The following is a 45,292-nucleotide window of genomic DNA, read 5'->3' on the forward strand; positions in this document are numbered from 1 at the left end:
TAATTCTACTTTCGTGGGAAAGTACCAGCCCGTGAAGTAAGAATCCTCGACCTCTTACAGGTCGAGGTAGTTCAATTAAATGAGTTTGTTTGTTTGATTTCAATGTTGAAATAAAATTGTATGATACATTCAAATCATAAAATTATTTATATGATTTATAACTACAATATAATTGTTGAAAGATTAATAAACCGTAAAATTATTTGGGATAACTTGGTAATCCTTGTTCATAAAAGCATATATTACCAAATATTATCGCCGGATATAGGTTAAGCTACTAAACAGGTGATTTAAAATGTGTTCTAGTGGAGGGCCAATGGCCGATATTGATTTGAAAAAATTGAAAACAAAAAAATACCATTGCAAAGATTGTGGAAATTCCTTTAAAGGTCTGGGAAGAAAAGTAGTTTGTCCTTCTTGCCAAAGTGACAACGTTGAACTTGCAGAGTAAATAAAATTTACTCTATTTTTTATTTTTTTTTAGTGATTTTTATGAACATTGATTTTGAAAACGATGAAATTCTATTTATTGAAGGTGAAACAGGAATGGTAGGCATCGTTAAAGTGGCCTATGAAAATAAGATGCTCTTTATAGCCACCCAGGACAACGAAGAAATAGTTCAGTTTTTGGAATCAGATGACATTATTGCGGTATCAAATTTCAAGAAAGACAAAAGGGCAATACGTTCACAGGCATACCTCAGCCGTGAAGAATCATCCCCTTTAGTAATTTTAAACAAGGATCATCCATCAACCAAACGTTTGGAAACTGTTATATCAATTGGAGATGAGGTTAATCTGAATTGCAACATTACTCCAGGAACCCATCCTGAACAGAATGTATTGTGTTCATGTGACAGTCTATCTGGACTCGAAATTGTCAAAACACCGACCGGCGTTAGACTGAACCGCCAATTTGATGATTATTCAATAGAAAAATTTTAGGTTGAAAAATGTTATTTGTCGACTCATTTTACATGTTTTTAGGACAGTTAGTTGTTCTTGTAATTGGTATTATACTCATATTATTGATTATAGCACTTATTTTAGGAATTCTTTTTGCACGGAAAAACAAGATAAAATTCCCGAGATTCCTGCTGTATATAGTTGATTTGCTGTATTCTCCTTTAAAGACAATAGCTCACTTTTTAAAATTGGACGAGAATCTCATTGACGATATGGCCATAAAGGTCCGTGATGAGCTCAACAAGGAAAAATTCAGGCGGATTCCTGCTGAAAAAACATTGGTGTTCCTACCTCATTGTCTTAGACATGGGGATTGTCCTGCAACACTTCAAAAGGAAGGTCTTAACTGTACTGAATGCGGATTGTGCTCCATCGGAGTCATCAAAAAGAAATCCGAACCATTAGGCTATAAATTATATATTGTTCCGGGTTCAAGTTTTGTCAAAAAGATAGTTATGGAAAACAAATTCCAGGCTGTACTTGGTGTGGCATGCCATGAAGATTTAAATCAGATGATGATGCTTTTGTCTGATTTTTGCCCGCAGGGCGTCCTTCTTGAAAAAACAGGATGCTTTGAGACAAAAGTTAATGTTAAAAAAGTATTTGAAAAATTGGATTCCAAATACTGATTTGACACTTTTAACTATATTATAAAATATCCTGAATATTTCTTATTTTTTCAAAGGTTTCTTCATCTTTTGTAATGTCAAATTTAAGATTTAGGAAATATAATTCTTGGTTAAATAGCTTATTTTCCTCATATTCTTCAATCAGTTCGTCCAATGTTGTTAAAATGAATGGATTCACTCCAATTTGAATATTTTTATTTTTAAGAATATCGATACTTTCTTCAAGGGTCAAATCGATTTTGGGATTTTTGCTTTTGATGTAGTTGATTTCTGCATATGCCATTGGACTTAATTCAAATGTCATACTGTATCTGAACAGTGCAAATGCGGTATCAAGCTGGTCTTCTTCTACATAATAGTATCCGAGTGTCCTGTAGCATCTTGCAATGTCTTGAGGATAATATGCATATTTGAGTGCATCAGTTGTATGCATGTAATATTTATTGTATGTATAGGTGTGCACCTTGTATATCTCACACAGCTCCAATATAATTCTTGAAGAAACCGGATTTATCTTAATGGCTTTTTTCAGGTATATCTCAGCTTCCTCGTATTTTTTCGATTCAAGAAGTAAAAATCCGTATATATAATATAAGTCAAGAAGAGGCTTATTGTCGGGAATGTATCTTAAAGTCTTTTCAGCTCCAACATATGTGTTGAATAATATTTCTTCTAAAGGGTTTGTGAAAAAGTGATATTCGCTTACTTTATCGTCTTCAAACATTCCCGGAAAACTTTTCATGAAATTGTCCAATTTTTCTAATGCAGTGCTGTACTCTCCGCTTTCGATGTCATAGGAAATGTCATTTAAAATATCCATTATGGGATTTTCCTGATCTGATACTTCAATAAATTCGTTTTTTTCATCTTCGCTGAGGCAATCCCACATCATACGGGAGATTTCCTTAATTATCTCTTTGTTGTAGGGATGGTCAGCGTATTTTTCAATCTGTGAGGATAAATACTGTCTGTTTAAATCCGGGTTTTCACCTAAATTAGACTTGATTTCATTTATTATCTTTTCGTACATTAACACACCTAAAGTTAGATTAATAGGTAATATATTTATATTAGCCAAACTTATATTATATATGTATAAAAATTTACTTTTATATTATTTTATTTAAAAAAAATTTAAGGTGATTATGAAATGGCAAATCAACCAATTTTTATTCTTCCTGAAGGAACAGAAAGATATTCAAAAAGAGATGCTTTAAGAATGAATATCACTGCATCTAAAGTATTAGCTGGTATTGTCAGAACTACTTTAGGTCCTAAAGGTATGGATAAAATGTTAGTTAACTCATTAGGTGATATTACTGTCACTAATGATGGTGCAACTATCATGAGAGAAATGGAAATTAATCAACCTGCAGCTAGAATGCTTGTTGAAACAGCTAAAAAACAAGAGGACATTGTTGGAGACGGAACCACCTCTGTTGTAGTTATTGCAGGTGAATTATTAGCTAAAGCTGAAGAATTATTGGATGACGGTATTGCAACTTCTGTTGTTGTAAAAGGATTTAGAAACGCAACTGCAAAAGCAATTGAGCTTTTAAATGATATTGCTATTGATGCAGATGATGAAGAAACCCTTAAAAAAGTTGCTGTTACAGCTATGAGTGGTAAAGGTTCAGATTATGCAAAAGACCACTTGGCTGATCTTGTTGTCAAAGCTGCTTTAAGAATTGAAGAAGACGGAAAATCCGACATTGACAATATTAATATTCAAAGAATTTCCGGTGATGCAGTAGAAGATTCATTCTTAGCTGAAGGTATTGTTATTGATAACGCTCCTGTTTCCAAAAACATGCCAAAGGAAATTGAAAACGCTAAAATAGCAATCATGAAATATCCAATTGAATTAAAAGATATCAATACTGATACTAAACTTGACATTACAAGTCCTGAACAGTTAGAATTATTCTTACAAAATGAAGAACAAATGATTAAAGACTTAGTGCAAAAAATTATCGATTCCGGCGCTAATGTGTTATTCTGTCAAAAAGGTATTGACGATTTGGCTGAACACTACCTGAAAAAAGCAGGTATCATGGCTTACAAAAGAGTTAAAAAATCTGATATGGAAAGAATTGAAAAAGCTACAGGTGCTAAACTTGTAACTGACATTGAAGATTTATCTCCTGAAAAATTAGGTACTGCTGGTCACGTATATCTTGATAAAGTATTTGATCATGAATTAACATTCATTGAAGAGTGCGAAAATCCAAAAGCATCATCCATTGTACTTAGAGGAAGTACCCGTTATGTAACTGAACAAATTTCCAGAGCATTAGACGATGCTTTAGGTGTTGTTGCAGCTACTATTGAAGAAGGTAAAGTCCTCATCGGTGGAGGAGCTTGTGAAATTGATTTGGTAAAACAATTAAGAGAATATGGTGAATCTGTAAGCGGAAGAGAACAATTAGCTATATTGAAATATGCTGAAGCTTTAGAAGTTATCCCAAGAACCTTGATTGAAAATGCAGGTTTGGACACCATTAACTTAATTGCTGATTTAAAAGCTGCTCACGAAGATTCAAAATTCATGGGTGTCAATGTATTTTCAGGTCAATTAATGGATATGAAAGAAGCTGGTGTTATTGAACCTTTAAGAGTTAAAATCCAAGCTTTACAATCTGCTGGCGAAGCATCTGAAATGATTTTACGTATTGATGATATGATCGCAGCAAGAAATGCATTAGAATCTACCGGACCTGATGAGTCTGGTAATGATGCAAGTGGTATGCCTCCAATGCCAGGTGCTGGCGGAATGGGTGGAATGCCACCAATGATGTAAATTTAATTTTACATCCTCTTTTTTTTATTTTTCATGCTTATTTTTAATTATACTAACTTAAATTCATCGTTTTTTATTCTAAATAAGTTTAAATCAATGTTTTTTGATTAAATAGCTTTAAATTATATGTAATTTTATATGATAAATGTTTAAATAATGGATTTTAGTTTAATATAGTTAAGTTACTTTAAATATTATTTCATATTGTTAAATCCTTTTAGAGGCTTTTTCAACAAAAATTTTACTTATTTCCTTATTTTCATTAAGTTTTAGCCTTATTTTTAAAAAATAAACAAGAATAATGCTATTTTGGAAATAAAAAGGTTTATATAAGATATTTGTAATAAATAATGTTGAAGTGAGATGATAATCTCACAGATGTTTAAAAAAATTGTTATGGAGGTAAATTATTTTGAACAAACAATTATTACTCGCTGTTTTTTTAGTGTTCACTGTTTTATTTTCAGTCAGTGCAATATCTGCTAGCGATGTAAATGTTACAGATTCATATGCTACTAGCTTAGTAGATGACACATCAGATGTATCAGTCCCATTGGAGAAAACTGCTGATTCATCAGAAATTTCTGTATCTAGTGATTCAAATGTTGATAATGATTCATCTAAAGTTTCTCTATCAAGTGAAGAAGTTTTAGGATCTGAAAATTCAAATACTTTATCAACTAACACGAATGAAAATTCTAATGATGGTGTAAATGGGGTTATTGGTCTATCTATATCCGATAATTTGGTATATGGGGCAACCGATAATGTTTCTTCTACTGTAAAAATTGCAGACACTATCAAATCAAGTGATGTTACTAAATATTATAAAGGAAGCACAAAATATACCGCTACATTTACCGACATTAACGGTACTGCATTAGCAAATACAAACGTAAAGATTGTGGTAAATGGCGTATCAAATACTGTTAAAACCAATTCAAAAGGTGTAGCTTCCTTAGCAGTCAATCTTAAACCTGGTACTTACAAGGTTACAGCAACCAATCCGAGTACCAAGTATCAATTAACTACAACTTTTAAAATATTAACTACAATTAAAGCAAGTGATGTTACTAAAGTTTATACTGATGCAAAGAAATTTACTGCAACATTCTTAAAAAGCAATGGTAAAGCTTTAGCTAACAAAAATGTTAAGTTTAAGATTAATGGAAAAACTTATACTGTAAAGACAAATAGCAATGGTGTAGCTAGCCTTTCAATGACTAATCTCAAAAAAGGAACCTATAAAATTATTTCATATAACACTGACGGTTTAACTAAGAAAAATACTGTTAAAGTAGTTTCATCTACTACATCCAAGTTAACCTCAACTGCTTATACATTCCTTAAAAGTGATACTAAAAAAATCAGAGTCAAATTACTCAATGGTTTAGGCTATGCACCAGGTTCTGGAAAAATTATTAAATTTACAATTAATGGAAAAACTTATACTTCAAAAACCAATTCTAATGGGTATGCATATTTGACATTACCTAACCTTGCTAATGGAGTATACACTATAAAATATAAATTCGATGGAAATGCATTTTATAAGGCATCCAGTTCTACAAATAAAGTTACAATCATTCCAAGTAAAACAGCAACTTTCACTGTAAAAAGTGATACTACCTATGGATATGGAGTAAGCAATACATTTAAAGTTGCTTTAACATCCGGAAGTGTGCCTTTAGCAAGTAAAACTGTTACCTTGACATTGGATGGTAAAACTTATACTAAAACCACTGACGCTAACGGAATAGTGTCATTACCTGTCTCATTATCTATTGGTAAATATCCAATTACCTATGCTTTTAAAGGAGACTCCAAAGTTAATGCAAAAACAGGATCTTCTACAATCACTGTTAAAGAAAGAGGAGCAACTACACTAACATGGAGTAGTGGAACTTCATTCTACAGCGGTGCACAGACCTATAAAGTCTTGTTGAAAGATTCAAATAAAAAAGCATTATCAGGTAAAACCGTAAAATTAACTGTCAACGGTAAAACATATACTGCAACCACATCTTCAACAGGTTATGCTACATTCAGCGTAAATGTTGGTGTGGGCAACTATACTGTAACTTATAAATATGAAGCAACTAGTGACAATGACAATGCTCCAAGTAGTTCAAGCACTAAAATCAGTGTTGTGGAATCAGAATTATCCAACGGATACGGATACTGGGTTTTCGGTGCGGACATGAAGAAAGTGGACTTAAGCTCATTAGCTTCAAAAGGAACTACTGACATATTTTTAAACTTTTACGCTATAACTACTCACGGTAAATCAGCTGTTGAATCTTGGATTGCATCTGCAAATAAGTTGGGACTCAGAGTCCATATTTGGATGCAGGCATTTTATGACGGAAGCTGGGTTAATCCGGTTAAAAGTGGATCTCCAAACACTGCTTACTTCAATCAAGTAATTAATGAAGCAAAAACATATGCTGCAATTAATGGTGTTGCCGGAATTCACTTTGATTACTTAAGATATCCTGGTACCGCTTATAAAACTACCGGTGGAACAGCGGCAATCAGTCAATTTGCTAAATTAGCTGCTGAAACACTTCATAAAATCGATTCTAACCTTATTGTTTCATGTGCAGTAATGCCTGAAACAACCAGTAATATCTATTATTACGGTCAGGACATTTCAGCACTCAGTACCTATATGGATGTTGTAATTCCTATGGTCTATAAAGGAAATTACGGAAAAACCACTTCATGGATTACTTCAGTAACCAAATGGTTTGTTGAAAACTCCAAAGGTGCTCAGATTTGGATCGGATTACAAGGTTACAAATCAGATAGTGATGTTACTAAATTATCCACAACTGATATAACCAAGGATGCTCAGGCAGCTATTACCGCAGGAGCAACAGGTTCAGTCATATTCAGATGGGGTGTAACAAACCTTGTTAACTATAATTCATTATCAAGTACATCCACATCTACAACTCCAACAACTGGATCTGTTAAAATTGCAGATATTTTATCTGCTGCAAATACATTAAAAACTTCAATAGCATCAAGCGGCGTTGTACCTGAAAAAGTAACTGTTGCTGGAGTAAGCTATTCAACTCCTCAGTTCTTATATATGATGTCTCAGGCTATTGTTCTGATTGATTCAGGAAAAACAACTGCTGAAGTTTTACCTGTAACCGCATCAGCTCCTTCAAGTTCAAGTGGAGATGCTTCTGGTAAATTGCTCGAAACAGATTATGTTGATGTTGCATCCAGAGTGGCTAGTTATATTTCATCTAATCAGCAAGCTCCAAATTACGCTAGTTCTGATTTAGGTAAAATCAAATATGAAAATTTAGTTGATGCGTTTGCTAGAGTATTGGCATACTATAAGACAAACTCTCAAATGCCAAATTATGTTGTAATTAAAGAGATTTCATCATCCACTAGCTCAACTACAACTACTACTCCTACTAGTTCCTCTGCAACTGCTAAAACCATATCAATCAAGAATATTTTAACCGGTGCTTCTAATTTGAAAACATATATTTCAAATAACAATAAGCTTCCGACTACAGTTACTGCTGGCGGAATCACATTCACCACAGAAGAATTCTTGTATCTGATGAGTCAGGCAATATATCAAATCGGTAATTCAAATTCATCCAATATTGCTTATATCAGTGGTGTTAGTGCAGCTTCTTCTCCTACAGGAGACACTATCAGTTCAGAACAGTTAACCAAGACAAATTATATTACTGTAGCAAATAATGTTGCAAAATTCATTGCAACAAACAAGCAAGCTCCAAATTATGCTTCATCTGCTGTAGGTAAAATTATTTATACTGAATTGGTTGATTCATTCTCACGTGTATTGGCTTATTATAATACCAATGGTGCTTTACCTAATTATGTAGTAATCACTTATGGATCAAGCAGCAGCAGTTCAACTGTTTCAGCTACAGGTAATGGTTTAAATCAGAAAAATACTGTAAGTGATGTTTCCGCTTATCTGAAATCAACTACCAACTGTCAAGTGGGAAATAGTGCAATCAAATCTATTGTTAATTCTCTTACTTCCGGTTTGACCAGTGATTTGGATAAGGCAAAAGCAATTTATAATTATGTAAGGGATCAAGTGTCCTACAGTTTCTATTATAATACAAAATACGGAGCAGCAGGAACATTATCTGCTAAAACAGGTAATTGTGTTGACCAAGCTCATTTAGTAATTGCTATGTTCAGAACTGCAGGTCTTGCAGCCAGATATGTTCATGGAACCTGTTATTTCACTTCAAGTGGAAGTACATACGGTCACGTATGGGCTCAGGTATTAGTCAATGGACAATGGTATGTAGCAGATTGTACAAGTGCTAGAAATTCCTTCGGTAATGTAGTGAACTGGAATACAAATTCATTCACACTTCACGGAATTTACTCAAGCATTTCTTTCTAGTGACTGCGATACAGTTTAAAACTTAAATGTATGATTAATAAGACATTTATTAATCATTCTTTTTTTCTTATTTTTTCAAAATTCTTTAGGCATATCAAAACTTTTTTATACTTTCAACAATAAAATTTAAATCAATTGCATATGCTAGGTGGTTTAATGGCTGATAGTAAAAATATTAGTGAAAATATTGAAGAATACTTGGAAGTTCTCTATCGTAATGGAAGTAATGGGGAACAGGTTTCTACTACTACATTATCTAAAGAGCTTGGAATTGCTCCAGGTAGTGTAACTCAAATGCTTAAAAAATTAGAAGATTTAGGTTATATTACTTATACTCCTTATAAAGGTGCTGTTTTAACAGATGAGGGAATGAAAATAGCTCAAAAAATTACCAGAAAACACAGAATTCTTGAAAAGTTCCTGTTGGATGTTTTAAAAATTAAAGAAGAGAATGTTCATGACCAGGCCTGTGAAATGGAACACACCTTATCTGATGAAGCTGAACGTGCATTATGTACAATGCTGCATCATCCTGACTTATGTCCTGATGACAATATTATTCCTGCATGTAATTTTGATTTTGAAAGCTGTCAGGAATGTTTCTCCCAAAAAGACTTTGATCAGATTATGAACAGGAAATTCAATTTATTGTCTATTTCTGAATTGAATTCTAATGCGGAAGGAACCATATCATTCATTCGTGGAAGTTCAGAACTTTTAGATGAAATCTCAGCCTTGAATATTAAAATTGGTTCACATCTAAGCTATGAATATAATGAAAATCGTGTAGGCAACCATTATTTGGTTGTAATTGATGATGAAGAGTTAAATGTTCCATTGGAAATGGCTAATAATATTTTTATTAGAATTTAACTTTTATTTTCTTTTTTTACAAAAATTTATATAACATTTATTTCAAAATTATTAGCATTAAATATAATTTATTTCTTTTTGCGGTGTTTTAATGCGTGGAATTTTATCTGATGAAATTGTTTCTATAAAAATTGAAGAAGGTAGTAAAAGGCCAATTGCTTTGCATGAAAAAAGCAAATTCGGTAAAATTGAGGCGGACAGTTTAAATCTTTCATTGATTGAAGCATGTTATCTGTTGGAAAAAGAACGCTTAAACATTTATGAAGATGATATAGAATGCAGCATAGGTTATCTCATTGACCTTTTAAAGGAGCAGAACAATTACGCTAAATATATAGTCTATCGTGATTTGAAGGATAGGGGCTATATTATTAAAACAGGCTTTAAATATGGTTCTGAATTCAGATTATATGACCGTGGAAGGTCACCTGGTCAGGGACACTCTGATTTTTTAGTAAAAATTATTTTTGAAAATTACAGCATTGATGCTTTGGATTTTGCAAGTTATGTCAGGGTTTCCCACGGTGTAAATAAAAAACTTCTTCTGGCTATTGTTGATGATGACTTTGATATAACATACTATAATATCGAATGGACAAGACCTTAATTTAAATTAAAGAAATCTATTATATTTTGGTATGATTTTATATTTACTATTATAATTATCAAGAGTGTATTGAATTTAAGAGATGTGTTGGTGAAAATATGGAAAATTTAATCGATCCATGGGCATCATTTAGCCTAGATTATGATAAATTGGTAAATCAGTTTGGTATTGGTAATGTTTCAGACATAATTGACGAGATTGAAAACCCTCCAAGGTTAATGAAAAGAGGTGTGATTTTCGGTCACAGAGAATTCAATGAAATAAATAATCTGATTAAACAGAAAAAAGATTTTGCTGTTGTCACAGGTATGATGCCAAGTGGACAAATGCATATAGGTCATAAAATGGTTGTTGACCAGTTAAAATGGTATCAGGAAAAAGGCGCAATGCTGTCATTGACAATTGCAGATCTTGAATCTTACGCCGCCCGTGGAATGAGCTTTGAAAGGGGTCGTCAAATTGCAGTTGATGAATACCTGACAAACTGGATTGCATTAGGTTTGGACCTTGAAAAGGACAATGTCAATGTTTACCTTCAGTCTCAAAATAAGTTATTGCAGGATTTGGCATTCAAGGCATCCAGCAAAACCAATTTCAGTCAGCTTAAAGCTATTTACGGTTTCACTCCATCAACTAACATTGCCCATATTCAGGCACCTTTGGTTCAGGTTGCAGACATTTTGCTGCCTCAAATTGAAGAGTTCGGAGGTCCCAAAAAGGTAGTTGTACCTGTAGGTATTGACCAGGACCCACATATCAGATTAACAAGGGACATTGCCCAAAAACTTCACGAGGATTTAGGATTTTTAACTCCTGCATCCACCTATCACAGATTCTTGACAGGTCTTACAGGAGACAAGATGAGCAGTTCCAAACCGAACACTGCAATTTATCTTAATGATGAAACTAAGGATGTTGTTAAAAAGGTCAAATCTGCCAAAACAGGTGGAAGGGAATCTTTAAAAGAGCAACAGGAATTGGGTGGTGAAGTAGATAAATGTGTCATTTATGAAATGCTGCTTTATCACTTGATTGATGATGATGAAGAGCTTAAAAAAATCAGAACTGATTGTCTAAACGGAACTTTACGCTGCGGAGACTGTAAAGTCAGAACCGCAGAGCTGATGGAAGAGTTTTTCGATGATCTTCATGAAAAACAGGTTGAAGCTCGCGAAATTGCCAAAACATTGATATAATGCTTGATGAAATTAAATTAGCATTCCGTGAAAATAAGTGGGCTATTATTCTTTCAATAGCCATACTTTTAGTTTCTATAGTTTTGGGATATTTTCTGGAACCCTATTTGCACAGTTATTTGAATCCTGTTGTTGAAGACTTGACTCATAAGGTTCAGACAGGAGTTATTACATTAACGTTCGGTGACATCTTCTTCAACAACCTTAAGATTATCCTTCAGATGTTTGTTTTCGGAATTGCATTTTGCTTTTCAGTTCTAATTTTAGGATTCAACGGATTTTTTGTAGGATATTATGTTGCCAGTTCATCTGACCTTGTTAGAGTTCTGCTTTTAATAATTCCTCATGGAATTTTTGAGTTTTCCTCATGCATTTTGGCATGTGCCAGCGGTCTGATTCTGTTTAACTTCATAATTAAATTCATCCAAGCCCTATGGCATGATGAAAGCAGTTCCGTTAAAGTTAGCCTAAAGAATTCCTTTTCGGCAAGCTCAAAAAAGCTAAGGCAGGCAATTATAATTTTTTGCATTTCCCTGATTCTAATGGCAATCGCAGGATTCATTGAGGTGTATCTCACATTACCGATTGCTGAATATATAATTAAATTTTTATAAGATACATTAAAAAAATAATAAATGTGATTTTATGATAAGATGTGTTTCATGTGGACAAGAATATGATGATGACGAAGTAATCTACACCTGTGAAAAGTGTGGATCTGTACTTGAATTAGTTAATGAAATTGATGTTTCTAAAGATACTTTTGACGGCAGAAGAGATAACTTATGGAAATTTAAAGAATGCATCCCTGTAGATGAGTCAAAAATTGTTTCCCTGGATGAAGGAGGAACTCCATTCTGCAAATGTGACAAGTTAGGCGATGAGCTCGGTGTAAACCTGTATGTCAAAGTTGAAGGTTCCAACCCTACCGGAAGTTTCAAGGACAGGGGAATGACTGTCGGAATGACAAAAGCTATGGAATTAGGTGTAAGCACCGTAGGTTGTGCTTCTACCGGTAATACGTCTGCTTCATTATCAGCTTATGCTGCCCGTGCAGGTTTAAGATGTATTGTATTTTTACCTTCAGGAAAAGTTGCACTGGGTAAACTGGCTCAGGCAATGTTCCACGGTGCAGAAGTAATGTCAATTAATGGAAACTTCGATGAAGCATTAGAAGCAATGACCGCACTTGCTTTAGAAAAACATCTTTACCTCTTGAATTCAATTAACCCATACAGATTGGAAGGACAAAAAACAATAGGTTATGAAATTGTCCGTGATTTAGGCTGGCAATCTCCTGACAGGATCATTTTGCCTGTAGGTAATGCAGGAAACATTTCAGCTATCTGGAAAGGTGTAAAGGAATTCTATGACGCAGGTTTCATAAAAGATTTACCTATGATGACTGGTATTCAGGCTGAAGGGGCATGCCCTGTAACAAATGCATTTAAAAAAGGAGATAAAAGAGTAGTTCCTGTTGAAAATCCGGAAACTATAGCTACTGCAATCCGTATTGGTGCTCCTGTAAGTGATATTAAAGCATTAAATGCAATTTATGATTCAAACGGTTATTCAGAAACAGTAACTGATGAAGAAATACTCGATGCTCAGAAGTTACTTGCAAGAACTGAGGGTATTGGTGTTGAACCTGCTTCTGCAGCTTCCATTGCAGGTCTTAAAAAACTTGTAGATGAAGGTGTGGTGGATAAAGGTGAAACAATAACTTGTGTTGTTACCGGACATTTACTTAAAGATCCTAACACTGCTATAGATGCATGTACTCAACCTACTCAGGTGGATGCTGATATAGACACTTTAAGAAAAATTTTGATGAATAAATAAATTTATCTTATTTTTTTTTTATTTTATATTTTCTTTTTAATTTCAATTATTTCGAACTAAATTGGTAGTTTTTTTATTTAACCTATTGTATGAAAAACATTTTTAGATTTAATACTTGCACTTTTTATGTTAAAATATCTTGCTTTTTAGTGTTGTAGTTTTTTAAAATTAACACTATTAAACCAATATATTTATATATAAGCAAATTTAAATTATTTATTAACAAATTAATGAGGTGAATATAAATGAGTGAATTACCAATTGCTCCTGTAGGAAGAATCTTAAAAAATGCTGGTGCACAAAGAGTAAGTGATGACGCAAAAGTTGCATTAACCGAAGCTATCGAAGACTACGGTAATGACATCGCTGCAAAAGCTGTAGGCTTTGCTCGTCACGCTGGTAGAAAAACTGTAAAAGCTGAAGATGTAAAATTAGCAATCAAATAGATTTGTTAGTCTACATGGATAGTAATTTTATTACTATCTCTTTTACACTTTTTAATTTATTTCTGTTTTTTGTTATTGTTTTATTTCAATTTTGGTCTTTTTTTAAAAACATTTATATACTATGGGAACCAATTTAATAATGTCTAGTTCTCTAGAATTATTTCATTAATTACTAAATTTTTATTTTTAGTTTTGCTAAAAATTATATGAAATTCAGAAGTATTTGTATTGAAAGTCTAATCCCTCTTATTTTTTTCTCGGGATTATATTTAGTGATATATGAATTATTCAAGAATTAGTATTATTAAAAACTATATTAAATTATTCATTTATTGAATAGTTTGAGTAATTTCTATAGTTAAAAAATAATATAACTATATATAATTACATTATATTATGATTCAAAAGAATTATAATATCTGCCGATGGATGGCATAGCCAGATGAAAAAGGAGGTATATTTTATGGCAAACATTTATGTAAAATTTGACACACCTGAAGAATTAGCTAAACAAGCTGAAGAAGCATTAGAAACCGCACAAGCTACTGGTAAAGTAGCAAAAGGTACTAACGAAGTAACCAAATTCATCGAAAGAGGAGACGCAGCATTAGTTGTTATTGCAGAAGACGTAGATCCTGCTGAAATCGTTGCACACATTCCTGTATTAGCTGATGAAAAAGAAATTCCTTACGTATACTTACCTACCAAAGAACAAGTTGGTGGAGCTGCTGGATTAACCGTTGGTACTGCATCTGCATGTATTGTAGACGCTGGTGATGCTGAAGCTGCTGTTGCTGAAATCGTAGAAAAAGTTGCTGAATTAAAAGAATAAATAAATTCTTTTAATGGATTTTTACGGTGATAAAATGGAAGAAGGAACTCCTGCTGAAGTCATTGAAGTTTTAAAAAGAACTGGTATGACTGGTGAGGTAATGCAAATTAAATGCAGAATCCTCGATGGTAGAGATAAAGGAAGAATTTTAACAAGAAACATTATGGGACCTGTAAGAGAAGGCGACATTTTAATGTTACTTGATACAATTAGAGAAGCTAAGGAAATTAAGACTCCATAGAAGGTGTAACAACATGAGAACTTGTTCATTCTGTAGTAAAGAAATTGAAGAAGGTACAGGAAAAATGTACGTTAAAAAAGATGGATCAATATATTTCTTTTGTAGCAGTAAATGTGAAAAAAATATGATTAAACTCGGAAGAGTTCCAAGAAAAGTTAAATGGGTTAAAGAATGATTCAAAAAAGTTTTGTAATGATGAAACCAGACGCTGTTCAAAGACGTCTTATGGGTAAAATATTATCCCGTTTTGAAGAAAAAGGTCTTCAAATCGTTGCTTGTAAATTAATTCAAATTGATGAAGATTTAGCAAAAACTCATTATGGAGAACATGCTGAAAAACCATTTTTCCCAAGTTTAGTAGAATACATCACTTCATCACCATCATTAGCTATGGTAATTGAAGGGGAAGAAGCTATTACTACTATCAGGAAATTAGTTGGTGCAACTAATCCTTTAGAAGCAGATCTTGGAACCATTAGAGGAGACTTTGGTATGGATACCGGTAGAAACATTATTCATGCTTCAGATGCTCCTGAATCTGCAGAAAGAGAAATTGCTCTTTTCTTTAATGAAGATGAAATTTGCGATTACAAAATCGTTGACAATGATTTAATTTACGAATAAATTTAAATTTAGACATTTATTATAACTGAAAAGATACTATGAAAATCAGATCCCCGATTGTATCCGTTTTGGGTCATGTAGACCATGGGAAAACAACTCTGTTAGATTACATTAGAGGCAGCACTATCGCTGATAGGGAAGCCGGAGGTATTACTCAACATATTGGTGCTACTGAAATTCCAAACGATACCATTGAAGAAATCTGTGGAAATTTTATCTCAAGATTAACTATCAAAGATTTAATTCCGGGATTATTCTTTATTGACACTCCTGGTCACGCAGCATTTACCAGTTTAAGAAAACGTGGTGGTGCATTAGCTGATTTAGCAGTATTAATTCTTGATATTAATGACGGATTTAAACCACAAACCTTTGAAGCATTAAATATTCTTAAAATGTATAAAACCCCATTCATTGTTGTGGCAAATAAAATTGACATGATTTTTGGCTGGGAAGTTCATGAAGGTGCTTCATTTAAAGAATCATTTACACAACAGGCTCAAAGTGTTCAGACAGAGTTGGATACCAAAATCTATGAAATCGTAGGTACACTTCACAAAGAAGGTTTCCAATCCGAAAGATTTGATAGAGTCAGCAATTTTGCTTCACAGATTACCATTATTCCTATCAGTGCAAAAACTGGTGAAGGAATTATTGAAGTTTTAGCAATGCTATTAGGTCTTGCTCAGGAATATCTGACCGAACAGCTTGAAATCAATGAAGATTCACCTGCTAAGGGTACAGTTTTAGAAATCAAAGAAGAAGTTGGTTTAGGCCTTACTATTGATAGTATTATTTATGATGGTGTTTTGCGAACTAATGATGAAATAGCTTTGATGACATCTTCAAATGAAGTATTAACAACAAAAATCAGATCTATTTTAAGACCACTCCCTTTAGAGGAAATGAGGGATTCCAAAAAGAAATTCCAAAAATTCGATGAGGTTGTTGCAGCTGCAGGTATCAAAATTGCAGCTCCGAATTTAGATGATGTTGTTTCTGGTTCACCGCTTAGAGTATTAAGTGACAAAGAAGATGTTGAGGAGGAAATATTAAAAGAAATTGAAGATATTACTATCAGCACAGAAGATGAAGGTATTTTAGTTAAGGCTGATACATTAGGTTCCCTTGAAGCTATTGTTAAATTATTAAGGGAATTAAAGATTCCAATTCGTGAAGCAAATATAGGTGATGTAAACCGTAGAGATATAATTAATTCATCCATTGCATTGAATGAAGACGATGCACATGGTGCAATCATTGCGTTTAACGTGGATGTACATCCTAACTCTTTAGAGGATTTAAACAATTCCGATGTTAAACTGTTCCAGGGCGATGTAATCTATCAGATTATTGAAGATTATGAAGCTTGGATTGATGAGATGGAGCAAGCCAAGAAGAAAGCATTTTATGATGCCATTATTAAGCCTGCTAAATTTATGTCTTTACCTAAACTCGTTTTCCGTCAAAGTAAACCTGCAATTATTGGTATCGAATCATTAAGCGGTACAATTAAACAGGGTCAAACTTTAATTAACAAAAACGGCGATTATGTTGGTGTTATAGCAAGTATGGAAGATAAGGGTGAAACATTGCCTGACATTCCAAGAGGTCAAAGGGTGGCCATGGCTATTAAAGATGCGGTCGTTGGAAAACATTTTGATGAAGGGGATGAACTATACATAGACATTCCTGAAAAACATTACAAATTCATCGAACGTGAATTTAAGGATAAATTAACTGAAGATGAATATGAAACTTTATATGAATTTGTTGAAATTAAACGTAAACAAGATCCAGATTGGGGTAAATTTGGTCTTTTCGAATAATAAATGAGGGTTAAAAAAATAAAGGAGGAATACCATGGCATTCAAAGTAGTTGTGTCTGATAAAGCTGAATCTTACCAACTTGAAATCGATGAAACTAAAGCTTTAAACGGTTTAGTTATCGGCGATGAATTTGATGGTGGAATTGTTGGTTTAGATGGTTACACTTTAAAAATTACCGGTGGTAGTGATAAAAACGGTTTTACCATGAAAAAAGATGTTTCTGGTACCAGAAGAATCAAAAGTTTATTAACTGGTGGTATCGGTTACCATCCTAAAGCAGATGGTGTTAAAAGGAGAAAAACCGTAAGAGGAAACACTATTGCTGAAGATATTGTACAAATCAACACTGTAGTTTCTAAAGCTGGAAGCAAACCAATAGCTGATATTCTTGGTGCTGATGAAGAAGAGGAAGAATAGTTTTACTATTTTTCTCATTTTACTTTTATGTTGAAAAAATTAATTAGAAAGGTGGTTATCTGTGAACGTACAGTCAGATGTTAACATAGGTTTGGTTGGTCATGTAGACCATGGTAAGACTACTCTAACTAAGGCATTGTCTGGAATTTGGACTGATACTCACAGTGAGGAAACTAAAAGAGGTATTTCAATCCGTTTAGGTTATGCAGACATTGAATTTAGAAAATGTCCTGAATGCGGTGAACCTGAATGTTACACTACTTCTAAAAAATGTGAAATCTGTGGGAGCGAAACTGAATTAATAAGAAAAGTGTCTTTTGTTGATGCTCCAGGTCACGAAACTCTTATGGCAACTATGTTATCTGGTGCTGCAATTATGGATGGTGCAGTGTTGGTAATTGCTGCAAATGAGTCTTGTCCACAACCACAAACAAAAGAACATCTTATGGCACTTGATGTTATCGGTGTAAAGGATGTTATTGTAGTTCAAAATAAAATTGATATTGTATCAAAAGAAAGAGCTATTGAAAGTTATAATGAAATTAAGGAATTTGTTAAAGGTACTTGCGCTGAAGATGCTTTAATAATACCTGTATCTGCTCAACAAGGTGCTAATGTAGATATATTAATTGAAGCAATGCTTAAACAAATTCAACCTCCGGAAAGGAATATTGATGACACTGCATTGATGCATGTTGCAAGGTCATTTGATATCAATAAACCTGGTTCTGGTGCTGATAAAATCAAAGGAGGAGTTATTGGAGGAACCTTAGTTCAAGGTAAATTCAAATTAGGAGATACCATTGAAATAAGACCAGGTCCTACTAATAACGGTGAAAGACTCACATTAAAATCTGAAATTATCGGCCTTGAAGCTAATGGGGAACAAGTTGAAGAAATAGGTCCTGGAGGACTTGTGGGTATTGCAACTAAATTAGATCCATCTCTAACTAAATCAGATTCATTATCCGGAACTGTTGCTGGTGAAGAAGGTACTTTACCTGACGTATTGGACAGTTTCACTATGGAAGCTAATTTACTTGACCGTGTTGTAGGTACTAAAGAAGAACGTGATGTCGCTCCAATCAAAATTAAAGAGCCTTTAATGATTAACTGTGGTACAACAACAACCATTGGTGTAGTTACTTCAACCAAGAAAAATGTTGTTGATGTTGCTCTTAAATTACCAGTTTGTGCAAGCCCTGGTGATAGAGTTGCTTTAAGCCGTAGAGTTGGAGCTCGTTGGAGATTAATAGGTTACGGTATTATTAAATAGAGGGCAAATAATGAACTCTAAAGAAGTTGTAATAGATACCAATTTTTTTATGGTTCCATTTCAGTTCAATGTTGATATAATCACTGAACTTGAAAATTTATTACCTTCTTATAAATTAACTACTCCAAGCTTTGTTATCAATGAATTGAAGGGTTTGAAAAGAAATAATAAAGGAAAAACAAGGTTAAATGCAAATTTAGCCTTAAAATTAGCTAATTCTTCAAAAATTGAAATAAAGGATATTTCATTATTAGAAAATGAAACTGTGGATGATGCGTTACTTAGAGTTTCAGAAGTATTAGCTACAAACGATATAGAATTAAAAAATCGTGCAAAGGATAAAGGTATAACTGTTGCATATTTAAGGCAAAAAAAATATATTGCTGTTGAAGGCAAAATATAATATTAATTAAACTTATCAATTAAACGAGGGATTATTTTGTATTATAAAACAAAAATTGAGGATACAGTAAGAATTCCACCTTATGAATTCGAAAAACCTCTTGAAGAAGTTGCTATCAAAACTTTAAATAAAACCTATGAAGGACGTTTAGATAAAAAACTTGGTTTACTCATCTGTGTTAACAGTATTGATGAAATCAGTGAAGGCAGACTCATTATGGGTGATGGAGCTTCATATCACAATGTTGTTTTTGAAGCTATTTTCTTTAAACCTGAACAACATGAAATCTTCGATGGTGAAGTAATCGATATTGTTGATTATGGTGCTTTTGTAAGAATTGGACCTATGGACGGTCTTATACATGTTTCTCAAGTCACTGATGATTATATTAATTATGATCCTAAAAGAGGAGCATTAATTGCAAAAGAATCCAATAAAACTCTTGATGAAGGAGACTTAGTTAGAGCTAGAGCAGTTAGCGTATCCATTAAAGACGAATCCACCAATAATATTGAAAACAACAGGAATTCTAAAATTCCTCTCACTATGAGACAAACCAATTTAGGTAGATTCGAATGGATTCAAGAAGCTAAAGAAAAAAGTAGGAGTGGAAATCAATGAAAGCATGTACAGTTTGTAAAATGATTTCAAGCAAGGATCATTGTCCTAGTTGCGGAAGTCCTACTTCTGATAATTGGAGCGGTCTTTTAATAATTACTGATCCTGAAGAATCTGAATTAGCTCGTGAATTAAATATTACTATTCCTGGAGAATACTGTTTAAGAGTTAGATAGAGGGTTTTTCGTGTTAAAGTTAGATGCAGAATTAAATAAAGATATAATAGTTGAACTTAAAAAACCATTAGGCAAGTTATATCCTGACTTTGAAGATGCTATTGATGAGATAAAATCTTCTGAGTTTTTAATTTCTGTTGGTGATGCAACTTTTGAAAATCTTACTAAAAATGAAATATATCCAAATATTGGTATAATTGATAATCTTATTCAAAGAAAAAATCATACTCATGAAATCATACGTGCAAATCACATTCTAAAAGCAGATAATCCTGCAGGGTACATTACTGATGATCTATGGGAAACCATAGGTAAAGCTCTTGAATTATCTAACAGTGGCGAATGTTATGTAATTGAAGTCAATGGGGAAGAAGATCTTGCAGTTCTTCCTTGCATCATCATGGCAAATCCTGAAACCGTAATATTATATGGTCAACCGAATGAAGGATTAGTGCTTTTAAAAGCTGGTGATTTAGTAAATAAAGCTAAAAAGCTTATTAACGGATTTATTAAAGAATAAATTGAACCGAGGTTTAATCATGGAAATTGAATTTATTGAAGAAAAAGATAATAAATTATTTAACAGAAAAGAAATTAAATTTTATGTTGATTATGATGGAGAAGCAACTCCTAAAGTTTTAGATATCAAATCTAAATTAGTTGCTTTGTTAAATACTAAAAAAGAATTAATCGTAGTCGACAATGTACAACCACACTACGGTGAACCTAGAGCATTAGGTTATGCAAAAGTCTACGACACTGTAGATGATTTAGAATACATTGAAACTGAACATGTTTTAGCTAAAAATGCAGAACCTGAAGAAGAACCTGAAGAAGAAAGTGAAGAATAGGTGATTTATATGGTAAAAAAATCTGATTTATATGAAGTAGATGGAGACAAAATTGTAAGAAAAAATCAAATTTGTCCTCGTTGTGGTGAAGGTGTATTCATGGCTGACCATGGTGACAGAGTTGCTTGTGGTAAATGCGGATACACTGAAATGAAAAAATAAGATTTTTTAAATCTTTATTTTCTTTTTTTTATTATTTTTATTTTTAACTTACTTTTTAGAAGGGATTTTTTTGGATAATATTAGAAATGGTCGTTTTAAGACTGGAATGACTGATGAAGCAGCAGAATATACTTCATCACTTGAAGCTGACATGTTACTTTTTGAAGCTGATATAAAAACTAATTTTGCACACACTTCCATGTTAAAGCATGAAGGCATCATCGATGAGGAAATTGCAGATAAGATTTTATGCGCTTTGGATAATCTTAAGGAAGAAGGCTTTGAGGCTTTGGTTTTCGATGCATCCATTGAAGATGTTCACATGGCAATTGAAAATTATGTAACTTCCAAGATTGGTCCTGAAGCCGGTTTTATGCATACCGCAAAATCACGTAACGATCAGGTCGCATGTGATGTGAGATTAGTTCTTCGTGGAATGATTGAGGAAATCCAAATTGGTATTTTAGAGTTTATGGAAGGATTAGTTGAAATGGCAGGAGAACACCTGGAAGATGTTTTCATTGGTTTTACCCACTTGCAGCACGCTCAACCGATTACTATAGCTCATCATTTAATGGCTCATGTTCAAGCTCTCAAAAGGGATTATGAACGTTTAGCTGATACTTATAAACGTGTTAATTTAAATCCTTTAGGTTCAGCTGCTATGGCCACAACCAGTTTTCCGATAAACAGGCAATTGACTACAGATTTACTTGGTTTTTATGCTTATCTTGAAAACTCCATGGACGGTGTTTCAGCACGTGATTTCATCACAGAAACTGTCTTTGATTTAGTATCTCTATCATCTACACTTGCTAAAATCTGTGAAGAGCTTGTTTTATGGAGTACTTATGAGTTCGGTATTATTGACATGGCAGATGAATATTCATCAACTTCTTCTATTATGCCGCAAAAGAAAAATCCTGACGTAGCTGAACTTGCAAGAGGAAAAACAAGTATTGCTACCGGTGAACTGATTACAATTCTAACTATTCTTAAGGCAATTCCATATACCTACAATAGGGATTTGCAGGAAATCACTCCTCACTTATGGAATGCAGTTAAGGTTACCAAGGACACATTATCCATCGTAACTAAAATGCTGCTTTCAGTTGAGTTTAAGGTGGAAAGGTGTGCTGAACTTGCAGGTAAAAATTTTGCAACTGCAACCGATTTGGCCGACATTATGGTTCGTGAAAAACATATACCTTTCAGAACCGCTCATAAGATTGTTGGAAGGATTGTCAATGAAGCTACTGCCAATGAAATGGCGGAAGAGGACATTACATCAAAATTCATTGATGATATTGCAGTTGAATTGGGCTTTGATGAATTGAATTTAGCTGATGAGTTAATTCAAAAGGCTTTAAATCCTGCCGAAAATGTTAGAATTAGGGCTGTACCTGGAGGTCCTGCTCCTGAAATGGTGGATATTGCCCGTAATAATATCAAAGTATTCTTGAATGAAGAATTTGAAAGACATGGAATTTAAACAATTCCTGTTTTATTTTTCTTTTTTGTGATTTTTATGAATTTTAAAAATGTTTTTCTGATTTTATGTATTTCTATTTTGCTTTTTAGTTTGTCTTCTGTTTTTGCTGAAAGTTTTGACTTGCAGGGAAATACCTTTGAAGTTCCACAGGGTTACTCCATTAATAAAACAAGCGCCCTTTCAACTAAAATGGTTAAAAATAATAATACAAATTATACTGTTTTTGTAAGTGTTAATAATTTTACAGATTCCAATGCTTCAATCAATAGCCGGCAGGTTTCCGGATTCAGGTTTTTGGCTGAAGAAAATTTTGTTTCAGAAAATAATATTCCTGTAACTCAGCAAAATTATATTAAAAACGAATCTTATTACTCCTATTATTCATTTGATATTAATGGTGCGGGTTATCTTATTGGGTATTCATTTCCGGTTCATGATGATGATTTGGGGGATAAAGACAGTAATCCTGCATTAAAAATAATAGAATCCATTAATGTTTAGGCATACCTAAACTTTATATACTTATACGAACAAACTATAATTGTGGATATAATCTTTTAGATTATTGAAGCATGATTTGCAAGGATGATAGGAAACTTATTAAAGGTTCCTCAATGAATTCAATAAGTAAAGCTCAGCTCCTATTATCTCTCTTGCAAATCAATATAAATCTTATTTTTTAGTTTTATAAAAACTCCAAATTAAATCAAGGGCTTCACCAGGCTCCAATGCACCTGAACGGGTTTCCCTCAATATTCTTTGTATGGAAAATTTCTTCATGTGTGGAAATTTTCTGTGAACCTCATAAAGCAGAGGACATCCGAATCCTTTAAACTCCTTTAAATTATAGTTTCTGATTAAGGATTTTATCTCCTGTTTGCCAACGCTTAAACTTGCCGGCAGGTTCAATCGATATAATGAATCCTCCTGCAGATTTATGCATTGACTGCCAGTTGCAAGCATATCACCAAAGATAATTATTGGGATTTCTCTGTCTTTAGCATATTTTTTAACCAGTTCTCCGGTATTTTTTGAACATCTTCCGCAGGGATGGACATTGCCTGTAAATGACTCTTCAATAATGTCTGAATAATCTGCCGGAATGTATTCATGTTCTATGCCTAATCCTTCGGTAAGTGCCTTAATGTTTTGCTTAAATTGATTTGGCAGAATTATTGTTCCAGGATCAACTGTAACTGCAATAGGGTTAAATCCTAATTTTTTAGCTAAAATAAGTGAAAAACTGCTGTCAACACCTCCTGAAAGTGCAACAACAGCTTCAGTTTTTGGAGATTGATCGAATTCGTGTTCATTAAAATAATTGTCAAAATTAAAGCTGTAAATGTTTTCCAATTTATTTTCAATAGTTTTTTCCAGATTTGAAAGACCGACCAAGTCCAAATCCAGATTATGAACAGTTTTTTTGGATAGTTTCAATTTATACTCTTTATTTAAAAAGTCTCCAAATGATTCAACATGTATACTTTCAAGGCCTAACTTTTCTCTAAGCTTTCCAACTACCCAGCCGCCTTTTCCAATGATTGCTGATTTGTCAGGCCTGTCTTCTGTTATAATCCATAATTCATTGGTATTTTCATTAAAATATATCTTTTCAATGAAAATGTTTACCTTGTCATGGCCTATTTCTTCTCTGATTTTGTTAACTTCATCCAGAATGAATTGTTTTGTATACATTGATATTAATTATAGTTCAACTACTTTAAATAATAACCTTTTCAGAAGTTTAACTTCTTCTTCAGTCATTTTTGATGTAACATTTATTTCCCAGTTTCTGATTAATCCAAGCAATTTGTCTGTTTTTTCAGTTCCCTTATCTGTCAGCTCAACTATTTTTTTACGCCTGTTGGTTGGATCTTCACATCTTGTGATATAGCCCAAATCTTCGAATTTTCTCAATAGTTTGGCGGTATATCCTTCGCTTACTTTAAACAGTTCCACCAATTCCTTCTGAGTTGTTTTTTCGCTGAATCTGATTCTGATTAAAAATGGAAGTTCCGTTTTTGTAATTTCTTCATCATCAAAAGTCTCTTTGAGATATGTTCCGTAATTGGCTATCATCTCTTCAACATAATGATATATGTAAATGTTTTCTGCATTTTCTTTTTTAAACTGTGAAGGTAATGTCATTTTCATGCCTCTATGTTATATCTGTTTGTTCTTGTAAAAATCAATATCAAATCTACTGCCATAACTGCAATTGCCGCAATCATCACATATTGAACGCCCATTCCGGCAACAACCGCTCCTGCTATTGTTGTACCTAATGTCACACCGACATTTCCCATACTTAAGAATATTCCGTTAGCAAATTCAGGTGCATCAGGCGCTGCTGATACCATCCAGTACTGTGAAATGTCGTTTCCGATACCAGCAAGCAATCCTCAGAATATCATTAAAATTATTATAGGTATTTTAATTCCGCTGAACATAAATATTCCAACCATTAATATTGAAAAGATGATTGGAAATGTCAGGACTGTTAGTTTGGTTTTATTGTTAAGCAGTTTTGCTCCGAGCCAATTTCCGACAATGGATGCAACGCCGTAAATGAACAGTACGATACTTAGTTCTGTTCCAAATATGTTTGTCATTGAATTCAAAAATTCTGAGATGTATGAATATGCAGTGTACATTCCTCCGTTCAGGAATATGACTCCTAAAACTGATATTATAAATACTCCTGTAGTTGCTACCTTGACCTGGTTTCCGTAGGATTGCTCTTTTCCCGGAAGGCTTGGGAAAAATATTATTGTTGCAATCAATGAAACAAAGGTAACTAAACTAAACCAGAGCATTGAAAATTGATATCCGAAGTTTGTTGCAACAAATGTAGTAATAGGAACTCCAATAATCATTCCTGCTGAAACTCCCATAATCACTTTGCTGACTGCATCCTGTGCTTTTTCAGGTTCCACTATTTCTGCAGCAACTGTTAATGCAAGTCCGCAGAGATATCAATGAAGAAAAACTGGAAACTCTCAAGCATGACTTGACCTATTCCGGTTATGACGTGGAAACTCAGGTAACAAACGCAATGGATCTGGACTCCATCAAGGCATTGGCTGAAAAAGCCGCTTCATTAGGTCCTGTAATGTATTTCATTGATACAGCAGGCGCATCACCAAATCAGGCATCACCGGAACACATCATTAACCTTGATTTGATAGGAACATCATACGCAATAGACGAGTTCGGAAAAGTGATGGCCAGAGGCGGAGCAGGATTAATCATATCATCCATGACAGGTTACATGCCTTCACCACTTACAAAAGAGGATGAAAATCTTCTTAGAGTTACACCAACAGATGAACTCAAGGACTTGGACTGTCTAAGTGAGGATGTTATTGTAAATTCAGGTGTTGCATATGTCGTATCCAAAAGAGCAAACCACCTCAGAGTACAGTATGCATCAGCAGACTCATGGGCTGAAAGAGGCGCAAGAATCAATACCATCAGTCCAGGAATTATTGTAACTCCTCTTGCTTATGATGAATTTGAAGCAAACGGGGAAGGATATCAAGCTATGATTGACGTCTGCGGTGCAAAAAGGGTTGGAACATCTGATGAAATTGCATATGCAGCTGAATTCTTATTAAGTGAAAAGGCTGGATTTATCACCGGAATGGATTTGCTAATTGACGGTGGTACAATCGCAGCTATTAACAGTGAAAAATGGATATTCAAATCCAATAATTTTTCCATTAACTTTTTTTATTTTTACTTTCATATATTATCTTGAGGAGATAGTATTATGGAATATCGCGAATTGGGCAATACTGGAATTAAGGTATCAGAAATCGCATTCGGTGCCGAATTTTTAGTAGAAAGGCCTTATGAAGATACTGAAGAACTAATTAAAGCATGTGAAGCTAACGGCATTAATTTCGTTGACTGTTGGATGAGTGAACCTGACGTACGTTCACATCTGGGAAAGGCAATTAAGCCTAACCGCGAAAACTGGGTCATACAGGGCCATATCGGGTCCACATGGCAGAACAACCAGTACGTCAGAACCCGTGAAATGGACAAGGTAATTCCTGCATTTGAAGATTTTATGGAAAGATTTCAGATGGAAACCCTTGATTTTGGAATGATTCATTATGTTGACCAGCTGGATGATTATAATGAAATAATGAACGGTCCATTCATAGAATATGTTCGAAAACTAAAAGAGGAAGGGACCATAGCGCACATCGGATTAAGTACTCATAATCCGGATATCGGACTTTTGGCAGCTGAAAATCCTGAAATTGAGCTTTTAATGTTTTCAATAAATCCTGCATATGACATGTTTGGAGCTATGGATGACATAGAAGAGTATCGTAAAGAGGAAGCATATACAGATTCAATGTTTGGTCTAAACCCTCAAAGGGCAGAACTGTATGAATTATGTGAGAAAAACGGAACTGCATTAACAGTGATGAAAGGATTTGCAGGAGGAAATCTGCTTTCCGATGAAACCTCTCCGTTCGGTGTTGCATTAACACCTATTCAATGTATACACTATTGCTTGGAGCAGAAAGGAGTTTCAAGTATTTTTGTTGGTGTAAAAACAGTTGAAGAACTCGAAGAGTCCTTGAAATACTGCAGTGCAACTGAAGGTGAAAAGGATTATACAGAAGTATTAAAAAATGCTCCAAAACATTCTTTTGAAGGTCAGTGCACATACTGCGGTCATTGCGCACCATGTACTTCTGAAATTGATATTGCAATGGTTAACAAGTTGTTTGATCTTGCAAAAAATCAGGATGAAGTGCCTGCAAGTGTGCAGGAGCACTATAACAATCTAAAGTATAATGCTTCAGAGTGTATTGCATGCGGTGACTGTGAACCTAGGTGTCCGTTTAATGTTCACATTGTTGATGTTATGTTGGATGCTCAGGATTTATTTGGTTTTTGATTAACAATTAAATTATTTTTCAGAAATAATTTAATTTAATATTTTTTTAAATTCAAAAAATAAATGTATTGGCTATAAACAGATTATTCAGGAAATATTTCGTCCCATTCAATAGGTATGTTCATCATTTTAAACAAATGATAGACTCTTTCTTTACCTGTTATTATGTTAGGGTCATTCATTCGTTCTTCTGCTTTTCTAAATACTTCTGGATTAGTTATACGTTTTTACATCCATATTCAGCAATTTTAACGGTCATTTGAATACTCCCTTCTTATTAATTGTAGTTTATTTATATTTTTATTGTTTATATAATTTTTTAATAGATTTCCGTACTCTTTAAGTATAAACTCATCAATTACTTTAAATGCTTTGTCACTAAATTCTAAGGGCAAATCTGATTTTTTAATTGAGGGTACGTCGTTTACTTTTAATTTTGTATATTTTTCACAGTTAATCTGTCTAATTAGCATCAAAATCAATATCAAAAGTAAAAATATTTTTTTAAATTTCATATCTTTGAATTTAGTTTTAATAAGATATAAATCAGTATTTTTTAAATTAAATGGAAATTAATTTAATAAATGGATTTTTAATATAAATTTCATCATTATGTAATAATTTTAATAGGTTATAACAATTTTTATCCGGATTAAAGAAATGCTTTAATATTAATGTTAACATAACTATTAATGATTATTATGGCTTATGAATTTAAAAACAAAAAAAATATTTCAACAATTGGTGTACATGCCGGTCAGGAAGAAGTAGATGAGACCGGTTCAAGAGTAACACCGATTTATCAAACTACATCATATGTATTTGACTCACCTGAGCAGGCTGCAAATAGATTTGCACTTACAGAAGGCGGAAACATCTACACAAGATTAACTAACCCTACAACTGAAGCATTTGAAAAAAGAATGGCTGCAATTGAAGGCGGAACAGCAGCTTATGCGACTGCATCCGGAATGGCTGCAATCTTTTATGCGATTATTAACTTAACATGTGTTGGAGACAATATTGTTTCAGCAGATAACCTGTATGGGGGAACCTATGAACTGTTTGAAAATACACTGGAGGAACTTGGCCGTACAGTAACATTCGTCGACTCCCAGTCCCCTGAATTATTTGAAGAAGCTATTGATGATAAGACAAAAGCTATTTATGTTGAATCAATCGGAAATCCTAAATTGGACATTCCAGATTTTGATAAATTGGCAGAAATTGCACATTCACATGGAATTCCATTAATTGCAGACAACACAGTTGGAATTGGATCTGTAAGACCATTCGACCATGGAGCAGATATCATAGCATCATCTGCAACCAAATATATCGGAGGTCATGGTACTACTTTAGGAGGTATCATAATTGAAAAAGGCGATTTTGACTGGATGAGCGGTAAGTTTCCAACATTGTCCGAACCTGATGATACATATAACGGATTAATATTTGCTGAAACTTTTGGCGAATCCGCTTTTACAACAAGAATCAGGACAGTTGTCGGAAGGGATACCGGTGCAGTACCTTCTCCGTTCAATTCATTTTTACTTATGCAGGGTCTTGAAACATTAGGTTTAAGGATTGAAAGGCACGCTTCAAATGCAATGGCAGTAGCAGAACATCTCGAAGCTCACCCTAAAGTTGCTTGGGTAACCTATTCAGGACTTGAATCTTCCCCGAACCATGAAGTCGCTAAAAAATATGCCGAAAAAGGTTATGGCGGAATCGTTTCATTCGGTCTTAAGGCAGGTTATGACGGAGCTTTAAAATTCATTGAAAACGTTGAGCTGATTTCATTTTTAGCAAACATTGGTGATGCTAAATCTCTTGTAACTCATCCTGCATCAACAACTCATTCCCAATTAACCGAAGAGCAACAGCTGTCTACCGGCGTAACTCCTGATTTAATCAGATTCTCAGTAGGTATTGAGGATATTGAAGATATCTTGGCTGATGTTGACCAGGCTTTGGATAAAATTTAGACAGGGACATCCTCCCTACAACTTTTTTTTTTAAATTAATATCTTTTTTTGTTATTCACTAATTTTTTGAAAAAATTTTAATATATAAAATATATAACATTAAAATATAGTTTAGATATGCAAAATTAAAGGGGATAACAGTGTTTAGAAAAATTAAAGGAAGTTTGGCTATAATTTCAATTATTTTCATTTGCATTGTGGCGATGGGCATGGTTTCCGCTTCAAATAATGATACTTTAGCTACTGACAGTTCATTAGACGGAGCAGTTCACGCAAATGAGTCGGGTGGAAAGCATTTTGAAGATGTGCAAAATCAGATAAATGATGCAAAAGACGGTGATGAAGTAAATTTAAGCGGAGTTGTATACACTCCGTTAAATAGGGATGATGACACTTATAAACAGATAACTCTAAAAAAATCCATTAATATAAGTGGTGTTGAAGGGAAAACAATTTTTAACGCACATGGTCTTTGGGGAATATTTCTTGTAAAAAATATAAATCATGCTGTATTTAAAAATATCACATTCACAGGCTCCATCAGCGGAAGTGCGGTATCTGTAGTTGATTCCAATGCTGATTTTATTGACTGCGTTTTTGATTCAAATCAGGGAAGTGTCGGCAGCGGTCTGCAGGTATATTCAAACAACAGGGACATGACTGTAAATATCATTAACTGCACTTTCAAGAATAATGGTGCCGGATTGGATTATGCAGGCGTTGGAGGAGGAATAGCTCTTGGCCATTATGACCACACTCTTACAACAAACATAAAAAACTCCTATTTCTTCAATAATATTGCCTTAAGGGGCGCAGGAATTTATATTGCAGGCAGTGATGAAAGAAAAGGTTATCTGAATATAGACAATACCACTTTTGAAGAAAACCGCATACAATATCAGGAAGTCGAATTCATTGAAATCAGCGGATGCGATATCGGATTCTGGGGGTACTATAAGTACGATACCAAAATCTCCAATTCCCGGTTCATAGACTCCTATGATGAAGAAAATAATTATACATTGGCCCTGCTTCTTGCAAGGGATAATAATCTGGTGAACAATACCTTTTTAAACAGCAGATTGGCATTTGAAAAAACTGACGCTATTATTAAAGACTGCAGTTTCCAGAATTCAAGTTTGGAATTTTTCTTTGATGGATTCGAAAGCTATCTCTATGAACCTACTCCAGCTCCAAAAAGTGAAAACTTGAACTATAACATTGACAATTGTAATTTCTCAGATTCATTCATTGTTGTCGGACAGGGAGCTATCAGAAACTCTAATTTTGACGGAACTTCAATCTACAAGAATTCTCAAAAAGGCTTAAAATTGGAAAACTGCATATTTGCAAACCGATCAAACATTAAAGCATTTTCCAATATCAATGTTTTAAATTCCCAATTCCTTGATAATTCAGTCATTAAACTGGATTCATTATCTCTGAAAGCTGACATATCCAAAATATCTAAGGTAACCTACAATTCAGGCAAGAAAATCACAATTAAACTCATGGATGCAGTTACTGGTGAAATGGTCAGTGGAGTAAAAGTTAAAATTGCAGATTCCAAAGCTAAAAAAACTTATTATGTGACAACTGATAAAAACGGTAGGGCATATTTTGTTTTAGATACTAGATTAACTTTAGGCAGTCATAATCTTGAATTCAGCTGTGATGATTCAAGGTATACTTTAACCAAATCCAAACAGTCCATTACAGTTTCAAAAGCCAAAACCACAATTGCTGCTCCAAAGGTAACCGGCAAATTTAAAAAATCCAAATATTTCAAGGTTACAGTTAAGGATAAAACAACTAAAAAAGCAGTAAAAGACATTAAAGTCAAAATCAAGGTGGGTAAAAAGACTTTCAATGTCAAGACCAATTCCAAGGGTGTAGCTCAAATCAACACAAAATCCCTAGCTATTGGAACTCATAATGTGGTTATATCTTCTGGAGATTCCGGTTATTTGATGTCTTCTAAAAGTACAATTGTTATTAAAAGATAGATTTTTCTATCTTCTTTCTTTTTTTCATATGCCATTTCAAGGTCAATTCATTTAGGCAACTATAAATAATAATAGCAATAAAATTTTATTCAATAACTTAAATATTTTAAGTTTAATATTTTAATGAGGTTAAACTATGGTAAGTGTAAACGTAGAAGCTAAAAAAACCGTAGATGTAATGATTGAAAAAGCAGATGAATTAAACATTGCTGTTGAAACTTTAGGCAATGGCGCTACTGTCATTGACTGTGGTGTTAATGTCGACGGAAGTTTTAAGGCAGGAGAACTTTATACTAAAGTTTGTCTTGGTGGACTCGCAGATGTTGGAATTTCAATTCCTGGAGATTTATCTGAAAAATTCGCACTTCCTTCAGTAAAAATCAAAACTGACTCACCTTCTATTTCAACCTTAGGTTCTCAAAAAGCAGGTTGGTCTGTATCTGTAGGAGACTTCTTTGCATTAGGTTCTGGTCCTGCTAGAGCTATTGCATTAAAACCAGCAGAAACCTACGAAGAAATTGATTATGAAGACAAAGATGCTGATTTAGCAATCTTAACTTTAGAAGCTGATGTATTACCTGGTGAAGATGTTGCACAATACATTGCTGATGAATGTGACGTTGATGTCAAAGATGTTTACTTACTTGTAGCTCCTACTTCTTCCCTTGTTGGATCCATCCAAATTTCCGGAAGAGTTGTTGAAAACGGAACCTACAAAATGTTAGAAGCAATCAAATTCGATGTAACTAAAGTAAAACATGCAGCAGGTATCGCACCAATCGCACCAGTTGACCCTAACGGACTTAAAGCTATGGGTAAAACAAACGATGCGGTTTTATTTGGTGGAAGAACTTACTACTATGTAGAATCCGATGAAGACGATGACATTGCTGAAGTAGCAGCAAAATTACCTTCCTCCGCAGCTGACGGATATGGTAAACCATTCTATGAAGTATTTAAAGAAGCTGAATTTGACTTCTACAAAATTGATAAAGGAATGTTTGCTCCTGCAGAAGTTGTCATTAACGATTTAACTACTGGTAAAATTTACAAAGAAGGATTTGTAAACGCTGATTTACTCAAAAAATCCTTTGGTGTAGATGAATAATTTTATTCATCTTTTTTCTCTTTTTTTCTAACATTTTTTTCGCTATATTTAAATACTATTAATTTTTAATAATTATATGCTCTTTAATAAGGGACTTTAAATAAATTAAAAGGTGAAAAAAATGGGTTTAGGCGATATCCTATCAGATTCAGTGGTATATCCATTTTCTGATATTACAAAATTTTTAATCGTAGGTGTAATTGCATTATTCTCCGGTTTATCTGCTCTTTTTGGAAACTGGGGTGTAAATAATTTTATATTAGTTACATTAGCAGGTATTTTAGGATTAATATTTACATTAATTCTTGCCGGATACGGTGTTAGAGTAACTAAATACGCAATCAACCGTTCAAATGAACTTCCTGATCTGGATTTGCAAAACAATTTGATCGATGGTATTAAATCTTTAATAATAGGTATTGTTTACTTTATAATTCCAATTATTATCACACTAATTTTTGCTATTATTACCGGTGCAATCAGTGCAGGATTCAATCAGATGATGGCAGGATTAGGTGTATTTTTAGTTATTGTGGTCATTGTCTTTATATTCTTTGCTATATTTGAAATGGTTGCTCTTGCAAGATTTGCAGACACCGGAGAGCTCGGTGAAGCATTGAATATAGGTGAAGTAATTGAAGATGTTAAAAGAATAGGCGTTGGTCAAATAATTTTATTTGCAATCGCATCTGTAATAATTTTAATCGTTGCATCTTTACTTGTTTCAGTTTTAGGTTTTATTCCATTTATTGGAATTATAATTGCTCAATTGATTATAGGAGCATTTACAACCCTTTTCTACAGTAGAGGTATTGGTTTATTATATGCTGGTGCATAAATAAATCATTCTTTTTCTTTTTTTTTAAATTATCTTATAATAAATATTTTTTTAGAGGCATTCCTATTTTTTTAGGATATCTTAAAATTAATAAAATTTTTAAAGTATAATTTTAATATATATTATTATTCTATATAGAATATCAATTCAACTTTTTAGTTGTAATGGAGATGTATAAAATGGCAGACTTAAAAGGTACAAAAACTGAAGCAAACTTACAAGCAGCTTTTGCTGGTGAGTCCCAAGCACATACTAAATACCAATACTTTGCTGCAAAAGCAAAAGAAGAAGGTTACGTTCAAATCCACGATATTTTCATGGAAACTTCCAAAAATGAAAGAGAACACGCTAAAATCTGGTTCAAACTCTTACACGATGAAGACATTCCAGACACAATAGCTAACCTCAATGCTGCAGCAGACGGTGAAAACGAAGAGTGGACTGCAATGTACAAAGAGTTCGCAGAAACCGCTAAAGAAGAAGGTTTCCCAATGATTGCATTCTTATTTGAAAAAGTAGGTGCAATCGAAAAAGAACACGAAGAAAGATACAGAACTTTACTTGCAAACGTTGAAAACGATGCAGTATTCAACAAAGAAGAAGACATCGAATGGAAATGTGAAAACTGTGGATTTGTTTTCTCAGGTCCTAACGCACCTGAAAAATGTCCTGTATGCGGACTTCCTAAAGCACATTTCGAAGAAAGAGCTACCAACTTTAAATAAGCTCTCTTTTTTTATTTTTTTTTTTAAAATTTAACTGATCAATAATATAATTTTTATTTAAGAGTGATAATATGGCAGATTTAAAAGGAACCAAAACTGAAGAAAACTTAAAAGCAGCTCTTGCTGGAGAATCCCAAGCACGTGTAAAATATGAATTTTATGCATCCCAAGCTAAAAAAGACGGATACGTTGAAATCAAAGAAATTTTCCAAGAATCATCAGACAATGAAAAAGAACATGCAAAAATTTGGTTTAAATTATTAAATGGCGGAAAAGTACCTGACACTTTAACCAACCTTGCTGACGCAGCTGCTGGTGAACATGAAGAATGGACTTCAATGTACAAAGAATTCGCTGAAACTGCACGTGAAGAAGGCTTTGATGATATTGCAGACTTATTTGATGCTGCAGGTGCAACTGAAAAAGCACACGAAGACAGATACAACGCTTTAACTGATAAAATCAAAGCTGATAAAGTATTCAAAAAAGATGAAGAAATTGCATGGAAATGTAACAATTGTGGATACATCCATTATGGAAAAGAAGCTCCTGAAGTATGTCCATTATGTGATCACCCACAAGCTCACTTCAGAAAACAAGATACCAGTTATATCTAAATTCAAACGGAAGTTCAAACTTCCTATTTTTTTCTATTTTTTTTACATTAACTTTTTAACATATTAATTGTATAATAGTTATTAAGTTGATATTATGATTGAAAACAATATATGTCTTTTAACCGACAGTTATAAAGTAACTCATCACTATTTCTATCCAAAAGGCACTGAAAAGATTTATTCTTACCTTGAAAGTAGGGTTGGTGCTGAGTTTAACAAAACAATTTTTTACGGACTTCAGTATATTATTAAAAAGTATTTGGAAGGCCAGGTAGTCAGTCAGGAAAAAATTGATGAGGCCGACAAACTTATATCAGAACACATTGGTCCTGGAATTTTCAACAGGGACGGCTGGCAATACATTTTGGATGAACATGACGGCAGATTGCCAATTGAAATAAAGGCGGTCAGCGAAGGAACTCCTGTAGATGTCAGCAATGTATTGATGACTGCGGAAAACACTGATAAAAAGTCATACTGGTTACCTAATTATCTTGAGTCTTTGCTTTTGCAGGTCTGGTATCCATCCACCGTTGCAACATTGTCCGCTGAAGTGAGAAAACTGGCCAATTTTTACCTTGAAATAACAGGTTCAGCCAAGGATAATCTTGACTTCATGCTCCATGATTTCGGCTACCGTGGAGCTACATCAACAGAATCATCAATGCTGTGTGGGTCTGCACATCTTCTCAGCTTTTCAGGAACTGATACAATTCCTGCTTTAACAATTCCTGAAAACTATTACAATGACTCCGCTTTATACGGATTTTCAGTTCAGGCAACAGAACACAGTGTAATGACTTCTCTTGGTCCTGAAGGTGAAATAAACCAGATTTTAAATGTCATTGACAATGCAAAAGATGGAATACTGTCCATTGTTATTGATTCATATAATTATCGGGACTTTTTGATAAATACAGGAAAATCGGGCAGCCAGCTAAATGAAGCTATCCTAAACTTCCTGGACGGTGAAAACAACAAAATAGTATTCAGGCCTGATAGCGGAGAGCCTGTTTCAACAACAATTGATTGTCTGAACTTGCTTTCAGAAGGTTTTGGAAGCCATCTAACAGATAAAGGTTACAAGGTATTCGATTTAAACATTGGTCTTCTATGGGGAGACGGTCTTAACTATCAGAAAATACGTGATATCCTGTTTGCAATGAAATCCAACGGATGGGCTGCCCAAAACATAATATTCGGTATGGGTGGGGGACTTCACTCATCTGTAACCAGAGATACCCAGAGAAATGCATTTAAATGTTCAGCACAATTGCGTGATGGCCAATGGCATGACATATTCAAAAACCCTCTTGATTCAAGTAAAAAATCAAAAACAGGAAGATTTAAATTAATTAATGAAAATAATTCATTTAAAACAGTTTCTATTGATAGTGATGGTGAAGATTATCTTCAAACAGTATTCAAAGATGGTGAACTGTTGATTGAAGACAGTTTCGGAGACATCAAAGCAAGAGCTTTAAAATACTCTAATTTCTTATAATTTCGTTCAAAAATTTTGGAGTTTTTTTTAACTCCTCCACTATTTTTTTTTAAAAATATTTTACATTTTAACTCTTATTTTCCTTTAAAAACAATTAATATTTATATTAGGATATCTAAAGATAGTTATATTCTATATCTTTAACATATTATAGAGATTAAATTGGAGGAATAAATTTGAATAAGCTTAAATTAACATTACTGTTGTCAATATTCTTTCTGCTGATGCTAGTGCCGGCAGGTTATGCAATGGATAATGACACTGCGGTTCTTGGTGAAAGTTCTGCCGATTATTATTTTGATTCAAATGTCGAAAATGATAATGGAGACGGATCAATATACAATCCCTACAAGACATTAACTTCCGATAGAATTAAAGACAATTCCATTATTCATCTGGCTAACGGAGAATATGAACTGGACTGGGGAAGTAATCCCGATAATGTGAGTATAAAAGGAACTGATGCCAGCAAAACTATCATTTCTTATTCTGGAATAGGTTTTGATTTAAAAGGTTCCCTATCATTATCAGATGTTACTTTAAGCGGTTTAGGAATAAGGGCTAGTGGAAACAATTTAACAGCAACAAATACAATTTTCAAAGATTTCTCATCTGCCTCCAATAATGCAATCAATTCTAAGTCAAATGTTATCCTCTCAAACTGTTCTTTCATATCCAATTCTGCAGGTACCGGAGGAGCTATTTACATGAACGGAGGTACTTTGACTATTTCCGATTCACTGTTTAAGGATAATGCGGCCGATAAGTACGGTGGTGCCATTGCATGTGAGGACGGTACTTATATTGAGATTGATGATTCAAAATTCCTCAATGATTATTCCAATGCAGAGGCAGGTGGTGCGATTTATTTAAAAGATGTTGAGCTAGTTGCAAATAATGTTGAAATAATCAACTGTTCCGCTCCATTCGGTGGAGCTATAGCTTCTTTAAACTCAAAGGTCTCTCTAAATAATTTTACCGCTAAAAACAATAGGGCTAAATACTACGGAGGTGCTGTCTATTCATTGTATCATTCCTTTGAAATCACCCATTCAGCATTAACCAACAACAGTGCAGGCAATGGTGGTGCAATATTTGCCGATGGCGTTTCTGACTTTATAATAAACAATAATGTATTCACTGATAACTCTGCAAGCATTGGAAGTGCTGTTTTTTCACAGATAAGTGATTTTTATTATGATTCCCTATATGATAAGGCATTGAATAACAAATTTGTCAACAATGATGCATATGTTAACAAAGGATTGAATTTAACATTTAATAATAATCAGCATATCCTATTCAAATTAAATGCATCCTATAACGGCAGTTTACCTTCTTATTATAATTTAAGGGATTTAGGACAGGTTTCCACAGTTAAAAATCAGGGAAGCGGAGGTAACTGCTGGGCATTTTCTTCACTGGCCGCTTTGGAATCTGCAATTTTAAAGTCCACAGGCATTGAATATGATTTATCCGAGGAAAACATGAAAAACATAATGTCATTTTATTCCACTTACGGCTGGTCAATGGAAAACAATGTTGGAGGATATGACAAGATGGCTGTAGGTTATCTAACCAGCTGGCTAGGTCCGGTCAATGAAAGTGATGATGATTATGACTCCAAATCATTATTGTCCCCATTGATTGCAAGCTTTGTCCATGTTCAGAATATTGTATTTTTAACAAGAAGTAATTTCACAGATAATGATGCAATTAAGAAATCCATAATGGATTACGGTGCCGTTGCTACAAGTATATACTGGTCAAGTTCATATCTCAAAGGAAAAAATTACTATTATTCAGGATCTACCGGTGCAAACCATGCGGTAGCAATTGTAGGATGGGATGATAACTATTCAGCTTCAAACTTCAGGAACACTCCTCCGGGTGACGGTGCATGGATTATTAAAAACAGTTGGGGAACCAGCGGTGGAGATAAAGGATTTTACTATGTTTCATATTATGATACTAAATTTTCACAGCCTGGAAAATATGTTTCCTATGCCATTATATTAAATGATACAATCAAATATGACAAGATTTACCAGTATGATGTTCAGGGCAGATCTGATATCTTTTTAAATTATACAAACACCGTCTGGTACAAGAATAAATTTGAAGCTACCTCTGATGAATATCTCTCTGCAGTATCAACATACTTTGAAAAATCTACAGACTGGGAATTATCTGTTTATGTTAATGATGCATTGAAACTCACAAAATCCGGAAAAGCCATAGTAGGTTATTCCACTATTGATTTAGGAAAATTCATTCCAATCAAAACAGGCGATATCTTTGAGGTTGTCTTTAAGGTAACTGTTGACGCCAATGCAAGCGTTCCTATCTCAGAGGCTGTTTCATTCAATGAAGAAACATACCATGAAAATATTTCATTTATAAGCTATGACGGAAAAAATTGGGTTGATTTCTATGATTTGGAATGGACATTCCCTGACCATACTTATGCATCACAGGTAGCATGCATTAAAGCATTCACTATTTCAAACCCTCTGAACACTCAAATTAATTTAACTTTAACAAACAGAGGCAAAAACAGTACAGATATAATTGCCACAGTTTTCGATGAATACGACAATATCATAACTCATGGAACTGTAGTTTTCTCAGTTGGCGGTGCTGAACGCACTGTAGCTATCAGCAACGGAATTGCAAAGTATTCTAATGCAAAAATAACTGACGGAATCAATAATTACTCTGCAAGATTCAGCGAAACAGGTTACAATCCGTCAAGCAATTTTGTTCTTGTATCCAATAATGTAATTGATACAAACATCAGTTTAACTTTCTCTTCTGTAGACGTTAATCCGGTTACAATTACTGCTAATATCAACGGCCAGAACGGAAATCCTGTGGAAGGTGGAGAAGTTGTTTTCACCATTGAAGGCGTAAACTACACAGTAAGTGTAGAAAATGGTTATGCAAGCTTAACCCATACATTCAAAAGCTTTGGAGTAAACAATATTTTAGCAGCATACAGGGATGCATACAGTTACGGACCAAGTCAGACAGAAAAGACAATTGAAATCTCACTTCACGATGCACGTGTTGACATTAACGTTGATTCCCAGTATAATCCTGTAACAGTTACTGTTAATGTGGTCGATGAGAATGGAAACAAAGTAAATGCAGGTAATGTGGTTTTAAAGATTGAAGGCAGCGAATATACTGTTGGCATAACAGACGGCAAGGCAAGCTTAACTCACGTTTTCACCAGGTTCGGCAGTCAAATCATCACAGCCGCTTATAGTGATGATTCATATAACTATAATTCAAACAATACCCAAAAGGACATTTCCGTCAATTTGAAAAATACTAATTTGGAAATTGATCACGATTATAATGCAAACAACCCTGTTAATTTAACCTGCACAATAACTGACGGCGATGGCAATCCTGTAGATACAGGCAAAGTTTATTTCAACTTTGGCGATGAAACTAGGGAGGTAGATGTTGCAGACGGTGTTGCAAGTATTGAGTATGTATTTAAAAACACTGGTATCAATGATGTTTCAGTTAGTTATGTTGACGGATACTACTATGCAGATTCTTCCAAGAATATCTCTTTAAACGTATCTAAGATTCCTGTCGGATTATCTGTTGATGTAAATCAGATTAAAGATTCATTGACAATTACAATAAACCTTTCACAAGCTTTAGATGAATATGTTGTTGTTTATGTTAATGACGAGTACAATATATTGAAATCATCAAAAGGTCAGGCAGTATTGAATCTCAACAGCGCATATCCTGGAACATATTTAATCAAAACCAATGTGAACAGTTTAATTTATGATTCAGGCATTGTAGAAAAAGAGTTCAAAGTAAAAGAAAGATCTACAACCATAATCTGTGATACATCAAAACTTGCTTATGATAAAGTTTTGCACTGTTCTGTTGTCCTGGAAGATGAATTCGGTTATGTTATTCCAAATTCTCAAGTTTCAATGACTGTTGGAGGCAAAACATATTCCGCTGTTACCAATGAATCAGGTGTTGCGGTATTTAAGTTCACCTCAGGAATTGGAACTGCCAGTGCAGTATTTTCATTCAAGGGTGATGAGAACTATCAAAAATCATCCCTGACCAAAAAATTAACCATTGACTCATCAGTCCAGATGCCGACAGCCGCTAAATACACATACAATGCGGATTATGAAGTTAAGCTTGTGGACGGCGCAGGCAATGTAGTGAAAACAGAGGATGTAAATGTTCTTGTTGACAGCAAGGACGAATTTACAGTATCTACAGATTCCAAGGGCATTTTACACTTTAACATATCATTATCAGTTGGAAGTCACACAATCACCGTAACCAATCCTGAAACCGGTGAAGTCAAATCTCAGACAATCAGTGTTGCTGCACGTATCAACGGAAATAAGGCTTTGACAATGTATTACGGTTCAGGCTCAGCATACAAGGTCAGAGTATATGACGACAATGGAAATATAGCAAAAGGCGTTGAGGTAACATTTAAGATTGACGGCAGAATCTACTCAAGAATCACTGACTCCAACGGTTACGCTTCACTTAAAATCACTTTAGCCCCAAAAACATATACAATAACTGCCAGTTATAAAGACTACAAAGTGTCCAACAAGGTTGTTGTCAAACCGACATTGATTTTAAAGGATAAAACAGTTAAAAAATCAAAGACTTTCAAATACACTGTCAAACTGCTTAACAATAAGGGTAAAATTTTGAAATATAAGTATGTTAAAGTCAAGTTCAAAGGCAAAACATATAAGGCTAAAACCAACTCCAAGGGAATAGCCACATTCAAACTAAAATCCTATTCAAAAGTAGGTAAATTCACATTAACAGCAACTTATGGTTCTGCAAAAATAAGTAAAAAGATAACAGTTAAAAAATAAGGTTAAAAAACCTTATTTATTAGCTTTAATTAAGTTACGGGCTGCTTTTAAGTCAGTATTATAGATATGGCCTGAGGTTGAGTGGTAGTGAACTCCACCAAAGTTTAATTTTTCACCAACAATTTCCTTGTTGACTTCTTCTTTCATTTTCAATCCCAGATACGCTATGAAAAACATATTGGAGTAAAATGCTCCGAAAATATCATTGCTTCTGAATATGCAGTGAATTGTTAATTCATTGTCACGTACAATGCATTGAAGGAACTGAAGACATGGAATATCTTCCCTGTCGGCATCCAATTGAGGATCAATTGTAACTGCCACTGCCCTGTTTGATCCGGTTGCAGTCAGGATTCTCTGTTTCATTGTGTTGAACTGGTCAACATCAAAATGAGCATAGATACGGTTAGGGTAAGTGTAAACAAATCCCTGGTCGTCAGGATTTTCAGCTGATTTTACATATTCATATAATGCATCGCTTTTGATAGGACAACCTTCCATATCGAATTTTCCGGATTTGATGTCACTTAATAGCATGTCAGGTGTGTAGTGCTGATATTTTGCCCTGAATTTTAAATTGAACGGGTCATCAATTATATAAAAATTTCCAAGACTCTCAATTAAATGGTGATTTGAGTCTTTATAAGTTTCTTTTCCTTGCTTGAGGATTTTATTTACAAAATCCAAGTAACATTGATTAATAGTTAACATAAAAAACATCCCTTTAAATTAATTAAGATTATGTTTTGTAAAGTATATATAATTACAGTAATTTGGTTAAAAAGTTTCAACTGTTGCGTTGTTATGTAGATTTCATGATTTATTTTATTCAAGTTTAATTATTTAATTTATAATTTTAAAGATAGTTATTAAAATTTTAATAAATGTTGTTGTAAGTGATGGTTTAATTAAGTGTAATTGTATTTATTCGATTACTTTTTTTCGTTGACTTTTCTTACAACTTTTGCGGGAACACCTGCAACTATGGTATCAGGCTCAACATCCTTTGTAACAACAGCACCTGCTGCAATGATGGCGCCGTCACCAATGGTAATTCCCGGCAATACTGTAACGTTTGAACCTAACCATGCACCGTCTCCTATCTTAATAGGTGCAGGAAGTAGATTTGCTCTTTTTTCAGGGTCTTCCTGGTGGTTTAATGTTAAAAGACATGTATTGTGACCTATCAATACGTTGTCTCCTATAAAAATTCCTCCCTGATCCTGCATGGTACAATTTGAATTAATGAAAACGTTTTCTCCAAGATGGATGTTTTTGCCGCAGTCTGTGTGGAACGGTGGAACCAGTCTTAATGATTCATTTACTGGTTGAGAGGTAAGCTCTGCAAATATTTCTCTAACTTCATTTTCAGGGTGATATTCGCAGTTCAATTTACTTTTTATTCTAGTGGCTTCAAGAAGCAGTTCATTAAACATTTCCTGAACCTCGGAAGGATATTCAACTTCCTTTCCGCTATTGACATAATCTAAAAAATCTTTTAATTCCATTTTATCACTATTTTAGTATTGGTTGTCTTAACTTAATATAATTGTTGTGAATTTGTAAAATTGTTTTAAGTCCGTAAAATTGATTTAATTTACTTAATTATTTTTAAAATAGGTTATAACTAAGTTTGGAACAAGTTTTGGAAAAAATTTTTATATTATTTTATTTAATTTTAATATATATGATTTTTAGGTGGTTTTTATGAATTTAAAATATGATGGTCAGGGATGTCTTTTATAGGGAATATATGATTTGTCCATTGGAGAAGTTGAAAATGAGTTTGTAAATGGGAAATCTCAAAGAAGACATGATATATTTGAAAATTATAAGTGTCATCTTAAAGAAATAAAAGATACGAATTGCTGTTTGAATCATTGGATTGATGGAAGTTTTGTTACCTTGAAGGAAAATCCTAATGATATTGATACATTTACGGAATTTGATGGTGTTAAGGCCAAAAAATTAGGAATTCTTGATGAAATAGATAATATTATTTATGATGCTCCTTTAAGAACAAATAATTTTTGTCATTCTTTTAGAGTGTTTAAGGTTCCTCAATCCTGGCGGAAGGATTATGATGAGTATATAACAATTAAATCAAGGATATTATTTATATTATTTCCTTCAGATAGTAGAACAAATGGTGTAAAAGGTTTTTTAAAGTTAAAAATGGTGAATTAAATGTTTTTCAATACTATTAAAGAATATGATGAAGAATTAAAAAATATGGAAGACATGTTAAATGATATGGAAAAACGCATAGAGTTGTATCCTGATAGGGTATTGACAAAAGGAAATTACCGAACATTAAAAGAGATTTATACTATTATTTTCAATGATAAAAATGATTTTCTCAGGATGATGGATGACAGCATTAATCTGCACATTTCTGGTGAAGAGATAAAAAATCATAAGATTTCTCTTTCAATCATTACAGGTCTTTTCGGTAACTTTCAGGATTTGATTGCATTTTTGTCAAATTTTCTGAAAGATTCCAAAAACTATACTTTTGAAAGTCATGATTTAAAACTTGAAGAGGTTACCAGCGGATCCATTCAGATACTCTTTTCAATGGATGATGATATAACCAATTTGGAGGAGGTCTATCTAAATCATCAGGTCTTTGAAAGGCTTTTGGATTTGGTTGAATGCAATATTGATGATTTGGAAAAACAAATTGATGTCATCGGCACACAGTCCATGAATGCATATAAAAAATTTCTGAAAATTCTAATCGAAAATGAACTTGATTTTACTCTTGAGAATAATTCAAGAAAAGCGGGCCTGACACATGAAGAGTCATTGAAAATATATGAAAAAATAGATGATGGTATTTAATCGCAAGCGAATTTTACCATCAAATCGAATAATTCTTTAGCTTTATTGGTTGAATCCTGTTCTGTAATGTCTTCAGGAATTTCATATACAAAAGTAGGATATCCTCCCTGAGCTATTGGTTTGGATACAAGAACTGCAGATGTTGATTTGTATTCTTCATTGCCTGTTACTGGATAATAATTGAAATCACTGCTTTCGTTAACCTTTTTGGCAGTATCCACTGAGGCATTATCCATCTCAGGTGTGGCCAGATAGAATCCCTGTCCGTAAGTAGGTATGTGTGAATGGCTTATGATTACACAATCAGCATCTGATTTGGTAACGTCAGGATTTACAAAGTCATGAACGAGACTTTCTCCATTGGCTCGGCCCTCATTATAATCCTGAGGGTTTTTTGTCACGTTGGTTTGATAATGGATGATTTTGACATCACTGTGGTCATTGACGTATTCCCTTGCGGCCTTAATTTCAGGGTCTATTGATAAGGGTTCTCTCGGATGGATTCCTGTAATTAGGGCTATAGTTTTATCAGCGCTTGCATTACCATAAACAAACTTTTCAACAGTGCCGTTTTCAGTGTTTCCAAGGACGGTTCCTGTTGCATTTTGTGTCATTGGTTTGGATTGAATGAATATTAATCCTGCAAGAAGTATTAAAATTACAGCTATTAAAATGATTTTAGTTTTTCTCTGCAAAATTTCACCTATTACAATATATATTTCAGATATATAATAGTTTTTTAGATTTGCTCAATGTCAAATTTTAGAGTTAATACTGTTTAAACCATTCAGGATTGCTTTTGAAATGTTTTTTCATAAGTTCGGTTCGACATTTCATCATGTTTTCATATTTTTCCGGATTTTCATTTTTTATCTTTAAAATTCGAGAATACCTCGATTTCTGCAAGTTGGGGATGAATTGAAAAGTTGGGTGTACTTTTGTTAATTGTCTATATAATTAGTTATTTTTTAAAATAAGCTTTTTTTATAAGGTATTTAGGGGGATTATTTATATTCACTATACTTTTTGATTTTTCATATTAATATTGGAAAATTAATACTTTTCATTTGCTCTCTTACTATTTCTTTATAAATGGGGAAGTTGTTAATTTAATATTAGTGAGTCTTTAATTTTTGTATGTTAAA

Annotated in this window: 47 protein-coding genes; 38 read left to right on the forward strand and 9 right to left on the reverse strand. The window is 33.6% G+C overall.

What is annotated here, in order from left to right; translation table 11 throughout:
• The first annotated feature begins 295 nt into the window (after window positions 1-295).
• The 3 genes from E7Z81_RS10070 to E7Z81_RS10080 are packed head-to-tail and all read left to right on the forward strand — an operon-like array spanning window position 296 to window position 1,595.
• Window positions 296-451 (forward strand): hypothetical protein, encoded by a 156-nt coding sequence (locus E7Z81_RS10070; RefSeq protein ID WP_292747263.1) that lies wholly within the window; start codon window positions 296-298, stop codon window positions 449-451.
• Window positions 452-492: 41 nt separating this feature from the next.
• Entirely contained in the window at window positions 493-945 is a 453-nt protein-coding gene (locus tag E7Z81_RS10075; protein ID WP_292747266.1) for a hypothetical protein, read from the forward strand.
• A gap of 8 nt (window positions 946-953) precedes the next feature.
• Entirely contained in the window at window positions 954-1,595 is a 642-nt protein-coding gene (locus tag E7Z81_RS10080; protein WP_292747269.1) for a DUF116 domain-containing protein, read from the forward strand.
• 19 nt (window positions 1,596-1,614) lie between these two features.
• Here E7Z81_RS10080 and E7Z81_RS10085 read toward each other — a convergent pair whose 3' ends face one another.
• On the reverse strand, window positions 1,615-2,625 hold the full coding sequence (locus tag E7Z81_RS10085) for a hypothetical protein (protein ID WP_292747273.1): 1,011 nt from the start codon (window positions 2,623-2,625) through the stop codon (window positions 1,615-1,617).
• A 120-nt stretch (window positions 2,626-2,745) separates the two neighbouring features.
• Between E7Z81_RS10085 and thsA the strand changes: the two genes are divergently transcribed.
• From thsA to E7Z81_RS10200, 23 genes are all read left to right on the forward strand, one after another.
• Window positions 2,746-4,395 carry a thermosome subunit alpha gene (gene thsA, locus E7Z81_RS10090; RefSeq protein WP_292747276.1) on the forward strand — a complete coding sequence of 550 codons (1,650 nt, stop codon included), beginning with the start codon at window positions 2,746-2,748 and terminating at the stop codon, window positions 4,393-4,395.
• 412 nt (window positions 4,396-4,807) lie between these two features.
• Window positions 4,808-8,815, forward strand: a complete 4,008-nt coding sequence (locus E7Z81_RS10095) for a pseudomurein-binding repeat-containing protein (RefSeq protein ID WP_292747278.1) — start codon at window positions 4,808-4,810, stop codon at window positions 8,813-8,815.
• Between the two features lie 156 nt (window positions 8,816-8,971).
• A complete protein-coding gene (locus E7Z81_RS10100; RefSeq protein WP_292747281.1) occupies window positions 8,972-9,688 on the forward strand; it encodes a metal-dependent transcriptional regulator in 717 nt (238 codons plus the stop codon).
• Window positions 9,689-9,779: 91 nt separating this feature from the next.
• On the forward strand, window positions 9,780-10,295 hold the full coding sequence (gene endA / locus E7Z81_RS10105; RefSeq protein WP_292747284.1) for a tRNA-intron lyase: 516 nt from the start codon (window positions 9,780-9,782) through the stop codon (window positions 10,293-10,295).
• A 98-nt stretch (window positions 10,296-10,393) separates the two neighbouring features.
• Complete coding sequence (locus tag E7Z81_RS10110; protein WP_292747287.1) at window positions 10,394-11,491, forward strand: tryptophan--tRNA ligase; 1,098 nt, start codon at window positions 10,394-10,396, stop codon at window positions 11,489-11,491.
• On the forward strand, window positions 11,491-12,105 hold the full coding sequence (locus E7Z81_RS10115) for a stage II sporulation protein M (RefSeq protein WP_292747290.1): 615 nt from the start codon (window positions 11,491-11,493) through the stop codon (window positions 12,103-12,105). The genes E7Z81_RS10110 and E7Z81_RS10115 overlap by 1 nt, the downstream gene beginning before the upstream one ends.
• A 31-nt stretch (window positions 12,106-12,136) precedes the next feature.
• Complete coding sequence (gene thrC / locus E7Z81_RS10120; RefSeq protein ID WP_292747293.1) at window positions 12,137-13,333, forward strand: threonine synthase; 1,197 nt, start codon at window positions 12,137-12,139, stop codon at window positions 13,331-13,333.
• A 245-nt stretch (window positions 13,334-13,578) separates the two neighbouring features.
• Window positions 13,579-13,779 (forward strand): histone family protein, encoded by a 201-nt coding sequence (locus tag E7Z81_RS10125; protein WP_292747296.1) that lies wholly within the window; start codon window positions 13,579-13,581, stop codon window positions 13,777-13,779.
• Between the two features lie 463 nt (window positions 13,780-14,242).
• Window positions 14,243-14,611: a 50S ribosomal protein L7Ae gene (gene rpl7ae / locus E7Z81_RS10130; protein ID WP_292747298.1), complete on the forward strand. Its 369-nt coding sequence runs from the start codon at window positions 14,243-14,245 to the stop codon at window positions 14,609-14,611.
• A gap of 34 nt (window positions 14,612-14,645) precedes the next feature.
• On the forward strand, window positions 14,646-14,852 hold the full coding sequence (locus E7Z81_RS10135; protein WP_116669816.1) for a 30S ribosomal protein S28e: 207 nt from the start codon (window positions 14,646-14,648) through the stop codon (window positions 14,850-14,852).
• A gap of 13 nt (window positions 14,853-14,865) precedes the next feature.
• Complete coding sequence (locus tag E7Z81_RS10140; RefSeq protein ID WP_292608826.1) at window positions 14,866-15,027, forward strand: 50S ribosomal protein L24e; 162 nt, start codon at window positions 14,866-14,868, stop codon at window positions 15,025-15,027.
• Window positions 15,024-15,476 carry a nucleoside-diphosphate kinase gene (gene ndk / locus E7Z81_RS10145; RefSeq protein ID WP_292747301.1) on the forward strand — a complete coding sequence of 151 codons (453 nt, stop codon included), beginning with the start codon at window positions 15,024-15,026 and terminating at the stop codon, window positions 15,474-15,476. The genes E7Z81_RS10140 and ndk overlap by 4 nt, the downstream gene beginning before the upstream one ends.
• 38 nt (window positions 15,477-15,514) lie before the next feature.
• The gene (infB, locus tag E7Z81_RS10150; RefSeq protein WP_292747304.1) at window positions 15,515-17,305 is read left to right on the forward strand and encodes a translation initiation factor IF-2; all 1,791 of its coding nucleotides are present in this window, start codon (window positions 15,515-15,517) and stop codon (window positions 17,303-17,305) included.
• Between the two features lie 34 nt (window positions 17,306-17,339).
• A complete protein-coding gene (locus E7Z81_RS10155) occupies window positions 17,340-17,723 on the forward strand; it encodes a 30S ribosomal protein S6e (protein ID WP_292747305.1) in 384 nt (127 codons plus the stop codon).
• 61 nt (window positions 17,724-17,784) lie between these two features.
• Window positions 17,785-18,999, forward strand: a complete 1,215-nt coding sequence (locus tag E7Z81_RS10160; RefSeq protein WP_292747308.1) for a translation initiation factor IF-2 subunit gamma — start codon at window positions 17,785-17,787, stop codon at window positions 18,997-18,999.
• A 10-nt stretch (window positions 19,000-19,009) separates the two neighbouring features.
• Complete coding sequence (locus E7Z81_RS10165; RefSeq protein WP_292742377.1) at window positions 19,010-19,402, forward strand: PIN domain-containing protein; 393 nt, start codon at window positions 19,010-19,012, stop codon at window positions 19,400-19,402.
• A 36-nt stretch (window positions 19,403-19,438) separates the two neighbouring features.
• Complete coding sequence (locus tag E7Z81_RS10170) at window positions 19,439-20,023, forward strand: DNA-directed RNA polymerase (RefSeq protein ID WP_292747311.1); 585 nt, start codon at window positions 19,439-19,441, stop codon at window positions 20,021-20,023.
• A complete protein-coding gene (gene spt4 / locus E7Z81_RS10175; protein WP_292747313.1) occupies window positions 20,020-20,196 on the forward strand; it encodes a transcription elongation factor subunit Spt4 in 177 nt (58 codons plus the stop codon). Before E7Z81_RS10170 ends, spt4 begins: the two co-directional genes overlap by 4 nt.
• A gap of 10 nt (window positions 20,197-20,206) precedes the next feature.
• Window positions 20,207-20,716: a GTP-dependent dephospho-CoA kinase family protein gene (locus E7Z81_RS10180; RefSeq protein WP_292747316.1), complete on the forward strand. Its 510-nt coding sequence runs from the start codon at window positions 20,207-20,209 to the stop codon at window positions 20,714-20,716.
• Between the two features lie 19 nt (window positions 20,717-20,735).
• Complete coding sequence (locus E7Z81_RS10185; protein ID WP_292747319.1) at window positions 20,736-21,047, forward strand: 30S ribosomal protein S24e; 312 nt, start codon at window positions 20,736-20,738, stop codon at window positions 21,045-21,047.
• A 9-nt stretch (window positions 21,048-21,056) separates the two neighbouring features.
• Window positions 21,057-21,209 (forward strand): 30S ribosomal protein S27ae, encoded by a 153-nt coding sequence (locus E7Z81_RS10190; protein ID WP_292747322.1) that lies wholly within the window; start codon window positions 21,057-21,059, stop codon window positions 21,207-21,209.
• A 70-nt stretch (window positions 21,210-21,279) separates the two neighbouring features.
• Window positions 21,280-22,701 (forward strand): argininosuccinate lyase, encoded by a 1,422-nt coding sequence (gene argH, locus E7Z81_RS10195; protein ID WP_292747325.1) that lies wholly within the window; start codon window positions 21,280-21,282, stop codon window positions 22,699-22,701.
• A 90-nt stretch (window positions 22,702-22,791) separates the two neighbouring features.
• Window positions 22,792-23,202 (forward strand): hypothetical protein, encoded by a 411-nt coding sequence (locus E7Z81_RS10200; protein WP_292747328.1) that lies wholly within the window; start codon window positions 22,792-22,794, stop codon window positions 23,200-23,202.
• A gap of 171 nt (window positions 23,203-23,373) precedes the next feature.
• Here the strand turns inward: E7Z81_RS10200 and E7Z81_RS10205 are convergent, their stop codons facing one another.
• From E7Z81_RS10205 to E7Z81_RS10220, 4 genes are read right to left on the reverse strand one after another with little or no spacing between them, the layout of a single operon-like run.
• Window positions 23,374-24,396 (reverse strand): 7-cyano-7-deazaguanine synthase, encoded by a 1,023-nt coding sequence (locus E7Z81_RS10205; RefSeq protein ID WP_292747331.1) that lies wholly within the window; start codon window positions 24,394-24,396, stop codon window positions 23,374-23,376.
• 9 nt (window positions 24,397-24,405) lie between these two features.
• On the reverse strand, window positions 24,406-24,849 hold the full coding sequence (locus E7Z81_RS10210) for a MarR family winged helix-turn-helix transcriptional regulator (RefSeq protein WP_292747333.1): 444 nt from the start codon (window positions 24,847-24,849) through the stop codon (window positions 24,406-24,408).
• 2 nt (window positions 24,850-24,851) lie between these two features.
• Entirely contained in the window at window positions 24,852-25,100 is a 249-nt protein-coding gene (locus E7Z81_RS10215; protein WP_292747336.1) for a hypothetical protein, read from the reverse strand.
• A gap of 3 nt (window positions 25,101-25,103) precedes the next feature.
• Window positions 25,104-25,637 carry an MFS transporter gene (locus tag E7Z81_RS10220; RefSeq protein WP_292747339.1) on the reverse strand — a complete coding sequence of 178 codons (534 nt, stop codon included), beginning with the start codon at window positions 25,635-25,637 and terminating at the stop codon, window positions 25,104-25,106.
• 20 nt (window positions 25,638-25,657) lie between these two features.
• Between E7Z81_RS10220 and E7Z81_RS10225 the strand changes: the two genes are divergently transcribed.
• Together E7Z81_RS10225 and E7Z81_RS10230 are read left to right on the forward strand one after the other, a co-directional pair.
• Entirely contained in the window at window positions 25,658-26,461 is an 804-nt protein-coding gene (locus E7Z81_RS10225; protein ID WP_292747342.1) for an SDR family oxidoreductase, read from the forward strand.
• A 12-nt stretch (window positions 26,462-26,473) separates the two neighbouring features.
• Window positions 26,474-27,622 carry an aldo/keto reductase gene (locus tag E7Z81_RS10230; protein ID WP_292747345.1) on the forward strand — a complete coding sequence of 383 codons (1,149 nt, stop codon included), beginning with the start codon at window positions 26,474-26,476 and terminating at the stop codon, window positions 27,620-27,622.
• Between the two features lie 248 nt (window positions 27,623-27,870).
• On the opposite strand, the gene E7Z81_RS10235 is transcribed toward E7Z81_RS10230, so the two are convergent.
• Window positions 27,871-28,137 carry a hypothetical protein gene (locus E7Z81_RS10235; RefSeq protein ID WP_292747348.1) on the reverse strand — a complete coding sequence of 89 codons (267 nt, stop codon included), beginning with the start codon at window positions 28,135-28,137 and terminating at the stop codon, window positions 27,871-27,873.
• 186 nt (window positions 28,138-28,323) lie between these two features.
• Here E7Z81_RS10235 and E7Z81_RS10240 point away from each other — a divergent pair, with 186 nt between their 5' ends.
• The 8 genes from E7Z81_RS10240 (at window position 28,324) to E7Z81_RS10275 (ending at window position 41,303) form a co-directional block, all read left to right on the forward strand.
• Window positions 28,324-29,610 carry an O-acetylhomoserine aminocarboxypropyltransferase/cysteine synthase family protein gene (locus E7Z81_RS10240; RefSeq protein ID WP_292747386.1) on the forward strand — a complete coding sequence of 429 codons (1,287 nt, stop codon included), beginning with the start codon at window positions 28,324-28,326 and terminating at the stop codon, window positions 29,608-29,610.
• A gap of 140 nt (window positions 29,611-29,750) precedes the next feature.
• Window positions 29,751-31,616: a hypothetical protein gene (locus tag E7Z81_RS10245; RefSeq protein WP_292747351.1), complete on the forward strand. Its 1,866-nt coding sequence runs from the start codon at window positions 29,751-29,753 to the stop codon at window positions 31,614-31,616.
• A gap of 136 nt (window positions 31,617-31,752) precedes the next feature.
• Window positions 31,753-32,724: a methenyltetrahydromethanopterin cyclohydrolase gene (gene mch, locus E7Z81_RS10250; protein WP_292747354.1), complete on the forward strand. Its 972-nt coding sequence runs from the start codon at window positions 31,753-31,755 to the stop codon at window positions 32,722-32,724.
• Between the two features lie 121 nt (window positions 32,725-32,845).
• Window positions 32,846-33,562 (forward strand): DUF4013 domain-containing protein, encoded by a 717-nt coding sequence (locus E7Z81_RS10255; RefSeq protein WP_292747357.1) that lies wholly within the window; start codon window positions 32,846-32,848, stop codon window positions 33,560-33,562.
• Between the two features lie 179 nt (window positions 33,563-33,741).
• On the forward strand, window positions 33,742-34,287 hold the full coding sequence (gene rbr, locus E7Z81_RS10260) for a rubrerythrin (protein ID WP_292747360.1): 546 nt from the start codon (window positions 33,742-33,744) through the stop codon (window positions 34,285-34,287).
• Between the two features lie 71 nt (window positions 34,288-34,358).
• Entirely contained in the window at window positions 34,359-34,904 is a 546-nt protein-coding gene (gene rbr, locus E7Z81_RS10265; RefSeq protein ID WP_292747363.1) for a rubrerythrin, read from the forward strand.
• Between the two features lie 94 nt (window positions 34,905-34,998).
• Window positions 34,999-36,408: a nicotinate phosphoribosyltransferase gene (locus tag E7Z81_RS10270; RefSeq protein WP_292747366.1), complete on the forward strand. Its 1,410-nt coding sequence runs from the start codon at window positions 34,999-35,001 to the stop codon at window positions 36,406-36,408.
• A 176-nt stretch (window positions 36,409-36,584) separates the two neighbouring features.
• On the forward strand, window positions 36,585-41,303 hold the full coding sequence (locus E7Z81_RS10275; protein WP_292747369.1) for a C1 family peptidase: 4,719 nt from the start codon (window positions 36,585-36,587) through the stop codon (window positions 41,301-41,303).
• 12 nt (window positions 41,304-41,315) lie between these two features.
• Here E7Z81_RS10275 and E7Z81_RS10280 read toward each other — a convergent pair whose 3' ends face one another.
• A complete protein-coding gene (locus tag E7Z81_RS10280; protein ID WP_292747371.1) occupies window positions 41,316-42,014 on the reverse strand; it encodes a thymidylate synthase in 699 nt (232 codons plus the stop codon).
• 221 nt (window positions 42,015-42,235) lie between these two features.
• On the reverse strand, window positions 42,236-42,811 hold the full coding sequence (locus tag E7Z81_RS10285) for a sugar O-acetyltransferase (RefSeq protein ID WP_292747374.1): 576 nt from the start codon (window positions 42,809-42,811) through the stop codon (window positions 42,236-42,238).
• A gap of 250 nt (window positions 42,812-43,061) precedes the next feature.
• On the opposite strand from E7Z81_RS10285, the gene E7Z81_RS10290 reads away from it, so the two are divergent.
• Complete coding sequence (locus E7Z81_RS10290; protein WP_292747377.1) at window positions 43,062-43,490, forward strand: hypothetical protein; 429 nt, start codon at window positions 43,062-43,064, stop codon at window positions 43,488-43,490.
• Complete coding sequence (locus E7Z81_RS10295; protein WP_292747380.1) at window positions 43,491-44,147, forward strand: hypothetical protein; 657 nt, start codon at window positions 43,491-43,493, stop codon at window positions 44,145-44,147.
• Here the strand turns inward: E7Z81_RS10295 and E7Z81_RS10300 are convergent.
• On the reverse strand, window positions 44,144-44,842 hold the full coding sequence (locus E7Z81_RS10300; protein ID WP_292747383.1) for a hypothetical protein: 699 nt from the start codon (window positions 44,840-44,842) through the stop codon (window positions 44,144-44,146). The two genes, E7Z81_RS10295 and E7Z81_RS10300, sit on opposite strands and share 4 nt — an antisense overlap.
• Window positions 44,843-45,292 lie beyond the last annotated feature (450 nt).

It is taken from the genome of Methanobrevibacter sp., assembly GCF_015062935.1.
Lineage (GTDB): Archaea > Methanobacteriota > Methanobacteria > Methanobacteriales > Methanobacteriaceae > Methanocatella.

Coding starts and splice junctions, on each gene's coding strand:
- E7Z81_RS10070 (WP_292747263.1), top strand. CDS start 296: ATGTGTTCTAGTGGAGGGCCAATGGCCGATATTGATTTGAAAAAATTG.
- E7Z81_RS10075 (WP_292747266.1), top strand. CDS start 493: ATGAACATTGATTTTGAAAACGATGAAATTCTATTTATTGAAGGTGAA.
- E7Z81_RS10080 (WP_292747269.1), top strand. CDS start 954: ATGTTATTTGTCGACTCATTTTACATGTTTTTAGGACAGTTAGTTGTT.
- E7Z81_RS10085 (WP_292747273.1), bottom strand. CDS start 2,625: ATGTACGAAAAGATAATAAATGAAATCAAGTCTAATTTAGGTGAAAAC.
- thsA (WP_292747276.1), top strand. CDS start 2,746: ATGGCAAATCAACCAATTTTTATTCTTCCTGAAGGAACAGAAAGATAT.
- E7Z81_RS10100 (WP_292747281.1), top strand. CDS start 8,972: ATGGCTGATAGTAAAAATATTAGTGAAAATATTGAAGAATACTTGGAA.
- endA (WP_292747284.1), top strand. CDS start 9,780: ATGCGTGGAATTTTATCTGATGAAATTGTTTCTATAAAAATTGAAGAA.
- E7Z81_RS10110 (WP_292747287.1), top strand. CDS start 10,394: ATGGAAAATTTAATCGATCCATGGGCATCATTTAGCCTAGATTATGAT.
- E7Z81_RS10115 (WP_292747290.1), top strand. CDS start 11,491: ATGCTTGATGAAATTAAATTAGCATTCCGTGAAAATAAGTGGGCTATT.
- thrC (WP_292747293.1), top strand. CDS start 12,137: ATGATAAGATGTGTTTCATGTGGACAAGAATATGATGATGACGAAGTA.
- E7Z81_RS10125 (WP_292747296.1), top strand. CDS start 13,579: ATGAGTGAATTACCAATTGCTCCTGTAGGAAGAATCTTAAAAAATGCT.
- rpl7ae (WP_292747298.1), top strand. CDS start 14,243: ATGGCAAACATTTATGTAAAATTTGACACACCTGAAGAATTAGCTAAA.
- E7Z81_RS10135 (WP_116669816.1), top strand. CDS start 14,646: ATGGAAGAAGGAACTCCTGCTGAAGTCATTGAAGTTTTAAAAAGAACT.
- E7Z81_RS10140 (WP_292608826.1), top strand. CDS start 14,866: ATGAGAACTTGTTCATTCTGTAGTAAAGAAATTGAAGAAGGTACAGGA.
- ndk (WP_292747301.1), top strand. CDS start 15,024: ATGATTCAAAAAAGTTTTGTAATGATGAAACCAGACGCTGTTCAAAGA.
- infB (WP_292747304.1), top strand. CDS start 15,515: ATGAAAATCAGATCCCCGATTGTATCCGTTTTGGGTCATGTAGACCAT.
- E7Z81_RS10155 (WP_292747305.1), top strand. CDS start 17,340: ATGGCATTCAAAGTAGTTGTGTCTGATAAAGCTGAATCTTACCAACTT.
- E7Z81_RS10165 (WP_292742377.1), top strand. CDS start 19,010: ATGAACTCTAAAGAAGTTGTAATAGATACCAATTTTTTTATGGTTCCA.
- spt4 (WP_292747313.1), top strand. CDS start 20,020: ATGAAAGCATGTACAGTTTGTAAAATGATTTCAAGCAAGGATCATTGT.
- E7Z81_RS10185 (WP_292747319.1), top strand. CDS start 20,736: ATGGAAATTGAATTTATTGAAGAAAAAGATAATAAATTATTTAACAGA.
- E7Z81_RS10190 (WP_292747322.1), top strand. CDS start 21,057: ATGGTAAAAAAATCTGATTTATATGAAGTAGATGGAGACAAAATTGTA.
- E7Z81_RS10205 (WP_292747331.1), bottom strand. CDS start 24,396: ATGTATACAAAACAATTCATTCTGGATGAAGTTAACAAAATCAGAGAA.
- E7Z81_RS10210 (WP_292747333.1), bottom strand. CDS start 24,849: ATGACATTACCTTCACAGTTTAAAAAAGAAAATGCAGAAAACATTTAC.
- E7Z81_RS10225 (WP_292747342.1), top strand. CDS start 25,658: ATGCAAGTCCGCAGAGATATCAATGAAGAAAAACTGGAAACTCTCAAG.
- E7Z81_RS10230 (WP_292747345.1), top strand. CDS start 26,474: ATGGAATATCGCGAATTGGGCAATACTGGAATTAAGGTATCAGAAATC.
- E7Z81_RS10235 (WP_292747348.1), bottom strand. CDS start 28,137: ATGAAATTTAAAAAAATATTTTTACTTTTGATATTGATTTTGATGCTA.
- E7Z81_RS10240 (WP_292747386.1), top strand. CDS start 28,324: ATGGCTTATGAATTTAAAAACAAAAAAAATATTTCAACAATTGGTGTA.
- mch (WP_292747354.1), top strand. CDS start 31,753: ATGGTAAGTGTAAACGTAGAAGCTAAAAAAACCGTAGATGTAATGATT.
- E7Z81_RS10255 (WP_292747357.1), top strand. CDS start 32,846: ATGGGTTTAGGCGATATCCTATCAGATTCAGTGGTATATCCATTTTCT.
- rbr (WP_292747360.1), top strand. CDS start 33,742: ATGGCAGACTTAAAAGGTACAAAAACTGAAGCAAACTTACAAGCAGCT.
- rbr (WP_292747363.1), top strand. CDS start 34,359: ATGGCAGATTTAAAAGGAACCAAAACTGAAGAAAACTTAAAAGCAGCT.
- E7Z81_RS10270 (WP_292747366.1), top strand. CDS start 34,999: ATGATTGAAAACAATATATGTCTTTTAACCGACAGTTATAAAGTAACT.
- E7Z81_RS10280 (WP_292747371.1), bottom strand. CDS start 42,014: ATGTTAACTATTAATCAATGTTACTTGGATTTTGTAAATAAAATCCTC.
- E7Z81_RS10285 (WP_292747374.1), bottom strand. CDS start 42,811: ATGGAATTAAAAGATTTTTTAGATTATGTCAATAGCGGAAAGGAAGTT.
- E7Z81_RS10295 (WP_292747380.1), top strand. CDS start 43,491: ATGTTTTTCAATACTATTAAAGAATATGATGAAGAATTAAAAAATATG.